Annotated in this window: 54 protein-coding genes, 2 tRNA genes and 2 rRNA genes (1 of these 58 cut by a window edge); 15 read left to right on the top strand and 43 right to left on the bottom strand. The window is 45.6% G+C overall.

Going from position 1 to position 57,671, the window contains the following annotated elements:
• The 4 genes from P5V12_RS01990 to P5V12_RS01975 all read left to right on the top strand — a co-directional run.
• A protein-coding gene (locus P5V12_RS01990) for a GNAT family N-acetyltransferase (RefSeq protein ID WP_316955555.1) crosses the window boundary here: on the top strand, positions 1-382 show its 3' portion. The gene continues 113 nt to the left of window position 1, outside the view; the window shows 382 of its 495 coding nt (coding positions 114-495); its start codon lies off the left edge, out of view; the stop codon is at positions 380-382.
• Positions 383-457: 75 nt separating this feature from the next.
• The gene (locus P5V12_RS01985; RefSeq protein WP_316955554.1) at positions 458-985 is read left to right on the top strand and encodes a GrpB family protein; all 528 of its coding nucleotides are present in this window, start codon (positions 458-460) and stop codon (positions 983-985) included.
• 75 nt (positions 986-1,060) lie between these two features.
• The gene (locus tag P5V12_RS01980; RefSeq protein WP_316955553.1) at positions 1,061-1,468 is read left to right on the top strand and encodes a GFA family protein; all 408 of its coding nucleotides are present in this window, start codon (positions 1,061-1,063) and stop codon (positions 1,466-1,468) included.
• A 37-nt stretch (positions 1,469-1,505) separates the two neighbouring features.
• The gene (locus P5V12_RS01975) at positions 1,506-1,817 is read left to right on the top strand and encodes a putative quinol monooxygenase (protein WP_316955552.1); all 312 of its coding nucleotides are present in this window, start codon (positions 1,506-1,508) and stop codon (positions 1,815-1,817) included.
• 147 nt (positions 1,818-1,964) lie between these two features.
• Here the strand turns inward: P5V12_RS01975 and P5V12_RS01970 are convergent.
• Together P5V12_RS01970 and P5V12_RS01965 are read right to left on the bottom strand one after the other, a co-directional pair.
• Positions 1,965-2,040: transfer RNA gene (locus tag P5V12_RS01970), tRNA-Gly, on the bottom strand.
• 1 nt (position 2,041) lies between these two features.
• Positions 2,042-2,117, bottom strand: a tRNA-Glu gene (locus tag P5V12_RS01965).
• Positions 2,118-2,321: 204 nt separating this feature from the next.
• Between P5V12_RS01965 and P5V12_RS01960 the strand changes: the two genes are divergently transcribed.
• On the top strand, positions 2,322-3,116 hold the full coding sequence (locus P5V12_RS01960; protein WP_316955551.1) for a hypothetical protein: 795 nt from the start codon (positions 2,322-2,324) through the stop codon (positions 3,114-3,116).
• Positions 3,117-3,123: 7 nt separating this feature from the next.
• Here the strand turns inward: P5V12_RS01960 and P5V12_RS01955 are convergent, their stop codons facing one another.
• Positions 3,124-3,792, bottom strand: a complete 669-nt coding sequence (locus P5V12_RS01955) for a DNA-3-methyladenine glycosylase I (protein WP_316955550.1) — start codon at positions 3,790-3,792, stop codon at positions 3,124-3,126.
• 5 nt (positions 3,793-3,797) lie between these two features.
• A complete protein-coding gene (gene msrB, locus P5V12_RS01950; RefSeq protein WP_316955549.1) occupies positions 3,798-4,199 on the bottom strand; it encodes a peptide-methionine (R)-S-oxide reductase MsrB in 402 nt (133 codons plus the stop codon).
• A gap of 77 nt (positions 4,200-4,276) precedes the next feature.
• Between msrB and P5V12_RS01945 the strand changes: the two genes are divergently transcribed.
• Complete coding sequence (locus tag P5V12_RS01945; RefSeq protein ID WP_316955548.1) at positions 4,277-5,491, top strand: pyridoxal phosphate-dependent aminotransferase; 1,215 nt, start codon at positions 4,277-4,279, stop codon at positions 5,489-5,491.
• A gap of 17 nt (positions 5,492-5,508) precedes the next feature.
• Positions 5,509-5,940, top strand: coding sequence for a hypothetical protein (locus P5V12_RS01940; protein ID WP_316955547.1), 432 nt, complete (start codon positions 5,509-5,511; stop codon positions 5,938-5,940).
• Between the two features lie 170 nt (positions 5,941-6,110).
• Here the strand turns inward: P5V12_RS01940 and P5V12_RS01935 are convergent, their stop codons facing one another.
• The 5 genes from P5V12_RS01935 to P5V12_RS01915 are packed head-to-tail and all read right to left on the bottom strand — an operon-like array spanning position 6,111 to position 10,768.
• Positions 6,111-7,043: a class I SAM-dependent methyltransferase gene (locus P5V12_RS01935; RefSeq protein ID WP_316955546.1), complete on the bottom strand. Its 933-nt coding sequence runs from the start codon at positions 7,041-7,043 to the stop codon at positions 6,111-6,113.
• Positions 7,031-8,200, bottom strand: coding sequence for an ATP-NAD kinase family protein (locus P5V12_RS01930; RefSeq protein WP_316955545.1), 1,170 nt, complete (start codon positions 8,198-8,200; stop codon positions 7,031-7,033). Before P5V12_RS01930 ends, P5V12_RS01935 begins: the two co-directional genes overlap by 13 nt.
• Positions 8,193-9,299: a 4-phosphoerythronate dehydrogenase gene (locus P5V12_RS01925; RefSeq protein WP_316955544.1), complete on the bottom strand. Its 1,107-nt coding sequence runs from the start codon at positions 9,297-9,299 to the stop codon at positions 8,193-8,195. Before P5V12_RS01925 ends, P5V12_RS01930 begins: the two co-directional genes overlap by 8 nt.
• A 3-nt stretch (positions 9,300-9,302) precedes the next feature.
• On the bottom strand, positions 9,303-10,181 hold the full coding sequence (locus P5V12_RS01920; protein WP_316955543.1) for a 5'-3' exonuclease H3TH domain-containing protein: 879 nt from the start codon (positions 10,179-10,181) through the stop codon (positions 9,303-9,305).
• Between the two features lie 26 nt (positions 10,182-10,207).
• Positions 10,208-10,768 carry an elongation factor P hydroxylase gene (locus P5V12_RS01915; RefSeq protein WP_316955542.1) on the bottom strand — a complete coding sequence of 187 codons (561 nt, stop codon included), beginning with the start codon at positions 10,766-10,768 and terminating at the stop codon, positions 10,208-10,210.
• Positions 10,769-10,971: 203 nt separating this feature from the next.
• Between P5V12_RS01915 and P5V12_RS01910 the strand changes: the two genes are divergently transcribed.
• Positions 10,972-11,670, top strand: a complete 699-nt coding sequence (locus tag P5V12_RS01910) for a hypothetical protein (protein WP_316955541.1) — start codon at positions 10,972-10,974, stop codon at positions 11,668-11,670.
• 160 nt (positions 11,671-11,830) lie between these two features.
• On the opposite strand, the gene P5V12_RS01905 is transcribed toward P5V12_RS01910, so the two are convergent.
• On the bottom strand, positions 11,831-12,010 hold the full coding sequence (locus tag P5V12_RS01905; protein ID WP_316957402.1) for a sulfurtransferase TusA family protein: 180 nt from the start codon (positions 12,008-12,010) through the stop codon (positions 11,831-11,833).
• 245 nt (positions 12,011-12,255) lie between these two features.
• Here P5V12_RS01905 and P5V12_RS01900 point away from each other — a divergent pair, with 245 nt between their 5' ends.
• Positions 12,256-12,552 (top strand): antibiotic biosynthesis monooxygenase family protein, encoded by a 297-nt coding sequence (locus P5V12_RS01900; RefSeq protein WP_316955540.1) that lies wholly within the window; start codon positions 12,256-12,258, stop codon positions 12,550-12,552.
• Between the two features lie 29 nt (positions 12,553-12,581).
• Here the strand turns inward: P5V12_RS01900 and P5V12_RS01895 are convergent, their stop codons facing one another.
• A complete protein-coding gene (locus P5V12_RS01895) occupies positions 12,582-13,226 on the bottom strand; it encodes an alpha/beta family hydrolase (RefSeq protein WP_316955539.1) in 645 nt (214 codons plus the stop codon).
• A 33-nt stretch (positions 13,227-13,259) separates the two neighbouring features.
• Positions 13,260-13,487 (bottom strand): YheU family protein, encoded by a 228-nt coding sequence (locus P5V12_RS01890; RefSeq protein ID WP_316955538.1) that lies wholly within the window; start codon positions 13,485-13,487, stop codon positions 13,260-13,262.
• Positions 13,488-13,625: 138 nt separating this feature from the next.
• On the opposite strand from P5V12_RS01890, the gene P5V12_RS01885 reads away from it, so the two are divergent.
• Positions 13,626-14,153: a glycine cleavage system protein R gene (locus P5V12_RS01885; RefSeq protein ID WP_316955537.1), complete on the top strand. Its 528-nt coding sequence runs from the start codon at positions 13,626-13,628 to the stop codon at positions 14,151-14,153.
• 22 nt (positions 14,154-14,175) lie between these two features.
• On the opposite strand, the gene P5V12_RS01880 is transcribed toward P5V12_RS01885, so the two are convergent.
• Positions 14,176-14,565, bottom strand: a complete 390-nt coding sequence (locus P5V12_RS01880) for a DUF2721 domain-containing protein (protein WP_316955536.1) — start codon at positions 14,563-14,565, stop codon at positions 14,176-14,178.
• A gap of 177 nt (positions 14,566-14,742) precedes the next feature.
• Here P5V12_RS01880 and P5V12_RS01875 point away from each other — a divergent pair, with 177 nt between their 5' ends.
• Complete coding sequence (locus P5V12_RS01875) at positions 14,743-16,440, top strand: AAA family ATPase (RefSeq protein WP_316955535.1); 1,698 nt, start codon at positions 14,743-14,745, stop codon at positions 16,438-16,440.
• Between the two features lie 11 nt (positions 16,441-16,451).
• The gene (locus P5V12_RS01870; protein WP_316955534.1) at positions 16,452-17,246 is read left to right on the top strand and encodes a general secretion pathway protein GspB; all 795 of its coding nucleotides are present in this window, start codon (positions 16,452-16,454) and stop codon (positions 17,244-17,246) included.
• A gap of 373 nt (positions 17,247-17,619) precedes the next feature.
• Here P5V12_RS01870 and P5V12_RS01865 read toward each other — a convergent pair whose 3' ends face one another.
• The 16 genes from P5V12_RS01865 to pilM all read right to left on the bottom strand — a co-directional run bounded on the left by P5V12_RS01865 (position 17,620) and on the right by pilM (position 33,410).
• The gene (locus P5V12_RS01865; RefSeq protein WP_316955533.1) at positions 17,620-20,586 is read right to left on the bottom strand and encodes a DUF6701 domain-containing protein; all 2,967 of its coding nucleotides are present in this window, start codon (positions 20,584-20,586) and stop codon (positions 17,620-17,622) included.
• A 10-nt stretch (positions 20,587-20,596) separates the two neighbouring features.
• Entirely contained in the window at positions 20,597-21,025 is a 429-nt protein-coding gene (locus P5V12_RS01860; RefSeq protein ID WP_316955532.1) for a hypothetical protein, read from the bottom strand.
• A complete protein-coding gene (locus P5V12_RS01855) occupies positions 21,015-21,824 on the bottom strand; it encodes a type II secretion system protein (RefSeq protein ID WP_316955531.1) in 810 nt (269 codons plus the stop codon). The genes P5V12_RS01860 and P5V12_RS01855 overlap by 11 nt, the downstream gene beginning before the upstream one ends.
• Complete coding sequence (locus P5V12_RS01850) at positions 21,824-22,294, bottom strand: type II secretion system protein (protein ID WP_316955530.1); 471 nt, start codon at positions 22,292-22,294, stop codon at positions 21,824-21,826. Before P5V12_RS01850 ends, P5V12_RS01855 begins: the two co-directional genes overlap by 1 nt.
• An 82-nt stretch (positions 22,295-22,376) precedes the next feature.
• Positions 22,377-22,811 carry a prepilin-type N-terminal cleavage/methylation domain-containing protein gene (locus tag P5V12_RS01845; protein WP_316955529.1) on the bottom strand — a complete coding sequence of 145 codons (435 nt, stop codon included), beginning with the start codon at positions 22,809-22,811 and terminating at the stop codon, positions 22,377-22,379.
• 14 nt (positions 22,812-22,825) lie between these two features.
• Positions 22,826-23,215: a type II secretion system protein gene (locus tag P5V12_RS01840; protein ID WP_316955528.1), complete on the bottom strand. Its 390-nt coding sequence runs from the start codon at positions 23,213-23,215 to the stop codon at positions 22,826-22,828.
• A gap of 143 nt (positions 23,216-23,358) precedes the next feature.
• Entirely contained in the window at positions 23,359-23,904 is a 546-nt protein-coding gene (locus P5V12_RS01835) for a prepilin-type N-terminal cleavage/methylation domain-containing protein (RefSeq protein WP_316955527.1), read from the bottom strand.
• A 2-nt stretch (positions 23,905-23,906) separates the two neighbouring features.
• Complete coding sequence (locus P5V12_RS01830) at positions 23,907-25,130, bottom strand: type II secretion system F family protein (protein WP_316955526.1); 1,224 nt, start codon at positions 25,128-25,130, stop codon at positions 23,907-23,909.
• Between the two features lie 6 nt (positions 25,131-25,136).
• Positions 25,137-26,876 carry a GspE/PulE family protein gene (locus P5V12_RS01825; RefSeq protein ID WP_316955525.1) on the bottom strand — a complete coding sequence of 580 codons (1,740 nt, stop codon included), beginning with the start codon at positions 26,874-26,876 and terminating at the stop codon, positions 25,137-25,139.
• A complete protein-coding gene (locus tag P5V12_RS01820; protein ID WP_316955524.1) occupies positions 26,870-28,237 on the bottom strand; it encodes a hypothetical protein in 1,368 nt (455 codons plus the stop codon). The genes P5V12_RS01825 and P5V12_RS01820 overlap by 7 nt, the downstream gene beginning before the upstream one ends.
• 15 nt (positions 28,238-28,252) lie before the next feature.
• A complete protein-coding gene (locus P5V12_RS01815) occupies positions 28,253-29,134 on the bottom strand; it encodes an ExeA family protein (protein ID WP_316955523.1) in 882 nt (293 codons plus the stop codon).
• Between the two features lie 14 nt (positions 29,135-29,148).
• On the bottom strand, positions 29,149-30,804 hold the full coding sequence (gene mshL, locus P5V12_RS01810) for a pilus (MSHA type) biogenesis protein MshL (protein WP_316955522.1): 1,656 nt from the start codon (positions 30,802-30,804) through the stop codon (positions 29,149-29,151).
• Positions 30,805-30,811: 7 nt separating this feature from the next.
• Positions 30,812-31,102 carry an MSHA biogenesis protein MshK gene (locus P5V12_RS01805; RefSeq protein WP_316955521.1) on the bottom strand — a complete coding sequence of 97 codons (291 nt, stop codon included), beginning with the start codon at positions 31,100-31,102 and terminating at the stop codon, positions 30,812-30,814.
• Between the two features lie 22 nt (positions 31,103-31,124).
• Positions 31,125-31,853: a hypothetical protein gene (locus P5V12_RS01800; RefSeq protein WP_316955520.1), complete on the bottom strand. Its 729-nt coding sequence runs from the start codon at positions 31,851-31,853 to the stop codon at positions 31,125-31,127.
• Entirely contained in the window at positions 31,843-32,460 is a 618-nt protein-coding gene (locus P5V12_RS01795; RefSeq protein WP_316955519.1) for a hypothetical protein, read from the bottom strand. Before P5V12_RS01795 ends, P5V12_RS01800 begins: the two co-directional genes overlap by 11 nt.
• Positions 32,460-33,410, bottom strand: coding sequence for a pilus assembly protein PilM (pilM, locus tag P5V12_RS01790; RefSeq protein ID WP_316955518.1), 951 nt, complete (start codon positions 33,408-33,410; stop codon positions 32,460-32,462). Before pilM ends, P5V12_RS01795 begins: the two co-directional genes overlap by 1 nt.
• Before the next feature lie 182 nt (positions 33,411-33,592).
• Here pilM and trmL point away from each other — a divergent pair, with 182 nt between their 5' ends.
• The gene (trmL, locus tag P5V12_RS01785; RefSeq protein WP_316955517.1) at positions 33,593-34,057 is read left to right on the top strand and encodes a tRNA (uridine(34)/cytosine(34)/5-carboxymethylaminomethyluridine(34)-2'-O)-methyltransferase TrmL; all 465 of its coding nucleotides are present in this window, start codon (positions 33,593-33,595) and stop codon (positions 34,055-34,057) included.
• A 21-nt stretch (positions 34,058-34,078) separates the two neighbouring features.
• Here the strand turns inward: trmL and P5V12_RS01780 are convergent, their stop codons facing one another.
• Positions 34,079-34,705, bottom strand: a complete 627-nt coding sequence (locus P5V12_RS01780) for a peroxiredoxin-like family protein (protein WP_316955516.1) — start codon at positions 34,703-34,705, stop codon at positions 34,079-34,081.
• A 154-nt stretch (positions 34,706-34,859) separates the two neighbouring features.
• Between P5V12_RS01780 and P5V12_RS01775 the strand changes: the two genes are divergently transcribed.
• Positions 34,860-36,833 carry a VacB/RNase II family 3'-5' exoribonuclease gene (locus P5V12_RS01775; protein WP_316955515.1) on the top strand — a complete coding sequence of 658 codons (1,974 nt, stop codon included), beginning with the start codon at positions 34,860-34,862 and terminating at the stop codon, positions 36,831-36,833.
• Positions 36,834-37,130: 297 nt separating this feature from the next.
• Here the strand turns inward: P5V12_RS01775 and P5V12_RS01770 are convergent, their stop codons facing one another.
• The 7 genes from P5V12_RS01770 to P5V12_RS01740 all read right to left on the bottom strand — a co-directional run bounded on the left by P5V12_RS01770 (position 37,131) and on the right by P5V12_RS01740 (position 43,382).
• Positions 37,131-37,487, bottom strand: a complete 357-nt coding sequence (locus tag P5V12_RS01770; RefSeq protein WP_316955514.1) for an FHA domain-containing protein — start codon at positions 37,485-37,487, stop codon at positions 37,131-37,133.
• Between the two features lie 31 nt (positions 37,488-37,518).
• Positions 37,519-40,002 carry a serine/threonine-protein kinase gene (locus P5V12_RS01765; RefSeq protein ID WP_316955513.1) on the bottom strand — a complete coding sequence of 828 codons (2,484 nt, stop codon included), beginning with the start codon at positions 40,000-40,002 and terminating at the stop codon, positions 37,519-37,521.
• Positions 40,003-40,050: 48 nt separating this feature from the next.
• A complete protein-coding gene (locus tag P5V12_RS01760) occupies positions 40,051-40,404 on the bottom strand; it encodes an FHA domain-containing protein (RefSeq protein WP_316955512.1) in 354 nt (117 codons plus the stop codon).
• Between the two features lie 47 nt (positions 40,405-40,451).
• Complete coding sequence (locus tag P5V12_RS01755) at positions 40,452-41,030, bottom strand: 3TM-type holin (RefSeq protein WP_316955511.1); 579 nt, start codon at positions 41,028-41,030, stop codon at positions 40,452-40,454.
• A complete protein-coding gene (locus P5V12_RS01750; protein ID WP_316955510.1) occupies positions 41,027-41,572 on the bottom strand; it encodes a glycoside hydrolase family 108 protein in 546 nt (181 codons plus the stop codon). Before P5V12_RS01750 ends, P5V12_RS01755 begins: the two co-directional genes overlap by 4 nt.
• A gap of 122 nt (positions 41,573-41,694) precedes the next feature.
• Positions 41,695-42,189, bottom strand: coding sequence for an STAS domain-containing protein (locus P5V12_RS01745; RefSeq protein WP_316955509.1), 495 nt, complete (start codon positions 42,187-42,189; stop codon positions 41,695-41,697).
• 5 nt (positions 42,190-42,194) lie between these two features.
• On the bottom strand, positions 42,195-43,382 hold the full coding sequence (locus tag P5V12_RS01740; protein ID WP_316957401.1) for a fused response regulator/phosphatase: 1,188 nt from the start codon (positions 43,380-43,382) through the stop codon (positions 42,195-42,197).
• Positions 43,383-43,670: 288 nt separating this feature from the next.
• Between P5V12_RS01740 and P5V12_RS01735 the strand changes: the two genes are divergently transcribed.
• A complete protein-coding gene (locus P5V12_RS01735; RefSeq protein WP_316955508.1) occupies positions 43,671-43,988 on the top strand; it encodes a PilZ domain-containing protein in 318 nt (105 codons plus the stop codon).
• A gap of 80 nt (positions 43,989-44,068) precedes the next feature.
• Here P5V12_RS01735 and P5V12_RS01730 read toward each other — a convergent pair whose 3' ends face one another.
• The 6 genes from P5V12_RS01730 to P5V12_RS01705 form a co-directional block, all read right to left on the bottom strand.
• Complete coding sequence (locus P5V12_RS01730; RefSeq protein ID WP_410483318.1) at positions 44,069-44,854, bottom strand: VacJ family lipoprotein; 786 nt, start codon at positions 44,852-44,854, stop codon at positions 44,069-44,071.
• Between the two features lie 115 nt (positions 44,855-44,969).
• Positions 44,970-48,857, bottom strand: a complete 3,888-nt coding sequence (gene hrpA, locus P5V12_RS01725; RefSeq protein ID WP_410483331.1) for an ATP-dependent RNA helicase HrpA — start codon at positions 48,855-48,857, stop codon at positions 44,970-44,972.
• Between the two features lie 492 nt (positions 48,858-49,349).
• Positions 49,350-50,309 (bottom strand): acetyl-CoA carboxylase carboxyltransferase subunit alpha, encoded by a 960-nt coding sequence (locus P5V12_RS01720; protein ID WP_316955506.1) that lies wholly within the window; start codon positions 50,307-50,309, stop codon positions 49,350-49,352.
• Between the two features lie 102 nt (positions 50,310-50,411).
• Positions 50,412-53,915, bottom strand: a complete 3,504-nt coding sequence (dnaE, locus tag P5V12_RS01715) for a DNA polymerase III subunit alpha (RefSeq protein ID WP_316955505.1) — start codon at positions 53,913-53,915, stop codon at positions 50,412-50,414.
• Positions 53,916-54,139: 224 nt separating this feature from the next.
• Positions 54,140-54,254 (bottom strand): 5S ribosomal RNA (gene rrf / locus P5V12_RS01710).
• A gap of 232 nt (positions 54,255-54,486) precedes the next feature.
• Positions 54,487-57,354 (bottom strand): 23S ribosomal RNA (locus tag P5V12_RS01705).
• Positions 57,355-57,671 lie beyond the last annotated feature (317 nt).

The raw sequence follows: 57,671 nt of genomic DNA, 5'->3' as shown, positions 1-57,671 counted from the left end.
TGAATATATGCTAGCCAAGTTTCAGAACGCTTCAGCTATTCGCAACCAGATATCAAATGGATACGACTATTATCTGGCACAGCTTGAAACAGATTATGTTGGCTACATAGCGTTGGTCAATAACGAAAGCAAAACAATGATCAGCAAGATCTACACAACCAGCGCTTCACGAGGACAAGGCATTGGTAAAGCGATGCTCGATTTTGCAGAATCAAAATGTAACTCTGGGATCATTTGGCTAACGGTGAACAAACAGAATAACGACTCCATCGAATGGTACAAGCGACAGGGCTTCTCCATTAAAGCAAGCATTAAAGAAGATATTGGAGAAGGCTTCTATATGGACGATTACATTATGGAAAAACATTTAATCAAAAAATAACACTGACTCAATTGCTTTTTTAAAGCATTCGAAGCTTTATTCACATATGTTATGCAAAACAGAAGGAGGCCCGACATGAGGGAGATATTAATCGTTCCATACAACAACAGCTGGCCCAAACTATTTGAGCAAGAAAAAGAATTAATTTTCAAATCAATTCCCGTGGAAATATATCGTATTCATCACATTGGAAGCACTTCCGTCAAAGGGTTGCCGTCAAAGCCGATTATTGACATATTACTGGAAATCAAAAAGATTGAAACCCTGGACAAACTGAATAACTATTTCGAAAGAATAGGCTACGAATGCCTAGGTGAGTACGGTATAAAAGGAAGGCGCTACTACCAAAAAGGAGGGGACGATAGAACACATCAGATACACGCCTTCAGTACAAATTCAACACATGTTATTAGCCATTTGGCTTTCCGAGATTATCTTATAGCGAATAAAGATATCGCAGAAGAATATGAAAACGTAAAATCTAAAGCCGCAGAAGCCTGCAATAATGATATTGGCGTCTATTGCGACCTAAAAAATGAATTTATCGTTAAACACGAAAAACTGGCAGTAGATTGGTGGCAGGACACAAAAAGTTTAAACTAAGGCAATCATTATCTATCCATTTCCATATCGACTAACAAAACTATACGTCAAAAACATGAGCCAAAAGGAGCCAACATGATCGAAGGAAGTTGCCTATGCGGCGCAATCAAATACCAGGTAGAACTAATACCGGGAAAAATATTTAACTGCCACTGTCAATTTTGTCGAAAAGCCCACGGAGCAGACTACGTGACAGTAGCGCTCGCCAAAGCTAAGACTCTAGTTATTTCTGACGACAACAACTATTTAAAAGAACACCTGAACAATATAGGCGGCTATAGAGCTTTTTGTGGTAACTGTGGCACTCGGCTAATGAATTACGCACCCAATAAAAGTATCTACCTCAGCGTTACCTTATCCACTATCGACACCCCCATTAACCTGAAACCAGTCGCACACGTGAATACCGAATCAAAAGCTTGCTGGAATGAACCTTACGAAGGCATACCAAGCTTCTCACAGCTCCCTGACGGTATCGTGTAAATTCAAAAACAACCCTTACTCCAAAACAGGAAGTTTAATGAAAGCCAAAATTGCAGTATTCGGAACACTGAGATTTCCACCAGAAAATATTAAAAAACTTTTACCCCATTTACACAAATTGGTTACAGAAACCTACGCCAATGATGGTTGCATAGCCTATGACGTCGCGGAGGATCCTTTTGATAAGGGCCTGATTCGGTTTTCGGAATTATGGCCAAGTAGAGAAAGCTTAGACATGCATCTCAAAGCTCCGCATATCGCCCCATGGAGAGAGCAAGCAATAAAATATGGGCTGTCTGAAAGAAAGTTCATCTCATATGACATATCGTCAGATGCTGTATCGGTATAAGTATGAGCGACACAGCACCCGAGGAAGCCGAGTGAAGACAAGTTAAAGAGACAAGATTTTGCTAAAGCACATACAAAGCAAGGCTTAGCCAGAATTCACTCCGCCAATACGAAAAAAGCCAGTTCATAAGAACTGGCTTTTTGAATTTGGAGCGGAAAAGGAGGCTCGAACTCCCGACCCCAACCTTGGCAAGGTTGTGCTCTACCAACTGAGCTATTTCCGCTTGGCGTCCCCTAGGGGATTCGAACCCCTGTTACCGCCGTGAAAGGGCGGTGTCCTAGGCCTCTAGACGAAGGGGACACTAGGTATCTGAGACAACTGTCATCTCAGAAGAGGGGCGCATTCTATTGAGCCTCTCGGGGTCTGTCAACACTTTTGTAACACTAAAATGTCACGAATTTCGTTCCGCCCTTATGCGGATCAATTATTAAGCAAAAAGAGCACGATGTTTGCATAACCTAGCCTGGGCGACTAGCCTTAAATTAACTCCGGAAGCTTTTTTGTATGTCGTCAGTAACTATTATCACGTCGATCATTGTGCTGCTAGCTGCGCTGGTATGCTACGCCTTTATCTCGCAAACAATCAAAACCAAGCGGGAACAGCGTTACCGTTTGCTACAGGCGCTAAAAGTGCGTAATCGCAACTTTAAGTTCATGCTTAACGGCTTCCCAACCGGCTTTTTACCCAAAGAATTGACCCTTCTGGTTCAACGCAGCCTAATAGATGTATGTGAGCAGCTATCCCGCCTGGAACCCAACGACAAAGGCCATGTGGAGGATTTGCAAACGGCTTCGGCTCAAATGGCAGAAACACAACGGCAAACAACCGTATTGCAGAGAGCCCCACTGGAAAGCCACCAGCAAATCAAGGAAGTCAAAATGTGCCTGGAGGAGTTATACAGGTTTATTTTTGTGCTTGAGCGCAAGTCATCCATTCCCAAAAAATCGGCGGATGTATACCGAAATATGATCAAACAGCTGGTGGTTGACGTGACAGTCAGTAGCTATGAGCTGAATGGTCGCGCAGCGCAACAGGCTGGCAAGCTGAAACTGGCAGCCCATTACTACTCTACAGGCCTGAACCTGCTTCTACGCCAAGGAAAGTCCGGGATTCATGATCAGAAGATTCAACAGTTGAAAGCCTTGCTAGACCAGATCAACAAGGAAATCTCCCTCACCGAATCGGCAGATGGCATTCCTCCCGAAGAAGCCGCAGAACGTGCAGCTCTGGAAGGCCAGTGGGATAAGTTCTCCCAGGGTGAAGAGAGCCTATGGAAGAAAAAACAGGTTTACGATTAACCCCATCCTAACTCACCGAACAAGACACTATGCGGCTGATTTCACATAGCGGCCGGCCACTTTCCTCCCGCCATTGTAAAAACGCTCTTTGAGCCGCGTAGAAGTCCTTTTGAGCACTGGGCTCTTTTTCTATCACGCCTTCCAACTTGAGTACGGCAACAACGTCTTTGGTAAGTAAAAACGTATCCTTACCAACCATTCGCAGAAATGCTGCCCCCGAGTTACCTCCAAGCTGCTTGCCGCGCTTTTTCAGGGTAATCCACAAGCCCGCGATATCTTCCACTGGCCAATCAGCCAGATAACAACCAAAACTCCCATGCTCTTGCTGGATCGCTCGAACAAAGGCCGCGTTGTCACGCACTGCCTTAACCTTCCCCAAGTGTCGGATAATTCGCTTATCCCCCATTAAGCGTTCAATGTCTTCGTCGCTCAGCATGGCACAGGAGTACGGGTCAAACCGGTCAAATACTTCTTCAAAACCGGGCCATTTTTTGTCAACCATTTCATGTTTTAATCCCGCTCGAAAAATTCGCCGGGACATGTCAGACAAATACCTGTCATCGGTGACATTTTTCAGTTGCCGGGATGTTCTTGCTTTGGGTAACAATGCGGTTAAGGCTTCCTCACTACCTTTATGCAGGCATGCCGTGTGATAAATTTCTGCAAACGAACGCATAACACCTACCCTTTTTCAGCATTCAGCTGTATAGAGGCCGAGTTGATACAATAACGAAGCCCAGTTGGCTGAGGACCATCAGGAAACACATGCCCCAAGTGGCAACCACATTTAGAACAAACAACTTCTGTACGAATCATGCCGTGGGTAGTATCACGAATTTCATCAATAACCTCAGTTTGTTTAGGTTGATAGAAGCTTGGCCACCCCGAACCAGAGTCGTATTTGGTATCAGAATCAAATAATGGAGTTTGACAACAACGGCAAACATATTCACCCTGCGTTTTACAATCGTAATACTCTCCCGTAAAAGCTCTCTCCGTTCCTTTCTCTCGACATATGCGATACTGCTCATCGGTCAATTTTTCCCGCCAAATAGCATCGTCTTTTAGGTTTTGATCTGACATAATCACTCCTTAACCTAGGGATATTTTATGGGGCTTATGAAAAGCGTTATTCACTAATTTAAGGCACGAAACAAAAAATGCAACCGATAAACAAATCAGATAAATTACACGGCGTTTGTTATGACATTCGAGGGCCGGTTCTTGAGCACGCCATGCGTCTTGAAGAAGATGGCCACAAGATTATAAAACTGAATATCGGTAACCCGGCCCCGTTTGGTTTCGACGCCCCAGATGAAATTATTGCCGACGTTATTCACAATATACGCAACGCGCAGGGCTACACAGAGTCCAAAGGTTTATTCCCCGCCCGCAAAGCCATTATGCAGGAATGCCAACGCCTGGAAATTCCTGGTGTCGAAATTGAAGATATTTTTCTCGGTAACGGCGTCAGCGAGTTAATTGTCATGGCCAACCAAGCCTTGCTGAATGACGGTGACGAAGTACTGGTTCCCGCACCAGACTATCCACTGTGGACCGCTGCAGTTAGCTTGGCAGGCGGAAAACCTCGGCACTATATGTGTGACGAGCAAGCAAATTGGTTTCCCGATATCGAAGACATTAAAAGCAAAATTACGGATCGCACCCGGGCAATTGTGGTTATTAACCCAAACAATCCAACCGGTGCGGTGTACCCACAGGATGTGCTTGAGCAGTTAATCCAGATTGCCCGTGATCATAAGCTGATAATTTTCGCCGACGAAATCTACAGCAAAATCACATACGATGACGCTAAGTTTATTCCAATGGGCAAACTTGCTCAGGATGTTGTTTGCGTTTCCTTCAATGGCTTATCCAAATCTTATCGTCTAGCAGGTTTCCGCTCAGGCTGGTTGGTATTCAGCGGTGCCAAGCATCTTGCCACTGAATTTATGAAGGGTATTGAGATGCTGGCCTCCATGCGTTTATGTGCAAATGCACCAGCAATGTATGCCGTGCAAACCGCACTGGGAGGATACCAGAGTATTAATGAGTTGATCTTGCCTGGCGGTCGCTTGCTGGAACAACGTAATGCTGCCTGTGAAGAGATTGAAAAAATTGAGGGTTTGAGTTGTGTAAAACCTCAAGGGGCGATTTATCTATTCCCGAAAATCGACACCAAGATGTATAAAATCGAGGATGATCAACAGCTTATTTTGGATTTTTTAATTCGAGAAAAAATCCTGTTGGTGCAAGGCAGTGCATTTAATTACCCAACGCCGGATCATTTCCGCATTGTATTTTTGCCTACCGCGGAAGATATTCGTAAGGCCATTCGCCGGTTTGGTGAGTTCTTACAGCACTATAGAGTGTAATTTCGCAGGAGCGAGCATTGAACCAGGTTTTGAACGAGTTACATATTGAGGATTTTTGCAAAGACGCAGCAAAAATCCTTTTATTTCTCTACAAGCGGTTTCCAGTTAAGAACATCTTGTACGTGGAAGATATATGCGGCCCGGACACACCTGATGAGTTTGGCCTGCACAGTCCAAGGCATATGGCAGGTTTGAGCACAATGTTTTGGTTGGCCGAGAACGACTACATTTCATATTCTCAGGCCATTCGGCAGGAAGCCGTTGAAGATGCGGTGTTAACGGAAAAAGCATTTGCATCGCTTTCGGCCACATCCATTGCGTTATTTGAATCCGCATTACCGGTTGATGAAAGCTTTGCGTCCCGCGCGGCGGCGTTACAGTATGTATTAAATAATCGCAGCTCGGAGAAATTACGGGAAGTGGTTCTGGCCTTGTTAACCTATAGCTGACCTCAAGTGACGAAAGGATAGGAATAAATGTATTTCTACAGGTTGTACATTAGGACAAAGCCTCAAAAAACGCATAAATACATCCTTGTAGCTTGCTCAATTCATCCCTGAATTGAGCATTTTTGAGAGCTCCATCCTAATGCACAACTACCCGCCACAAGCGAATACTGTTAGTTATCTCTAACGTAAACAAACATCTTTAAAGAATGATCGGGGTCGATATCCGGGAAATCCACCGATGGCTCCAACACTTCACGTAAAACAAAACCTTCCAGGCGTGAATCAATAAGCTCTTCAAATTCCACACGCGTAATTTCCGGCGCGTTTAAACAGGCAAGAAAACACCCAGCCTCACTAACCAACTCATCCATTTTTGCAATGACTTTGCCATAATCCTTGGTCGCCACAAAACTGCCCTTTTGAAAGCTTGGAGGATCAATAATCACAACATCGTACGGCCCTTTGCGTTTAATTTTGCCCCACGAACGAAAAATATCGTGGGCGAAAAACTCCACTCCATCCAGAGAGATATCGTTTATTTTATGGTTAGCTCGGCCGACCGAAAGAGACTTTTTACTCAGGTCAATATTCACTACACCTTCTGCTCCAGCCTGCTTTGCCACAACGGAAAACGTACAAGTGTAAGCAAACAAATTAAGCACGCGCTTATTAGAACAGCGCTGCTCCAGCCATTTTCTAGCCGGTTCAATATCCAGAAAGAACCCCAGGTTTTGCTGATTAAATGACAACAAATACTTTAACCCAGTACGCAGTGCATGAGCTTGCTCAGGCATCGCCCCCAACCAGGGTTCAACGGGGGCTTTTTCCAAGTATCGCCGCTGCAATAAAATGGTGTTTACCGCCAACGGCCGCAACGTGTTTAACACCGTTTGTTTTATTGCTTCTTCCAACTCAGGGTCGCAAGCTTTGAAAAACGTAATAAAGACAAACGAATCAAACCAATCGACAACCAACCAATCCAAACCTTCGTAAGTTTTTCCGCGGCCATGAAATAGTCGACGGCTTTCCTGAAATTCATCACCCGAAGCAAAATCAGACAAAGCCTGGGTTAATGGTTGAAGCGTTGTTTCTATATCTGACATAAATAGTCCAGTCGATACAATAGTGTTTCCTGATACCCGGTTATGACAGGAATCAAACCGCTCCATTGCTTATCCAGAGTTTCATCCCCGGAGTCAATGAGTAGCGGGCGAGATTGCAGGTTACGCAATTTGGCTCGGGTAAGCACGGGCCATACATGTTCTTTTCCGATCAACTTCAGGACTTCAGGTGTGAGCTGTTGGTTGCCACGACCGATTAAATGCCCCTGCCCACCAATGGCCGTCAGAATAAGAAACACTTCGCGCGCACGGTTATCTTGCAATACCCCATAAATATCTTTTGCATTGCAGTCTTTCTTTATCAGGGTTTGATTTTCAACCAAGTCGATACCCAGCAACGTGGAATCCAGACCCAATTCTTTTTTAATAAAGTCCGTGGTCGACCCCGGCCCAAAGATAAATAACGCCTCGGGGTGATATTCCATTCGTTCCTGAATTTCATCACGAATGTCGATTAATGAAATTTCGTCTTCTTCACCACCGCCCTGTTTTACCTGCTGCACAAATCGGTCATCTGCCGGTACCAGCATTTCGCCATAGTATCGACTTTTAACAACACCCGAGCGAAATGCTTCCTCATCAATATCACGAACTTCTTGTTCCGTTAAACGAACAGCACGATTATGTAAAACCTGTTCAATTAACTCCGCACAGGCAGAAGGGGAAATACCGAATACACCGGAATGCATTTTTACACCGGAAGGAATGCCAAGAACGGGTAGCGTTTTTTCGATCACAGTACAGACATCACGTGCTGTACCATCGCCACCCACAAACAGTAATAAATCGATCTTTTTTTGCTGTAGCTGTTGAACAGCTTTTTTTGAATCGTCGGCAGTGGAAACCTCTGCAATATCGCAATCCAGTTTTTGATAGGTAAGCCCGACTTCGTCCAGAACGTCACCGCCCATTATTCCGGGTACGGTGAGAATATCCATTTGGCCGGCCAGAGGTTTTAGTTTTTGCCAAAAGGTCACTGCGCGCCTGGCTGCGCGTAATGTGTACTGCCCCTGTGCCGCAGCAGCCTGAATTTCACAGGCATCACTACCTTTGAGACCTTCCGGGCCGCCCACCCCCGCATAAGGGTTAAGAAAGAAACCGATACGCAAGCGGTTACCCTTGGTAGATAAATCAGTCATGAAGCAAAAAACCAATTCCGCTTAAGGTTGCCGCTAACTCGGGGGCAACATCGGTGAGACTGAAGTGAGATAACTCTCGTCGCTTGGGGTAATTTTTCCGTAACTGATCAAACACACCGGGCATCAGTGTTTTACTTTCTCGTAGTTTTTGATCATCTTCTGCAATATCGTAGGTGCTGAGTATGGTGGACTGAATATCCGATGCTTTAAGACTGACGGGCTCACCGAAGGCTTCCGTTTTTATGTCCTGTAAAATCTGTTCGCTTTGCGTAAGATCCCAATTTAAGTATTCGGTCAATGCAGAAAAAATCATAAAGGAGCCGTTAACACGTCCTTCATAACTGTAACCGGCGATATGCGGTGTACCGAACGCCAGATGGTCGAGCAATTCCAGATTAATATCCGGCTCGCCCTGCCACACATCCAGTATGCCTTTAAAGCTCGGCGTGGTTTTTATTCGTTCCAACAATGCGGTGTTATCAATGACATCACCACGCCCCGCATTTAAAAGCACGACATCCTCTTTTAATCGGCCCAGAACTTCCGCGTTAAACAGGTTCTTGGTGGGATGTGGCCCATCGACAGTAAGCGGAGTGTGAACACACACTACGTCAGACGTATAAACCGAATCGAACTCAGCAAGATCAGGAAGCTCATCCTGAGTTTTGAATGGGTCTACGCAATGACAGGTTAATCCGATCGCCTTTAACGCTTTATACAAGCGTCCACCCACATTGCCACAACCCACAATAGAAACTGTTGTTTGCGTATTTAATTTATCCAGCTTGGCGAGCGCACCCAAAACATATTGCACAACGCCATAAGCGTTACAACCGGGTGCACTGGCATAATGAATTCCCAGGCTTTCCATGTAGATTTTATCCAGATGGTCAGTACCAATTGTGCAGGTTCCCACAAATTTGACGTTACTGCCGGATAGTAATTGTTCATTCACGGCAGTCACTGAACGCACCAATAGAATATCGGCATCCTTAACGTCTTCCTGGGTCATCGTTCTGCCCGGTAGCAATCGAACCTCTCCAACATGGGAAAATAATTGCTGTGCATATGGGATGTTTTCATCCGCAACCAAAATCATAAGCTAGATCTCATTAAACATTTTTTTGAAGTTCAAATTCAGCCCCAGGTATTGCCCATAGCTTTCTAAAGCCGGTATATCCGGCTTGCGCATTTTAATATGAAACCGTCGTCCCAGGCTGGCGTCTTTAACAATGGTGGTCAACTTAAGAGCCATATCAATTTGTGCATTAAACTCGGTGAGTTTGTTAGCGATCGAAGCAGCGCCTCGAATATTGAGCTGCGCAACCGCGGGAATATTCCGCCGAATATTTCGCCATCCACCAAAGGCATGAATAAGCATTGAGGCAATCTTGGGACCAATACCCGGTACGCCGGGAATATCATCACTCACGTCGCCAGTTAGCGCGAGAAAATCGGCAATGTATTTTGCCTGCACGCCAAATTTTTCAGCAATATCAAAATGCGTAAGCGGTGCCTTATCCGGGTAATCCCATAATAGCGTGTCTGCGTGAATGGCAAGCTGACCCAGATCCTTATCCCGGGTAAGAATGGTGGCAGGAAGTTGTTTTTTTGCTGCCCGATGAGCCAGGGTGCCAATTAAATCATCCGCTTCAAAGCGTTCGGAAGCATAACTTGCGATTCCCATTAACTCCGTTATTTGCTTGCAGGCCTCCAACTGAAACGCCAATTCATCGTCGGGTAACGCCCGACTTATTTTATAGTCCGGGTAAATTTCATTGCGAAAACAGGTGGCCAAGCTTTCATCAAAACAGGCTGCGGCATATATTGGCTGCTCTTTAGCCAGAAACTTCCCCAGCCAGGTTGTGTACCCTCGTACCGCAAAAGTTGAATAACCTGATTCGCTTTGCCAGACATCCGGCATGGAAAAATAATATTTAAAAATGTAGATCGACGCATCGATCAAGTAGATCCTGTTCACAGTTACAACTTCTCACGGGTTTGGTTTTAGAGAATTTCTTCCAAAGAATAGGCGCTACATGAAAGAGCCTCTGATTGCTGGTAATAGGCAGCTAGTGTCTCGGCAAAATTACGAGCCCGCTCTGGCAAGCCTTGTTGGCAGTAATGCTTAACCTGGCTAAATACCGCCAGTTTAAACTCATGACTTGCGCCAATGTCACTGTTTAGATTATCGGAACTAAGATGAAATCTTTGGCCGCACGCTTTGGTGAAGATCCATTCCATGGCCTGAGGCTTGACCTCAACTTTCTCAAATAGCATCTGCTGCTCTTCCGTCCGACCATCTGGCGCATACCAATAGCCGTAATCTTCCTGCTCCCGTCTTTTTTGTCCGGCAATGCACCAGTGCGCAACTTCGTGTAACGCACTGGCAAAGTAATCATGCGTAAATACGATTTCAGCCAATCTATCTCCCTTTTGGGGGCGATAAACAGGCTCTATCCCACCCCCACATAAACGGGTGGTATAACGTTGCTGAAAACACCGATTGAACAACTCAACCAACTGATTTGCTTCGGCGACTAACGGATTTTGAACTTGCTTTACCATTTAATGTTCTAAACTCAATATAGGCTCAATACGGTAGTATTGAGCGCCAATGCTGTACTATCCCACATAACAGAAGGAGACCAAAAATTTTTTTACACCTAAGTATTGTGTTCTAGTATTAGTGCATATACTGTATGTAGTGATTGTGTAATCAATCTACTTGTTCCCCCTAATTCAAGGGAACCTTACTTGGAGGTGGTATTATGAAGACCTCAACTGATGGTCACAACATGGACAATGTGATCGACCTCTTCTCAGGGAGACCATACACTTCCCTCAGTGATTCTCGCATTATTCGTCTTGCACCCGAACTCGATGGCCTGGAAATGCTTTATTCCAATGAAGCCAGTGGAGAGAAATATTTCAGCTTAAAAGTTCTGTGCTGGGCTCTCAGAGCCAATGGCGAAGTCGTGGGCCTGGTACCCTGGTTAGACGATATTATCGCCTGCCCGGATATCGAAGACCCATTAAACGGCACATGGGAAGGTTATTATGACCCCGGTATAGACGAAGTCTTTTTTGAAGCGCCTATCCACAAGGTGGTTGAAGTAGAAACTGCTGCGGAATATTACGACTACGAGTGTGAACAGCCTAATGACATTGTACAGGAAATCCCCGATATGATCGGTACTCATGCAGTCATGGCGGACAAGGATTTTAAAAGCCTGGCACTCAAGGAAGTGGTGAGTTGGCGACTCCACAATGATGGCACAGTCTGCGGCATGGTTGTTGACGAAAACAAAGTAGAAAGTACTCCTATACTGCCTGGCGATAGTTGTTTATATCCTGCGCAGTCACAGGAAGACTTCCGTTACTTTTTCCAACATCACATCGCCAACAAAATTAAATCTGAGGATCCTGAAGCCCTAGCAGCAATTTCTTTGCTAGTTGAAGAGTCTTAAACACATTTAGCCGGTGGTGTCTTGGCAATCACATCCGGCAATTGCTTTTTAAGCAAAGGCACCAGTGACAAGCTGTAAATATACAGCATTCAATGCGGGGTTGATGTTTGACAGCACTTCTAAACATCAGGCTGGGTGTCCCTCTCCCAAAACTTTTCTCTCACACCTCTGACTTTTTTATGTAATAAAAAAAGTATTCGTCCTGAGTATTCTGCTGCACCAGTTCGTGACCAAGAAACTGACAAAACTTTGGAATATCGCGCTGGGTCGAAGGGTCCGTTGCTTTTACTTCTATAATATCCCCCGGCTTTGCATCACGCACTGCGTTATGCAACATCATTACCGGCTCAGGGCAGATTAATCCTGTTGTATCTAACTGGGTACTAATCTCAAGTGAATTGTTCGCTTTCAACACATAACCTTTATACAATTTGAGAACTTGGCATTATTCCGCTCAATTGCGGGTGCGAAGCTAAATAAGCTGGTTTATATTATTAAGCAAGAACAGGCGAATACCAAGTTCTTACCTCCCATAAAAACGAGCCCCAACAGGCTCTAATAAATTCAGACCAGGACCACCACACTATGATTCATGTTCTTATTGAGCGCAAAGTCGTTGATGGAATGCTTTCCACGTATATTGAAAATGCACGAACGGCGCTTCAATACACCTATGCAGCTCCCGGTTTTATTTCTGGTGAAACCTTTTCTGACGCGGACAACCCAAACCACAGATTTGTATTATGTCGATGGAATACTCTGGATGACTGGAAACACTGGGCTGAAAGCGATCAACGAAAAGAAGCCCAGAACAAAATTCGCCCGACACTTAAAACCCATGAGCGAGTGACGATCTTAAAAAATTCCTACATCAAGAGTTAAGCCCTGTAACGTTTTTTACAGACAGGCTCTTACAAAAAACGCTCAATATATTGACGCGTGTGGCTACCTGCGAGCTCAATAAGCTGTAATTGAGTCAACCCCGAACGCTTAAGTGGTGAAAAGTCATGATCACCACTTTCCAACCACTGTAATTGAACCCTGTCGGTCAACCCATAACCAGCAACCTCTTCCGGTACTCCAAAAGGGTCTCGTGTTCCCTGCAAAACCAGTAACGTTTGTTGCAATTCAGCGAAATGATCAACTCTTAAAGAGTCCGGCTTTTTTGGCGGATGAAATGGATAGCCATAACAGATACATCCTTGAACAGCATCAGGGTTCTCACTAAAAAACATACTGGCAGTGCGACCACCTAACGATTTGCCACCAATAAAAATAGGTATGTTTCCACGCGCTTCAGCCCACTCGACCATGTATTGCCAATGCTCAACTAACTCCGCCACCTTATTCGGCGGACGTTTTTTCCCCAAAGTTCGACGCTCCTGCATGTAAGGGAATTCAAAACGTATAACTTCAATGCTTTGCTCAAACAAGGAATCAGCCAGAAGATTCATAAAGGTTGAATCCATAGCCGCGCCAGCACCGTGCGCCAATAGAATGGTCGCAACCGCAGAAGACGGTGTTTGGATAAGGCATTCGCCCAGAGAATCAGACAAAACTTAGTGACCGCTATAAAATAGGCTGGATATTTAGCCGGCAGCTTTATGGAATTGTGCTTTGGTCAATAAGGTTAAGGACTGACCGTTTTCGTCATAGGAAATTAATACTTCACCAGATAACACCAAGGGTAACAGCTCTGCAACTTTTTCTTCCATAGAAAGCTCTGTGGCACCGTAATCTGTGCCTTCTCGAGTAATGTACGATTCGACAATTCCTCGAATTACCTCTTCTGTCAGCCTTTCGGCAGGAATAATCATCACGATTTCTCCACTTTGTGGTTCCGTAGCTTGTTCAGCCCGCCACATAATTTATTTTGTTAGCTTAACGTTACACATCGGTTAACGCGTCATTTATACTCTGGAACCCAGAACGAATAAAGTAGTGAGTTCCAGTCTATGAACACAAGTCTCATTCTTACCGTCATCAGTGAGGACAAACCAGGCGTTGTGGAGCACATCGCACGCGTAGTGAATAATCATAACGGCAGCTGGCTGGAAAGCCGCTTGAGCCAACTGGCTGGAAAGTTTGCCGGGGTGATTCGAGTCCAGGTAGAACAAGAACAACAGGAACCGCTTGTCACAGCACTGAGAGAACTGCGTTCACAGCAGATCAACATTATTGTCGATTCTTATGAGTCAAGCAACGCTCAAAACAGCCAAGCCCAGAAGGTTCGTTTTCACGCTGCTGGCCCGGACAGAACCGGCATTATTAAAGAGTTCTCTCAGGCATTCGCCAACAAAGGCATTAATGTTGAGGAACTCAATACCCTGTTATCCAGCATGCCATATAGCGGTGCCCCACTGTTTGAAGCCAGCGGTATTCTTGCCCTGCCCGAGAATATTGACCTGGACGACCTCACCGAAAAACTTGACGACATTGCTGACGAACTGGCAATGGACTTTTCTTTAGAACCTCTGGAGTAAACACCAGAGGTTACTCTGCCAGTCAGCTATCCAGCCGTTCTATCTCGATAGTAATGGCATTGGTGGAAATCTGTATCTCGTACACAGAAAACGCCAAAGAAATACTCAGCAACACCAAACTAACACCGAAGAGCACCTTACCGGCAATGATATAGCTTAGGAACAAGGCCAGAGTAGCCACCACACAACAGAAGAAAGAAGACACCCCAAACAACTGCATGGCCCGGATTATCTGCAAACGGGAGCGAAGACTGGCAATTTGCCTGCGAATAATGGCCTGGGTTTTGGCATCTTCCTTACCGCTTAGCTGGCGAATAACGTTGGTCAACACCACGAAACGATTAGTGTAAGCGAGCAACAGAAGTGATATCGCCGGGAACAATAGGCCCGGAGTTGTGATGGTGATCTCCAATTTTTATACCTCTATCGATTGAAGAATGAATTATCCGCCGCAAAGAGTGAGAATTAATTGTGCAAAATCAAGCCTCTCCTTAGGAATTCGGCCATTTCAGGGTATCATAGGGGGCTGAGCTTTAGGTCAAAGCCAGTATGCCCACAGGCAACAATAATATAACGGGCCAAAAACTGTATGTACCAAGAATACTTTGGACTGAAAGAACAAGCATTTTCAATCGCCGTAAACCCCCGCTATCTCTATATGAGTAAACAACATAGAGAGGCGCTCGCCCACCTGCTGTACGGTGCGCAAGGGGGTGGTTTCGTCTTGCTGTCAGGAGAAGTAGGTACAGGTAAGACCACCATCATCCGCTGTTTACTGGAGCAACTACCAGAAAACACAGATATCGCAATAGTGCTTAACCCTATGGCCAGCACCCTCGAAATACTTGGCTCGATGTGCGATGAGTGGGGGGTGAAGTATCACACCGATAAGCCCACAGTTAAGACCATTACCGACGCCCTGCAAGGGTTTTTGATTGAAAACCACACCCGCGGCCACAACTCGGTACTCCTGATTGATGAAGCACAACTTCTGCAACCGGAAACCCTGGAACAGATTCGACTTCTGACCAATCTGGAAACCACCACCAAAAAGCTGTTACAGATTATTTTGGTTGGCCAACCTGAGTTGAATGAGTTATTGGCCCAACCAAGGCTACGCCAGCTTTCACAGCGTATCACTGCCCGCTTCCATTTGAAGCCGCTAACGTTCGAAGAAACCCAGTCATACATTAACCACCGGCTACGCGTCGCGGGAATGCCAGAGGATCGCAACCCCTTTACGCCACGTATAGTAAAGCGCATCCACGATTTTACCGGCGGCATACCCAGATTAATCAATATTCTCTGCGAGCGCACATTGGTTGGTGCCTACGGTAATAATAAGCACCAAATTGACAACTCCATATTTCAGGCCGCCCAAAGGGAGGTGTCTGGTGCAGACGCAAAATCCAGCCCATCCGCTTTTAAACAGTATTGGAATACCACCACAGCTTCCATTACATCTGCAGTCGCAGTGGCATTAGTCTTTGTTTTATTCCTGATTGGCAACAACGGCCAAGAAGCTACGGAAGCCGAAGCGAATACCTCACCAGCAATGCCGGCCACGCAAACCGCTCCAACCAACACCACAGTTACGCCGCCAGCTTCTCACCCACTGCAGACTCAAGCCACGCCACAACCCAAGACTGACGCTCCCGTGGCGATTGGCAGCCATGAAATAAAGGATTACACCAAAGCACAGGAATTACTCATTACCTATTTAAACTTTCCTGTAACCTCCGAAACACACCCGTGCTGGCAGCTTACCCGCCAGGAAATCAAATGCCAGGACGACAAACTCCGTACCTGGAAAGAGCTGTCAGACCTTAACCGCCCAGTTATATTGACCTTGACCACACCGGCCAAATTTGTCGCCTATGCAGTATTGATTGGAATGAATGACGATGAGGCTCTATTGATTACCGACACAGGTCAGCAAAGCACACATGCATTGGCAGAACTCGGGCCAAGCTGGACCGGCGAAGTTTTTTATCTCTGGCATAAACCCCGCGGTTACAATGAGCCAATGGCCGTCGGCAGCCAGGGGCGAACTGTGCGTTGGGTAGCGGAGCAGTTCGCAAAAATAGATAATCAACCCCGGCCATTAACCAAAGGCAAATTTAACGATGCCTTAAAAGAACGCATAAAATTCTTTCAAAGAGAACAGGGATTGGAAGCCGACGGCATACTCGGGACCAATACACTCATGAAGCTCAATGAAATTCTAGGGCTAGACACGGTACTCGAACGTAATTTCAACGATAATCAAGCCAGCAATAATTACTAAAATAAATCGTTATGTCGTTAATACTTGATGCATTAAATAAGGCCGATCGAGAGCGTCAACCGCCGCCCTCAACGCCGGATATTCAATCAATTCACCAGCCTTATGTTGCTCCCGTGGAAATTGCCCCCTGGAAAAAGGGTATCCCCTATGCATTGGGTGGCATGTCCCTCGTTTTGTTTGTATTGGTTATTTATTTACTTAGCAATAAAAACAGCGAGACAACGCCGCCTGCGATAGTAAAAGCCACCCCGCCCAGTGTTACAGCGACACCCCCCCCAGTTCAACCGTATATCGACAATGTTCCTGCGCAGCAACCCGATACAACGCCCCCGGCGGTAAGCCCGGTGACTCAACAGCCTACGCAGGCAGTAAAACCTGTAGTAAAAGCACCGGAGAAAAAAGCACAGTACAAGCCTGCCGTAGATTCTCTTTATTCGCGAGAGCAAGTCACACAAGAGGTTGAGCCGGAACAAACAACCCAGCGTGCCCCGGCAAAACCCAAAGAGGAAAAACGCCCGCAGCTGGACGAGCAAACCATCCAGCAACTTATGGCGGGTGAAAGTATTCAATCAGTCCGGGATTTACCTTGGTCTATTCAGGAAAAAATTCCTACGATCATGTACGCGGAACACAACTATCAAACCAATGGCAATTCATCGGTAACGCTAAATAAAGCGGTGAAGCGTAAAGGTGATCAGGTTTTCCCAGGCATATATATCGAAGAAATCAGACCTGAAAGCTTGGTGTTAAAATATCAAGGGGAAAAATTCAAGTTGGATGCTCTCAGCAGCTGGGTAAATATGTAGCTGACGGCAGGGACGCTGGAATGCGCATTATAGGCACCTAACCACCGATAGGCATCCAACCTCCATAACAAAAAATCATCTACACAATAATGCTGATTTCAAGTAATAGAAAATTAAAGTAAACCCCAAGCTATTTCCACGACACGCCGTAAATACGTCCATGTAGGCTCGTCGCCAGCATCCCTGCTGTCGACGGTCGTGCCTATAGCTTGGGGCTTACTATCCAAATAAATTCTATACGTGGAAGAATAACAAGAAAAAAGTGAGAAGCAATAGTTCAGCGGTTAACTATAGAAAAGCGGTAAAGTGATATCTATGGGCATTTTTGAAAACCGAAGAACAGACAAAAACTTACTTGTGTTGGAAAACATTCTTAGTTCAACACTTCTCGCCAAAAAATAATTCGGTCATGCCCTCGATAACTACCAAAAGTAAACGTTGCCTTTGGCAAATGGTCATCCGAATAATCACCATCCTGATTCCAATCCGAACGTAACCAAGGGTAAAGTGTTAAGTTCACGTCCACATCAATAGAACCCATATTCCCAGCGCCTGGCGCGGTAAAATACTGCCCCGCATCACCGGCAGAAAAATGAATACTCCCCGCGCTGTCATCAGCATACACCACAGTGGAAGTTCCACCACCGACAACAACGGTACGGTTTGCCAATATATCAATCGTACCAACCGGAAAAGCAATCGTAGACTGAGCAACCGCCGTACAATTATCAACATTGTTTTGCACCCACAAGTTACCGTTCCAATACTCGGTCACAAACTCAACCGGCAGATCTGCAGTTTCCGGACCGAAGGCATCCGTCAAACGCAAACGACCAAAATAAAATGGTAAAACATCCAGATCAGAAGCATTAATACGGATCGCATCACAGCTGTTTGTTATAGAACAATCGCCCAAAGTGGCCGCATTCATATTAAACACAGTAGAATCAAAATCTCGGTTATCGTGTTCTGATTGAATATTCACCCCAAACAACATTCCAGTTAACGGCGATTCAATAACTGTATCCCGATTAAAAACAGCAGACATATTCGATGCAATATATTGCCCAGAAACCCAGCCAATAGGACTTAACGGGTTCATTTCAAAACGACTACCAAGATCCACACCTAAATTATTATTCTCGGCAACGTATCCAATAGTCGCAACGCCTTGATAATTTGCGCTGAGGTTAGTTTGATTATTCCGGTAGTTGGTACTAACCATTCCCGAACTGGTCACCGCACTTAGCGCGAAGTTTACGGTTAAATTATCGTGACTAAGGTAACTGAACGTGTCACATGAATTTATAATTGACGAACCTATAGCAAACTCAAAATGATGGGGATAAAAACGACCGATATTACTACTTTGAGTGACGATAGATAAACCACCGCTAGCCAAGTAGTCCCCATCAGCAATATCCGGGGCCACAGTAAAAGCTCCCACCTGCGGCCACGAAATCGTGCTATTTACAAAAGTCACAGGTGAACCGACAACCCGAGTAAATGTGTCAGAGAGATTTAATCCAGTCACGTCACCCCCATCAGGGTAAACAATGACTAAATTGGTAAAATCAATTCCCTCAGGTACAGTTTCATTCCCATAATTGGGCGTAACAGAATTCTCTGAATCCCTAACTTCCACAGTGACTTGAAAAGGCTCCCCCGCAGCAATAAAACCTGGCATACCGGATGTTGTACCGGGATTAATTGTGGAGCCAGAACGAACATCCGTAATCACCATAGTATGCGGGCGCACGATAAAATTATTACTGCTACCAAACATGTACACTCCCGAAGGAGTGCCATCCTGCAATTCTATTTCTTTACGAATATTCATATGCAACTGCCCGACATCTTTGTATTTAAGGTCAAGGGTTGCAGTAGAATCCGGACCAAAACGCAGATTAGGAATTAACGTATAGACAGAAGCCGTTCCTGCAACGCCATCGTCCGCGGTAGTCGCCACGTTCGTAGTGATTGCATTGTTGGTTATTTGTAAGTTAACGCCAGCACAGCTACTTGGATTAACACATTCAGCGTTGAGTTCCACAGCAACATCAGCACCATCAGCAAAAAGCCCAACACACTCTCCAGAGTTTAGGTCTGTTCGTATTGCCTGAATCTGGACACCGGCTTCGGTATCACCGGCAACAAAATTATTTACCAGGCCAGAAAAACTGAATCCGGTATTGGCAAAAATGAAATCCGGATCATCCAAAGCGGATGTTGCAACACCGGTTGTCTCTGTAATACCGCCATCAGAAACATTAATGCTGAATGTTTCGGCCGTATTTGCTGCAACATCAGGGTAATTAAAGAATAATGAAACAGATGTTTCTCCTGGAGCAAAGGTATAGCTGGCTACACCATTATTCGCACCCGGAGCAGAGGTCAAATTGGCTGGCGTTCCAGTTTGGACGCCAGTCCACGCGCCTTTTCCAGTTGATGTAGATAGATTTATTGTCACACCACCATTATTAATTCCACCTAGGTGTGCTGAATCATGAGGGGTAATGGTCACAACTTCCGCCGCACACGTAACTCCCGTACCGTCATGGGCAATATTGTAGTGATCCACAACCGAGCCATCGTTACAAAATTCACCAAGATCGATACTCGATAATGCCGCCGCATCATAGGTAATACTTGAGGCACTAATTAATGTGACATTTCCCCGTGAAGTGATAGCACCATTGACATGACTCGATGCGCTAAGCTGCGTACTTCCACGAGAATAGATATAACTGTTGAGCGTTGAACTGGAACCGATTTGAATATTCGACCGAGAAAAGAAAAATGTGTACCGAGGCGCACCTGCACTATTCACAACGTTTTGCGAACCAAACACAATTTCTCCACGGACAAAAATACGCACAGTCCCCGGAGACGACACAATTATTTCTGTATTAAAGCCTGTGGTAAAAGAACCACGAAAAGCATAGTCTCCAGGTTGAAGCGTTAATGTTGTTTCACTGGAAGTGAGCAAACTATTATAATTCCCGGGAGCAAGCGTTCGGCTCTCCTGATACGCCAGAGTCACATCCGGTTGCCCATTCGGAAACAAATTAAAGTTACCGGCAGAAGCCAGGTTATTTCTGGCCGTGCAATCCACAGTATCACAACTGTTAATCGAATAGCCTGCATTATCATTTAGATTGTTAGTATATAAACTATTTCCCGGAGTACTATAAATAACAGAACCGTAATTAATATTTACCGAGCCATTGTGTTGAGCGTTGGATGCTGCCCCGGGAAAAACATCCGCACAGGCAGCTGCCAGGCTTTTTGAGCTCAGCAAACATAACCAAAGGGATAAAATTCCTACAATTATTCTCACGTATTGTTACCTACTGCATAAACGCTTTAACCTGGATAGTCCTCGCACCAGGAAGTAAATTACTGCCGCATCCACTTGCAGCACTATTAATCAAATAATAACTGGTATGCGTTCCACTTCGGCTGCAGGTCACATTAATGGAGCATCCCGCCAAGCCAATACTGTTAAAGGTTTGCGATATATTCATTGCATCACAGGTTGCGTCAGCATTTAATTTGTTGGTTGCAGCATAAAACAAGTGATGCATGCCAAGCTGTGCTCCCGATTCAGCAGCATAAAATGCCTGAACGGCGATAGATTCTTGCACGGAGCTCAATGCAGCCTGACTGGACAGACGATTAATAGCGACAGCCAAAAAAGCAAGTCCGGCAATAATCACCACTGCCAGCGGAATTAAAAAGCCTTTCTGTTTTGATATAGCACTTTTTCTAGGGAACATTTCGCACTAACACCTGATGCTCTAACCTGACTCGATGGCTACCCTCCATAAAAGTGATATCCAAAAATATGGCGGTATTTCTGTCTTCACTACCAGGAGACAAAACAAATGCGGTTCCATCAGTCGTTACCAAATTTGCCATTAACGAAGAAGTGGCTCCAGCAGGCATGCCATCCCCCATAGCCGAAGTACTTAGACCATAACCGGAATATTCGATAACACTTCCTCCCGCAAGACAAAATCGTACTGGGTCATCCGCAACATAAATACGCTGATTAATTGAATTACTGATAAACCGGTGATTAGCCGTAAACGCAATACTGTTATACGGCGGCCCCGCAGACAACGCGGCAATGGAAACCCTGGCAGCAGAACTGCCTAATACGTAGATTTCCCCCACCTGCAAAGCTCCAACTATTGCATGCCGAGCAGTTCCTAAACCAAGAACAAAAGGTGAAGTGGCAACACTGCTTACTTCAGGCGCACCATTTTGATCATCCGGTAATTCCGTTAAATAATTTGCCCCGCCGACGATCGGTAGAAATTCAATACAATTACCGGATGGGCTAACACGAAGCGAGTTAGGAACGGCACCACGTAACTGGCGAGTCATCTGTTCAAGAACAAGACGCCCCTTGTTAATCATTTTATTTTTTTCCTGAACATCGTTGTAATTATTCATTGTGGTAATCAGAAAACTCGAACCAATTGCACCCACAATGGATAACACAACAATCACAGTGATTAACTCAATCAACGTAAAACCCGAATGTGTTTTGTATAAACAGGTTCGACTCATCAGAAGTTCACCCTGTATGCACTCAAGGACAAACGTCCACGTCCGGCAGATCTCAGAGGATTACTATCGATATAGTCCACGGTGACGGTAACTAAACGGGCATTATTCGCAGCAATCCCCAAGTCACCACCGGCATCGGTTACGCTAACACTTATTCGAAAATTGGGGTCGCTGTTGTTGGTATAACCATTGTAATCGCCAACATCGTTAAAACCTGGACCGACACCAATAGCAGAACAGGGATTACAAGCAGGCACACCACCGGTCGGAGTATTGTCTGCAAATTTTCGCGATAAAATTTCATCCAGAGTTGCCTGAGCAACTTCAAGGGCTTTGGTTTTTACTACGGGGTCAACACTATCGATGGATGCCTGCTGAAATACGCGCAACAACGCCCCTAGCGCGATACTCACCACAACGATAAATACGATTGTTTCAATTAGGGTGACACCTAACTGTCTTTTTAGCATTGTTTCCCGACCTGAATAAAAGTGGAAACTTGACTTATGTTTTAATATGTAAAATCTGGATTACAAAAAGAACAACTATCGATTAATTAACAAACCCCGTTCGACTAATGGAAATAGTCACAGACTCCCCCGCTTGAGAAAGCGTTAACGTTCGCGCACTGGTATATCCCAAGCGATTAAAATCAAATATTGCTGGCGTTAATGCCTGGTTTGGCACCAAGTCGATTGGGTAGGCATCTGCTCCCCAACGAAAACTCGACTCGTCTGCGAAACTGCCATCATTATCTGTATCAATTAATAAATCTATTTGATTACTACTTGTAACCAAACGTACGGGATTCGGCTGCGCCATTGCCCGTTGTTGCGCCATAAAAAAAGCCGCAACAATCGTGTCGCGGCTTGCCTGTAGTTGAAAAAGAGTTGTGGGAGCTAATCGGGAAAACGAAACGGCAGCAATGGCACCAATCAAAACCAAAACGGTAACCAACTCAACCAGCGTAACCCCTCTCTGCCACACACGATAGTCCGATATTACGGTTGTGCACCAATCATGACAAAGTTTTCAGTCAAACCACCCGCATTAGACAATGTACAGGTAACACTGGCTTTGTCTGCTACGGCTAAAGCAGCCACACTGTAACCATCAGGCAAGGCACCACCCTGCATCAACGCAGCAGCAGTATTACAATTTAAGGTGTTCACCGGGGTATCTAAAGTTAACCCTGCTTCATTTGCCACATCCACAGCATGGTTGAGTGCCGACGCACTTTCGATTGACCCTGCAATGCTTTGCAGTGCAGCTGTTTCTGCGGCATCAGAAAGGTCGACAAATCTGGGCACCGCCGTCGCGGCAAGAATCCCCAATATAACCAGTACAGCAATCAGTTCAATTAGAGTAAAACCGGATTGTTGCTTACTCATATACACTCTCCAAAATAACAATACAAATCGCGCTACCAATCCAGGTCAGTTTTTTGCCAACCAGGATTATTAAAACCTGCTTCACCCGAATACTGACAGTTTTTTGACACACCGTAAAAAACACTGACTTTATCATTATCGGCTTACATGGAAGACGAAGGAATTACCTCCCCTGTCTCCAAATAATAGTCAAAGAAATAGACTCCTTCCTGTTTTCTCGTTAATTCATATCGGCAAATTCGACCGTTTATTGATGAAATTCGATAATCTGCCGTATTTTTTTTACTGCTAAACGAAATAGTTGAAGACGGCGGGTACTGAAAAAAAGCATTCCACAGCTGTTGGCACTCTTCCGGTGTTTGATTTCTTGCAAGGGGCGACATATTGGGGTCGGTATTGGCAGGCCAGCCATATTCATTAAGGTATACAGTAACCCCTTTTAAATCCATAGAGCTACGGTGCATTACCTCTGAGGTGCCATTAATGTTCGTCACCATTCTGGAAAATGTCGCCGCTTGAAAACCCACTGCACTTTTTACTGCTTTTTCGATTGGTTTATCGTATTTTGAAATCCCGACGTAAAGTAACAGGGCGATAATAATGACCACCACAATTAACTCAAAAAGACTAAAACCTTTTTGCCAATTTGTTTTTTTTATTTCGCAATATGTATATTTCTTGCTTGCCATAATTAACGAGCCTGCACCTCGTACATACTCCACATAGGAAGAAAAATTCCCAGCGCCAGCACAGCAACAAATACAGCCATAATGACAATCAAAATTGGTTCTATACGGTCAGTCAGGGTTTTTAAGTCATAATCCACTTCCCGCTCATAGAACTCCGCCACTTCAGAGAGAAGCTCTTCTACTTGCCCGCTTTCCTCTCCTACTGCGATCATCTGAATAACCAGTGGAGTGAACATCTCCGATGCAACATGAGTACGTAACAAACTATCGCCGCGTTCAATGCCTTGTCGGATATTAATAATCTTTCTAGCTAGATACGGGTTATCAATTGCCGCTGCACATAATGTCAGCGCCTGATTTAATGGCACACCTGCACGCAGCATCAAACCAAAACTTCTCGAGTACCGCGCCATGGAAGCTCGCTCTATCAAACCACCAACAACAGGCAGTTTCATTTTTTTCTGCCCCCAAAAGAGCTCACCCTGTTCTGTTTTAATGTAATAGATAAAGCCACCAACTAACCCGATGGCCCCCAACAAAAGGAGATACCAATAATTAACAAACAAGTCAGATGTCCCGATCAATATCCGGGTAACAAGTGGTAACTCCGCATTAAATTTGGCAAACATTTTGGCAAATTCAGGAATAACAAAAATATTTACTGTTGCCAAAGCAATAATCAAGGCAATGATCACAAAGGAAGGGTAACGCAAAGCGGATTTTACCCGTTTTTTAGTTTCCTCATCCCGTTCGAGATAAAAAACCAGCTGCCGAAATATTTCTTCCAATTGACCAGTGCTTTCCCCCACGCTAACCATACTGACAAATAGTCGATTAAAAATTTTGGGGTGATGGCTCATTGATTGAGATAAGTTAGCCCCCGTCTCCAAACGATCCGCCAGGTTAATCAATACCGATTGAAATCCCAGATGACGAATACTGGCAGATAATCCACGCAAGCCACGAGTCAGTGGAATTCCCGCTTTGGTAATGGTATACATCTGTCGGCAAAACATAATCAGTTCTACCGTTGTAATTTTGTCTTTACCCAGGGCTTTTTCTATTTTTTGTGTTATCGACGCACCCAATGTTACTTCATCTATTTTTACCGGCGTTATCCCCCGGGCCATCAATTGCGAAGCAACAATATCTTTACTCACAGCCTCCATCTGACCATTTACAGCTTGCCCTTGATTGGATCTACCCTGGTAAGAGAAATTGGCCACCCGTTCTTACTCCTGCGCCAACTCACTAAGGCTTTCATCTTCAACCAGTGCAGAGACACGAATAACTTCTTCCAAAGTCGTTATGCCCTGAATAGCGTAATCCAGAGCGACTGCACTGAGCGGTTTAAAATGCTTATGGGCGTGAGCAGCATCGTTAAAAGCGCGAACATTATTATCACGTAATGCATCGGCCATAGCCGGATTCAATTCCAGCAATTCAAATACACCGATTCGACCACGGTAGCCGGTGTTATAACAGTGCGGGCAACCCATACCCTTTTTAAAATGTGTTTCTGGACATGCTTTACCACCCAAAAGACTATTAAATAAAGCCTGTTCGTTTTCTGTTGGAACATATTCCTCGGCACAGCTTTCACACACTCTCCGCACCAAACGCTGGGCGATAATGGCTTTTAAACTGGAAGCGACCAGATACGGGTCCACCCCCATATCCACCAAGCGCAGAGCCGAAGTTACCGCATCATTTGTATGTAGTGTAGAAAGCACCATATGACCGGTCATCGCGGCTCTGAGGGCAATTTCAGCAGACTCTGAGTCACGTATCTCACCAACCAATAATATGTCCGGGTCTTGTCGTAGAGTTGCACGCAATACATGGCCGAACGTGAGCCCGATTTTTTCGTGAACCTGAACCTGACTGATTCTGGGCAAACGATATTCCACCGGATCCTCTACAGTAATAATTTTTTTCTCCGGGGTATTTAATTCTGCCAGCGCACCATAAAGCGTTGTGGTTTTACCACTACCCGTTGGCCCCGTAACTAGAACCAAGCCGAAAGGTCGAGTAATTAAATAGCGAAACCGCTTGATGTAATCCATCGGCATTCCCACGCCTTCCAGAGGACGAATGCCTTCGGTTTGGTCCAGTATCCGCATCACCACCGACTCACCAAACTGCACTGGCATTGTCGATAAACGAACATCGATATTGTGGCCGCTGACGCGCAAATGAAATCGACCGTCCTGAGGCAAACGTTTTTCGGAGATATCCAGATTGGACATGAGCTTCAAACGTACCACCAGTGCACCGGCAATACGTTTTTCATTCATGACCTGCTCAACCAAAACCCCATCAATACGCTGGCGAATACGCAACACGGTTTCGTCCGGCTCGATATGAATATCTGACGCTTTGGTGTTAATAGCCTCTTCAAAAATTTTCTGGAGTAAGCGAACAACAGGCGCATCAGAGTCCGTCGCGTCGGTTACGATATCCGATAAATCGACCGAGATATCCTCTAGCTCTTCATCCAACTCCTCTGCGAGACTGGCAATCTCTGTTGCCCGACTGTAGGCGATATCCAAAATATCCAGTAGCTCAGATTCTCGAACAACAGCGGGCTTGATATTTTTGGGTAACACCTTTTGCAATTCATCCAAACCAAAAATATCGGTTGGATCAGACATGCCCAGAAGCAGACCATCAGGGTCTTCACGCAAAATCATGACTCGATATCGACGAGCAAGCGTTTCCGGCAGGGTTTGTACTAAATCGCGATCAAAACGGTAGTGTTTAAGCTCAATAAAAGGAATATCCAATTGCTTGGACAAGAGCGACAAGAGCGTATTTTCTTCAACAAACCCCAGGTCCACTAACTGACGACCAAGTTTACGCCCGGTTTGTTTTTGCTCAGCCAAAGCAGCCATTAACTGCTCTTCGGTTATTAATTGCTGAGCAACAAGCAGATCACCAATTCGAATACGCTTTTGGTTATTGGCTACCACGAACCTGCCTCCTGCGATGAGTATTCATTTGAATAATTGGATGATGTTAACGAAACCTGCTGACTTAAAATTTGAACCCGGTTTTTTACATATTGGTTCACCGATGGACTCTGCCCACCTAGGCGAAGTACCGTTTGAAAAGCTCTCAAGCTTGTACTAAATCGCTTAAGTTGGTCGGTGCACACAGCCAAGCCCAACCAGTAGGAAGAGTTTTCCACATTGCGTTGAATTAACAACTGATATAAATCTGCAGCGGGTTGCCACTGCTCTTGTTTTTGTAACAATGCGGCTTTATAGCTATAAAAAATTTCCGCCAACTCGGCATTCGGCGTAGCATTACCTAACACAATGAGTGCTTGCTCTTCCATACCATAAGAAAGCTGTAACTGACTGGCCATCAACGAATAAAGCGCCGTGTCGGGTGCAACTTCATTCAATTGCTGCTTGGCTTGCTGTTGATTCCCCTGATTCAAATACAGGTCAAACAATTTGTAACGAACAAGGTTGCTTTTAGGGTAACGGACCAAATAACGGGACAATAATTTTTCCGCATTAGTCACATTACCGACAACTATACTTGCCTCTACATTCGATAAAAGTTTTTTTCGCTGCTCTGCTTGTGTAAGTGTAATCTGAATACGGTTTTCGTTATCGTTAACAGATACTGAAGGGTTAACTTGCACACGGCTGGCGTCGACCAACTGTTGCTCATAATTTTTATCCAGACTCAAATTAAGTTGTAGTCGCGCAGCACGCGACAACATAGATCTGGCTTTGTCATATTGCTGTCTGTCTATAGCGTCCATCACCAAACGAGTGTAGCGTGCATGTAACTTTTCCAACCCGACTAACGCTGCAACACTGTTTGAGTCTATTTCCAGGGCCATTCGATAATAATGTAACGCGCTGTCCGACTCCGGTCGGGTTAAACGGTCTTGCTGGAAAAGTTTTTCCGCCATGGATAAAAAATGAGATATATCTCTTATCGGTTTTTCCTGATACGAATTAAAAACCCTATCCATCTCGTTTTTTTCCAGGTCAGCTTTCCCGCTTACTTCAACCACATCCAACACAGGTTGTTCTACGTCGGATATAACCGCTTCGTCCAACACCATTGTTTTTGCCACTGGCGCGGGTAGAACCTCTTTCGTAATATTGGTTACGGTTGGTAAGTTATCTTCCTGAATGTAGCCCTGCCAGATGTCATAAATAAAAAATCCGGCAAACATAAGTGCAGTTATGGTGAGTATTGGACGTCTATTTGAAACCGGCTCCTCGCTGCTTTTAAATACAACGGCATCCACTTCGTGCAAGCTGCCCCGCCGATCCAGGTCTTTTAATGCATCATTGATCAGACTCATGTATTAGCCTCAAACTTATTGAGCAACGAACGGGGTACATAAACGATAGTGCAATGCACAGAGCTTACCGATCCTTCTACTTTCATGGGTATCGACAATGGCTTTCGCCACATGCCTGGACGAGACTCGGGCACTCCCATTGCCATAGGCCGCAATGAAGGCTTTATGGCAGATAATATTAATTAACCTGGGGATTCCCCCAGAGCCTTTATAAGCCAGCCAACACGCCGCAGAGCTAATTATGTCACTGGCCACACCGCTGGATGCCAGGCGATGATGGATATAATCCTTAACCCCTTGTTTGCTAAACGGCCTCAGTGTTTCAGAAAAAATAATTCTCTGCTTTAACTGACGCAGATCATCCCTGGCTAACAAAGTGTCCAGTTCAGGCTGACCAAGAATGATTACCTGTAATAGTTTTTTCTTTTCCGTTTCCAAATTGGTTAACAAACGGAGGCATTCGATCGTATCACGAGGCATCGCCTGGGCTTCATCAACGATTAATACCACCTGTTTTTGCTGACGATTTAGTTGAATCAGTTTACGGTAAATGGACGACATTAATACGTGGGCAGGCATATCCGGCGAGTAATCTGCTCCAACTTCCTGAGCGACAAAGGCTTTTAATTCTTCCGGATTAAGAAACGGGTTGGGAATATAAGCGGTTACAAAATCCTGGCTAAGGTGAGACAACAGGATACGACAAAGCAGCGTTTTTCCAGTTCCAACTTCTCCGACAATTTTTATAAAGCCTTCACAATGCTTCAACGCAACCAGCATGGTATTCAAGGCTTCACGATGGCTCTGCTGATTTAGAAAAAACTGGGTATCCGGTGTAATCGAAAAGGGAGGCTCACTAAATCGGAAAAAATCTTGATATACCGTTTTAACCATCATAAAACTTCCCGCTATTATCGCGAACGATATATTTCAGATATTGAATTGATCCTTTGTTTCCCATCCTCTACTTGCTGGTCCCATCCACCACTTTCGATAACGATAGGACGCATTAAAATAACCAGTTCAGTTTTTATTTTGGCTTTATTTTTTGTTTTAAAAAAAGCATTGACGATAGGTACATCACCCAAACCAGGACGCTTACCAGAAACATCACTGGAAACTTCCTGCATTAATCCACCAAGCACAACAACCTCACCGTGCTTGGCCCGAACAATACTGTCGGATTCACGAATATCTCGCAGAGCTAAAGGCAAAGAAAATTTTTCATCGGCAATGCTAATTTCCTTAATTTGGTCCTGTACATCACTCACTACTGGATGTACATGCAAAATCACATCACCATCTTCCGCAATTTGCGGGGTCACATCCAATGCAATACCACTAAAGAAGGAATCCAGAACAATTTCAGGAATATTGGTAGTCGTGGCGGCATTAGAAGTAGAGTTATTGCGAATACCAGTAACAAAAAACTCATCCGAACCAACTTTAATCACCGCTTTCTGGTTATTAACTGTGGAAATTCTTGGACTGGACAGGACTTGAACATTCCCCTGGGTTTCCAATAATTGGAGAAGCTTGGTAATGTCTGGAGCTCCTAATACAGAGGAAAAAGCGGATGAAGCATTACTGGCTTTACCCAGTGCGCTACCAATAAAACCGGTTCCACTCACCGATTGCGATAACGCCAATTGCCCTTCAATGGCAGCCCAGTTAATGCCAGTTTCAAACCGATCATTCAAGCGTACTTCCAGAATTTTGGTTTCCAGAACCACTTGGCGTCGCACGCTCAATTCTGACTGTTCCAGAAAATCTCTTACCGCAGTTAGTTCAATGGGCTTGGCTTTCACAATTACTAAGCCTGCCTGAGGATTAGTCATAACCATTCGCCCACCGACTTCACCACCAATGATAGCGCTTAGAGTGGCATTCAACATCGACCAGAAGTCAGTGTAATTGGTTGTAATAACCCGAGAGCCCGATGCAGATTCTTTCGCACGATTTGAACTGTCACTTTGGTTATTATTATCACCACTGTTGTTATTGTTGTCGTCATCAGAACCCGATTCAATCTGTCCAACAGACACACTGGTATCCGTCACTCCGGTACGCTGGATATCAGGGTAATTAATTGGAAAAACTTCCGTTCGAATTTTCCTTGGATAAATAGAATAAATACCATTTTTAAGGCGATATTCATAACCGTAAACTTCACGGGTCACATTCAAAACATCTTTCACTGTAACATTCTTTAACTCAAGCGTAATACGGCCATCGATATCGGGGTGAGCGACGACATTTACGCCTGCATCGCCAACCAAACTCATAAAAAATGTACGCGCAGGAACCTGATTAACGGAAACGTCAAAACGCATCTCTGTCATTTCACGCTGATGAGATTGAGAATTAAAGAGTGCCTGTGAAACAGCATCCGGGACTTCGACAGGTTCCTCAACGGGTATTTTAGTGAATGACTCCATTTCCTTCTGCGCAGATATTTCCCCGGTTTGCTTTGTTCCTGCACACCCAAACATCAAAACACTAATACCCAAAAGGCAAATCAGGTGCGCTATCTGCTTACTTGTTTTTTTCTCAATTATATTTTTCATCGCCACGCTACTTCGACTCAGAGAGCTTGATTGAATCTCTCAAGGTTAATCTACCTTGCCTGCCGTTCCATTCATAAATCACGTACTTATCATGTATTTCGACAACTCTCGCACCATGTACAAGGTCGCCATTCTTTAGAAGCCGGCCATTAATAATGGCTTTTTTGCCTTCCGGTTTATTAAATATTGCCTGCAGTGTTAATTTGACTTTCTTCTGTTCTGCATCCCGATATTCAAGGGGACGAGTCGGGTCTTCAAAACGAATACTGTCACACCATGCGGGAGAGACGATAAGCATACACAGCACTGCGCAGAAAACCTTACACACGCAACAGTCCCTCCTCTGTGGATAGGGTATAGACCTGAATACTGACTCGTGCTGAGGGGTAGTCTGTCACTTGATAGTCGATAAGCTCCCAGTAAAATAGCCAGGGAAGATCCTCCAGCTTGGATAGGTAGCCGACAATATCAAAGTAGCTGCCTTCAACTTCAACGGTAACGGAATGCTTGAACACGCTGACATCCGCACCCTCAACCACCCGCTCAGGCCCATCTCCCTTTTTATTTTTGTAGGCTTCTTCTTCAACGAATTGATTAATCTCATCAGGGAAAGGAAGTGGCGCAGCTTTGTGAGTTTGTATTCCCACCAGTCTCACGCCCGAAGAAACCATCAGTACATCTTGTAAGACATCAGGTAGTTTGTCTGCTTCAATTAACCCAACCGATATTCGGTGAATCTCTTCTTCCAATCGTTCTAATTTTTTCTCCAACCGAACAATTTCGCGCCGTTTTTCTGCACTCGGGTCGTTGGTCAACGCTTTCGCAAGGATTTTTTCTTCAGCGGTGAGTCGCGTAAGTTCATGACTCACCGTTTCCATTCGCGCGTTATACTTCTTTTCTTCAGCAGTAATTGCCCGGAAAAATAATACGTCCCACAGCACATAAATCACCGCAAACACACACAAGCCAATTAGCACCCGCTCACGCGATGCCATGGAATTTATTTTTTCTTCCGTTTTCTGCCAATAGAGAACGAGCTTATCTTTCATATTGTTTACGCTCCCGATCCAGATACACGGAATCAAAACCGAGGGAAAACTGGTGAAAGCCCTTTTCCTCTTGCAATAGGCTGAACTGACCGAACTGGGTTTTGGTAAAGGGCTTTTCCTGGTGAAGCATAGAAATATAGTTGGCAACGCTATAAGGCTGGGATGTTTCACCCTGCATTTCCAATAAAGCTCCGCCATCACTCAGGCGAATACGTTGCAACGCAATATTTTTACTGGAGTATGCCGCCAAAGTATTTAGAGAACGGGAGAAACCGTCCGTGTTACCAAAATTTTGTTTACCTACAATCAGTTCCAGCTTTTGACGTCGAATGATCTCTGTTTTCAACTCTTCCAGCTTTTCGTCCAGATGCGAACTGGGTTTGGGGCGGGCAGCTTGCCGGATAATATCCAGCCGTTGACGAGCAACCACTTGTTGGTTTTCGAGCGCTTCCACTTTTGTTCTTAGATCCTGAACATGAAAGTGAAACAGAACCTGATAAATAACCAGCATGCAAAGCAAAGCGCCGCAGGCGATAACAATAGAACTCACGGCAAAAAATGGTTTTTGAGGTCTGAGTTCGGGCAGGTAGAGGTTAATCTGTTGCATTAAAAGCCCACCTCCACGCGATTGAGAGCGCCTATCGCCCCCACGCAAAGCTGCACCATACTTTCATCCACAGATTCCGGTAGATTTAACTCTTCGTGTAATTCAAGTAGTTTAATCGGGATGGGTAACGACAGTTTGAACTCTTGGGTAATTTTGTCTTCACTGACACTCTCACCACAAATCAAAATAGTAGAAGGCAGCGCCTGTCCCATTTGTCGCTCGTAATAATCAAGGGAGCGTTGTATTTCCAAAACCAGATTATCCACTGGAATATCATCCAACAAACCACCGCCATAATTAATCTGAAATTGTCTGGAGAGGTATAAATTGCCTTGCTTATAAATTGAGACGCAACCGCTTCCCTGATTGATTCTGGCAATGGCCATACCGCGATCCATTTCATCGTCAGCATGTTTGAGCAATGACACATTTCGCAACGCAAGTTCTTTAATATCGATAGAGTGAAGTTCCAACCCGGACTCTTTAATCATCTCGATCAGGTTGGTTATTTTATCGATAGCCGCAGCAACCACGTAGACCATTTTTTTCCCGGCTCTTGAGCCATCCGCAGGCAACATAAAAACATCAATAGCAGCGTTATCTAGTGGTAGATTAATGAGCTCTTTTACTCGCCAGCGTATTGCCTCGCGCATTTCTTCTTCTGGCACATCCGGCGCTTCAACCAACAAAAGCTGGTAATCACTTTGTTCAAGAACCAGATTACACTTCCGCTTACTGAGTATTTTGTCTTCGACAAATTCCGCCAGGACTTTTTCTCGACTGTAGCTCGAAGCGTCATCCGCTAAAAAAGTAATGCCATCGACCTCACCAGTGACGAGATCTTGGGTTGCGATGGCCATGCCATCGGACATCATTTCAATACCAACTCTGCCTTTTACCGGAGGCTCACCAAAAACTGGTCGATGAAGTATGCCCAGGCTAAACGCCATTGATCCCCCTTGCTTTAAATGGACACTTAATAACCATAACGATCAACTTGCAATCAAGAAATATCCGTCACAAATAACTCTTGCTTATAATCAACTTTTATTCCATAACGTTGAGTATAGACATTCCGGGGAAATTCGCAGGAAACTCACCATTTAAAAGTAGGCAGGAGAAAGCACAAAATATGTTTAACATTGTTCTGTTTGAGCCAGAAATACCGCCAAACACTGGAAACATCATTCGTCTGTGTGCCAACACGGGTTGTCACTTGCATTTAATTGAGCCATTAGGTTTTGTTCTGGACGACAAGCGACTGCGCCGCGCAGGTTTGGATTATGGTGAGTGGAAGGACGCAAAAACCCATGCGAGTTGGGAAGCGTTTATTTCGGCTGAACAACCTGAACAGCTTTGGGCTATTTCCACCAAGGGAACCCGATGGCATTCGGAGATAAATGTTAAACCCGGTGATTATTTTGTTTTTGGACCCGAAACCCGCGGCTTACCCGTGGAGATCAGGGAGAGTTTGCCCGCAGAAGATGTGATCCGTATTCCCATGTGTGTAGACAGCCGCAGTATGAACCTTTCCAATGCGGCATCCGTTATTGTGTATGAAGCTTGGCGTAAACTGAATTTTGAGGGAGCCCTCTAGCTCCCTCAATCAACTTAAAAGTTAAGACGCGGCGCTTTGTGCTGCCGCCAAAAGTACCTTTGGATCAATACGAACAGTGTAATCCGGGCTATAGAAGATAAACTCCACTTTCCCCTTTTTGTTCACCACAACCGCGGCCGGAACAGGAAGTAAATGATGCTCGTTACCGGAAGAGGTCTCTAACAGTGTTAAAAATGACTTTTTGTCCGATTGCTGTTCAAAAGCAAGCCCCATAGCCACGATGGCTTCACCGCTCGCATCAGAATACAGGTCATAAGTCAGGTCATTTTTATCAATACTGCTTTTCAGGTTTTTGGGCAGATCAGGGCTGACAGCGATCATTTTGTATCCAAGCTTCTGCAAATCCGCTTCGATGGTTTTCAGCTCCCCCAAGTGACGGTTGCAGTATGGGCACCAGCTCCCGCGGTAAAAAATCAATACACTGCCTTTTTTACCCAGAGTGTCATGCAGTGCCACCGGCTTACCATCAAGGTTATTCACCTTAACATCAGGCAGCTTTTGCCCCACTTTAATTGGACAGACCTGATCGGGTGATTTGGGAATTTTTGGGCCAGCAGCCAGGGCCAGCGTCGAGATACTGACGAATAAAACCGCAAGTGCGGCCGAGTAAAGTGTTCGAATGGACATGGTTATCCCCTGATATTGTTGTTTTGATGAGTCGTTTTCCCCAGAAAGCAGGGAAATTGAGCAGAAAATTCATTAAAGCCAATCATAGACCATACGACTGCGAATCGAGTTCTGTTAGAATTCGGGCGTTTTTTTTCGCCGGACTCAGAAACACATGCTTAACCAAGACGCACTTTCCCAACTTTCCAAGCTAAAAGATGATATTCAAGCCTCCAAAGATTACGGTCAGGGCACCGTTGCAGGCAGTAGTGGCCGCTTCGGCTTTGTCAGGCTAGAAGATGGGAGAGACGCCTTTTTGTCGCCAGACAAAATGGCCAGACTGATTCCTGGCGACATTGTTAAGGTGAGCGTGACCAAGAATGATAAGGACCAACTTGAGGCACACCTGGAAGAGCTGGTCGAGTCTCCCCTGATTCGCTTTGTTGGTCAGTACCGAGTCAAAGGTGCCGGACACTTTGTTGTACCAGTTGGCGCGCAGGCGGCGAAATGGATATTTATCCCCCCCAAGATGCGTAAAGGCTGCAAGGAAGGCGATTTCGTCTATGCGATGCTAACCCAGCACCCTTATAAAGACGGCAAAGCACAAGCCAAGGTACTGGAAAGAATCGGTCAGGAAACCGACCCGTATATTGAACGTAAATACGTCGCGGCCATGCATGACCTAGGTTATCGGCCTCACCCCAAAGATGGCGATGAAGTTAAAAAGATTGTGAATGCTGTTGAAAGCGACAAAGCCAAATCTTTTCCGGACAGAGAAAACCTGTGTCACATGCCATTCGTCACCATCGACGCAGAAACCACACGTGACATGGACGATGCCTTATTCGTTGAAGCGCAAGAGATAGATGGCAAGCCAGGTTTCCGTCTCTATGTGGCTATCGCGGACCCTGGAAGCTTTATCACCCCAGGCTCCCCTATGGCCAAGAGAGCGCAAATTTGCGTAAACAGTGTTTACCTCTTGGGTGGCGCAATCCCAATGCTACCCGAAGAATTATCCAACCAGTGTTTTTCGTTGTTGGAAGGCGAGCAGAAGCCAGCTCTGGTGTGCACTATAGACCTCGCCGAAGACGGCAGCGTTGTGAATGCCCAATTTATGAAAGCGGTCATTCAATCCAAACACAAGCTTAGCTACAACCAGGTCGCTGACATTCTCGACTCTGGCGCATCAACAGAACTCAGCGATGAAATAGTGAGCATGCTGCAACAGCTGCACACAGTGGCGCAGGCCAGAACCCAATTACGTAAGGAAAAAGCCTGGGTAGGCGACGACCAACTGGATTATGACTACACCGTTGATGCTAAGGGGAAAATCAGCCAGATCACTCCTCGGCCAAGAACTTCCGCGCACCAGATTGTGGAAGAGTCCATGCTTCTCACCAACATGTGTGCTGGAGAATTTTTGCAACAAAAAGGCTTGGGCCTAGCGACAGCCCATGATGGTTTCCGAACAGAAAGGCTAGGTGAAGTTAAAGCCCTGTTAAAAGAGGAAGACATTTCTCAGGAAGAAGACATCAATGAGCTGCAAGGACACTTAAAGCTCTTAAAAACGATTGAGAACACCCCTGAAAAATCTCACCTACTGGCCCCATTAAAAAGACTGATGCAAGCCAGTGTGCTGACGCACAACCACGCGCCACACATGGGCATGGGGTTTGAAGCATATGCAACGGTAACGTCACCTATTCGACGTTACGCAGATATGTATAACCACTGGGCAATTAGTCAGGCTCTTGGCGGCAAGAAAGTGAATCGCATTCCTGACGGGATCGTTGAACGCATTAATGAGCGCGTTCAGGAAGGTAGGCAAGCAGATAGGGAGTTAACCCAGTGGTTGCTGTGCCAGTACGCAGAATCGCTGATTGGCGAAGAACACCAAGGAAAGATCCGTATCGTCACACAACAGGGTTTTGGAGTTCGCCTGGATGAAACCGGTCTTGATGGTTTTGTTTTGTTCCCGAAAAAACTGGATAAAACCTACGACGCAAAACGTATGACGTTGCAAATCGGCGATGTGGTGTATTCTCTTGATCAGCCCGTCACAATAAAAGTGACCAGTGTTGATCACGACAAGCGCAGAATTGCTTTTGAAATTATTGACCCGAAAGCGGAAATAACTGAAAGCGAATAAGCTCAGCAAGAACCGATAAAAGCCCTGGAATTAGGCCGTTAATTCCAGGGCTTTTTTGTTTCAGCGCTTTGTACAGTCGTACAGCCATAACCGTTCACATTAAACATTCCCTCTACACACCTATCCCAAAAACTGAAACAACGTCAGCAAAGAAATCAGGTGTGATGAATACGACCGTCGGCAGCAGGGAAGCTGACGACGAGCCTACATGGAAGTATTAACGGCGTGTCGAATACATAGCACCGGATTGGTTTTGAAAAAGTTTTGGGGCATCCGTCGTTTCAGCAACCCAACATACTATTTCTGCTGCAGCATATGAACCGTACGTTCCATATCGGCTTCTTTATCGTCAATAAACTTAAACTTATTCCAGGCGATTCGCACAATATCATTATGGTGCAAACGACACGAATCACTTACCGGTAACTCATTGACATAAGTGCCATTCGTGCTCCCCAAATCAGAAATATAGGTTTCTTTATATTCAGGAAAATGAACGTTGGATTTTTGTATGACTTTGGCGTGTTTTGCACTCACCGCTGAATCGTCAATTACCACAGAATTATCCGGGTGACGTCCTATGGTCAAAGCTTCTGGGGACAAGTCAAATTTATGTACCACAACATCATCAATTAGTTGCGCCAGCATGGCCATATAAAACTACCTTATGTTTTTATCGTTTTTACTATAAATACCCTATCCGCTTGGCATCGTGCGCGAAATCGCGCTTTATGGCCTTGCGAATAGTTTGTGCCAATTCTCCCGCTGAAGCATAGCGATCGGTTGGGTCTTTTTGCAAACACTGATTAATGATTCGCGCTGCGCTGGCAGGTAATTCTCTCCGCACTCGGCGAACGTTTTTATGTTTTCCGTGAATAATTTCGTAAGTCAGGCTCGCCAAATTGTCACCGGAAAATGGGAGAACGCCTGTTAAGAGTTGATAAAAAGTCACCCCCAGACTAAACACATCGGCAGCAAAATTTACTTTCTTACCCTTAAGTTGCTCAGGCGCCATATAGAGCGGGCTACCTAAAATTTCACCAGTGCTGGTTTTCGAATCATCCACTAAACGAGCAATACCGAAATCTGTGACTTTCACCTGATAAGGTGCCGGGTTATACATAATATTGCCGGGTTTGATATCCCGGTGAATAATTTGATTGCTGTGCGCATACTCCAGGGCTTCTGCCACATCACACACCACCCGATACACTTCAAAAACAGGCAGCAGACGATCAGGCGAAACAAATTCGTTCAAGGCCTTACCATCAACAAAATCCATCGCAATATAAGCAAGGTTACCTTCTTCACCGACATCGTATACCGACACAATTCTGGGGTGACTCAAACGACCAGCCGCCTCAGCTTCCCGGAAAAAACGGGATTTTATGTCACCGATCTGCTGAGACGAAAACTGACTGGTATTCAACGTTTTAACCGCGACCTTACGGGCAATTCTCGGGTCATACCCCAGGTAGACAGTCCCCATAGCACCTCGGCCGATTTCCTCCCGCACTTCATAACGTCCGAGTTTTTGCATGGGCAAAGGCTGTCGTTCAAGCGCAACAGTTGCATCCAACTCAACCGAACCATTTCCTCCACTACTCTGCGAGGAATAAATCATGGTTTTTAAGGCATCAATTTTTTGTGAGGTATCGCGGTAATCCACGCTTTTAGCGGAAATCGATTTAAAAACATCGACTGCGTGCTGGTACTGTTTCTCCCCGGCGTAAGCACTGGCTATATCGTACAGTGTACCCAGCACTTTACTGGAGCTACCGCACTGTGACATGGCCTGCGCCGCCATATCATAGTCTTGCCGCTCCATATACGCCTCAGCCAAAACCACACAGGCTGAATCTGCCCGGTCTTGTAAATTAATCCAGGATTGCTCTCTGCGCCGCCAGGCGATAATCAAAATATGCCCAACCATAAGAAACAGCAGCGACAAGCCCAACGGATACCAAAGTTTGTTATTCACCACGGCAAAGATTTGCAACACAACCAGTGCAAACAGCAGGAACAGCGAGATAACGTAGCCTACCCGAGGGGATAGCTTGGGTAACAACCAAACCAGATATAAAGTAAAAAACAATAATAGTGCTTTTTCCATACCGACGAACCACCATGGCTCGGCAACCGAAAAGCCGTGGAGCATGCTATAGGTACTGCGAGCAAGTGACATAGCGGTTTGGTCACCGGCTGCTGCCACAATGACGATGGCCGGGAAAGCACTTCTCGCCATTGCCTCTTCAAGAGAAATCTTGCCAATCAACGGGTGCATACGTTCCGTCGTAACGGAATTCAACGCAACAACACTACCAGAAGGCGAAGTGCGAAAAGTCTGATCATCAAACAACACCCCCCAGTCTCGCAACCAACTCACACGCTCAATTTTGGTTCCACTTCGCTCAAGGGCAGCTTTAAGTAAATACAACGAAAAACTGCCTTGTGTATGGGTGTTGTCATCGTCATAAATAACCAGGGTTCGGGCGTTGGCTGCTTCTGGGACAACAGTGTGGTGGTCAATAGAAGGCCGTTCAACCAGTCGCCCAGGGTCTACATACCGCCACTCTGCAGGCCACAACCAGTCGTTGACAATATCAGGCAACACTTGAGTTCGGCCCGGATTGCTTTCGATGCCAACATGGCCACCCAGACGGGTATTCACAACCCCCAGAATAACGCGATCATTATTCAGCGTGTCCAGAAGTAAATGTTTTCGCTGAACCAGGGAACGAACCTGTACTAATGTTTCGTTTTCGGTGTTGCTTTGAGCAGCCAGGTCTTCAAGAAGCTGGTCGGCAGAACTGGAAAGACTATCGAGGGGTTTATTCAGTACCACGCCAACCGTAGCATCTGAACCATGAAGAATGTTGGAAATGAGCGCACCGAGCTTACCAGCGGAATACACGTCCTGCTGCCAGCTCTCAAACTCTCGTGGCGGCACTTCAATAACCGCTATTTCGGAAGCACCTTTTGGAGAGGGCAAGAAGTATGTAGATGCCTGGAGGATATAATTATCCAGAAAAGCAAATGCGGCAGGTTTCCAGGGGCACATAAGTAAAGCAACGCCAATAATCAGCACCAAGCCTCGCAAGCTTAGGTGGCTGACAAAAATGACCGGAAAACGGACAGCTGACGCCGCAATGTGTTTAATACCTGGCACTCATATAACCTTTACGCTAAAACCCACAGATTACCATCTTTTTTCAGGTTATTCCGTGTAATACACACCCGGGATCCAGCTTTTCTTGATCTTCAACGTTCTACCGAGGTCATTTGGCAGTTCGTCGAAAAACTCAAACTCATGAGTACCTATCTCGAATAGGCAGCCCGGCTCCATTAGCAAGCGGTCTACCTTTTTACTTTTCACCAGAACGCCGTTGGTACTGCCCACATCCTGCAGAAACCACCCTTCGTCTTCGGGGCTTAGAGAAGCGTGATGACCACTGACCGTGGGATCATCAACCCGAATCTGACAGTTGGGATGCCTGCCAATGGTAATGGCATCCCGAAGTTCGTAAATAGTGACTGTTGTGCCGTTAAATAAGTGCCTTAAATATGCCATTTGAACTTGTTCTGGTTGTTATTATCGTTTCAGTTGCCCGGCCAAGTTTACCCTTTATTCGCCAACCATTTGGCAACAATGCGGTTTTTGACCATGGATTCCCCAGCACGCAATGCGTTCTGGAATTCTAACTCGGTGGATTTTTCTTCTTCAACGTCCATTGCGCGAAACTCTTCACGCATTGCAACTAATTCCTTGGCCGCTTTGACCTGATCGACCTGAAGTGACATATCCGCCTTTTTTAATTGCATTCTACCGCCAAAGTAGAAGCCCACAATCACACTTAACAACGCCCAGTATCCCGGCGGCACCATTTCGTATGAAGCTGCAATCAGCATAAAACGCTCTGGCGCGACAGGCGCCAAGACAAAAAAGCCAAGCACCGCAAACGTCATTAACGGGCGCGGTAAGCGATTAAGACCATCGACGAAGGAATCCCATTTACTGCGATTTTGTCGGGCATGGAACTCTGCAGCAAACTGGTCCAGAACGGACTTGCTCAGTTCCATGTCCGTTATCCGCTCAACGTGGCCTCGCTGCCCTTTGTTTTCCTTGTTTTCAACAAAAACTTCACTTAAATCTTTCGCACCACGGAAAATTCCGGGGATAAAATTCCACCAGCTCATACCAACTGCTCCTCATAGCCGAAATCGGCTAGTCGGTTCATCCAGCCTTTTAAAAAGACTTTCTGCGATGGGTTATTTGCCACAATCAAATAGTAAAAATTACGCCGCTCCTCGCATAAGGCTTGAAGAAACAGCTCCTCCATTTGTTGTTGGCACCATTCTGCACCACGGCGTGTATTTGGCCCCATAGCACCATCGACCACTAACGTTGGCGTGTAGCCAGCCTGGTTACAAACGCTTTGCACAAATTTCAACGCACGCCTTGAGCCATGGTTAACAGCGCTATCAAATACAAATGGTTGAATTTCGTTGGGAAGCTTATGGATAGAGGGGCCGAGATAGTAATTTTGTTCGTAGATTTCGGCGGCGACTTCCACCGTCAGGTTTTTTACCTCTCGGGTCAGTACCGAGTAGCCTTTGTAGCGGGAAAGTGTCTTTTGCGTGATCCCGTATTTTGTCGGGCCACCGCGGTCATCCGGGTGGTCGATGTATCCACCTTCCCGGCGAATCACGTCCGTAATCATTTCATCGATAGTCTGCATAAGAGACCCCCTTTGAGTTATAGCGTTTTTACTACTATTCCTTCATCTGGTGTGGGGTGCTCGCGCTTGAGCGCAGTGTTAACCCTTCCGTATCGGGTTAGACTAACTTGATTTAGATGACACTATGACTGTTGTTCAAGCGTGTCGACCAGCTCCTTAAATGTATTCCTGTTCTCTTCGTTCATATTCATCAGCACTTTATGGGCTTCCAGAATCCGGGCTTGCACCGCTTTTTCATCATCTGTCCGCTCTTTCAGCTCAACCAGTTTTTTGGCCGGTGCAAGCATATCGCCATGCTCGTCCAGAATCTGGAAGATATCTGCAAACCCCATAGAACGCAGAATGCGCTTGATATTCGGATTTCGGGTAATCACCACCGGGTCATCGAAACCTTTATCTCGCCCGGTTATCGCAATTTTAGCCATCAGTCCAAGTGTCGTGCTATCGATGGCTTCGGCTTCAGTGAGATCAAACAGCACTGAACAAAAATCATCTTTAGATAGCATATCTTCAATAAAATCATCAAACGACAAACACAGGGTCAAACGGACGTCGCCTTCCATCTTAATGACGGTGACCCCTTGATGTTCTGCTACTTTGATTGTGCCAGAGCTCATGTAATTTACTTTACCATTTCAAGTTTAAGAACCGCGATGTCATCCGGTGCGGTGTCCATTTCGTTTATGCCCAACGCCTCAAATATAGAACCGATATCGCCGCTGCATTCAGACATAACTTGCTGCAGGTAGGCCTCTTTTTCGATCAATCCCATATTGGGCAGCACTTCCAACACACCATCAGAAAACACAACGATAGAAAAGTCTTTCGATAGCTGAACAGACTGCACCTGCCAGCTCGCATCCTTGAATATCCCTATGGGTTTCCCCTCGCCCTGTAAGTAGCTCACCTTCTTCCCAGCCCTGAGTATAGGCAGAGGTAAGTGCCCTCCAATAACGTAGCGCATTTCCAGTGATTCGGTATCAATAATTCCTGCAAAACAGGTCAGATGGCAACCGATACCAGACTGAATAACTTCCTGATTAATAAGTTTAGTTAATACCTCGGGCGCTGAAGCGAAAGACTCCTCACTATCAATAATTTTATTGTCCGAAAAGTACCTGCGGACTAGTTGACGCAGCCAGACTGTCACAAACGCTGACGCAGCGCCATGACCTGAGACATCAACCAAATAAAAAGCCAAGTAGCGGTCACGAAGTAAACCGTGGTCAACAAAATCACCGCTTAAATAAAGCGACGGGATAATCTGATATGAAACCTCCACCTGGTTATACACATGAGGCGTTTCCGGCAACATCTGGCTCTGCACCCGCCGCCCGGCTTTCTGGTCTCGCTCCAGCACCCGTACATACTCGCTCAGTTCGCGATTGGCTCTTTCCAGCTTATTACGGTAAAGCAGATTCTGCTCAAGTAATTCTGTTCTCTCAAGAGCTCGACGAATGGAGTGGACTAAAACTTCCATATCCACCAAAGGTTTCACTAAATAATCGGTAGCACCATGACGCAACGCTTCGACAACATCACGTACAACCCCCATGCCTGAAATCACTATCACCGGGATCTGACCGTTCAACTTGCGTATCTCTTTTAAAATCTTCAGGCCGTCAATATCGGGCATGCGCAGATCAGTGATAACAAGTTGAGGATTAAGCTGATTAAATATTTCCAGGCCGGAGCGGCCATTGGCGGCTTGATGGACAATGAACCCTGAGTCTTCCAGATACGCGACGATGCTTTCTCGCACGATATTATCATCGTCGATAACCAATAATTCCCTACTCTCATCCGTCACGTTCAAAGGATACGCTCTGTCTTAGACTACAGTTGTAATCTGCCTATTCTTGGTGGGTTTGATCGAAGCGTACAGTAACGCCATATTTTCTTATACGCAAGCTACCAATCTCTGCATTTTTGGGTTAACTTTGTACATAGTGTGCATGCATTGATCGCACACCACTAGATATGGCAAAGCATGACCTTTTCGTCACTAAAAACGCTACTCCTATAGCAGCAAGATATAAAAAGGTTGTATAGCCAAAAAACAATCCCTCACACTCCAAGCTTCGTTAAGGGGAGATATATGAGCCTAGCTAACCGAGACTATCAGGAAAAGCGCAACTTCATCCGCATGAAAGTTGATACGCCTGTACAAATTGACATTAAAAACGGCGATCAGCACATGACCGGGAAGTGTTGCGATTTAAGTGGTGGAGGCTTAATGGTGGAGTTGGATAGCGTTATACCCGTAGGTACGGAAACTGAAGTTGTAATTTCGTCTTCACACGGCCATAGCCCTATGCTTCATGCTATTGCGGTGGTTACCCGAGTGGTTTCTCAACCGGAATCAGAATCGCAGCCTTGCAGAATAGGCCTTGAAATAAAAGAAGTGATTAAGTAAGAATTCGACGGTGCGATAAACTCGCACCGATAAGATTTACCCCGGTTAGCGAATGTGTTTCGCTGCAGGTTTCGTCCCCTCTAAAAATCCTCGTCCTCAAAGTCCTCGTCACCGAAATCATCTTCTACGACACCGTCATTATTGAGGAAATCCCGACGCTGAAGAAAAACGCTGCGTATCATGATGTATTTATCCCCTTGAATAAGGTCTTCAACATCTAACAACTGGGCTCTGGTTTGAACTAAGTCTGTAGCAGTTAAACCCACTGCGGTGTTGGAAGGTTCTACGTAAGTCACCGGGTTAGTAAAGATATCAATTGGCTTACCGAACCCATCCCGGATTGTCGTTGGCCCCAAGAAGGGTAAGACTAAATACGAACCTTCTCCTACCCCCCACTTTGCCAACGTCTGACCAAAGTCTTCGCCGTCATTTTCTTCCAAGCCCATATGTTGAGCAACATCGAAGAAACCCAAAATGCCGACTGTGGAATTAATTAGAAAACGTCCAGTATCGACACCTGCGGCTTTCCATTTCCATTGCAACACATCGTTAAAAACGTTGGTAATTTCACCGAGATTACTAAAGAAGTTTTTCACCCCGATTTCCACAGGTTCCGGCGCAATATACACGTATCCCTTGGCAACCGGTTTAAGGACCCAGCGATCCATCGTATCGTTAAATGCGAACATCGCTCTGTTGAACCCTTCAAACTTATCCCGCTCGTGTCGTGTCAGGTTCTGATCACCATCATTTTTGGGGTTGGAAGCACATCCAACCAAAGTCCCAATCAAAAGGAAGCAAATCACCTTTTTGACCCAATTACCTGAACCGGTAAATTTATACTTTTCTAACCCAGATTTAGTCACTCTTTTGTCCTTTTTAATAACTCAAGCCAATTTCTTACCATGCGGGATTATTGGTGAGAACACATTTTTTTTCCAGAACCTGGCAGTTATATTTTGTTGCCAAATGTTAGCCCGCTTAATGGCACGACTGCGTCCATTGCTTATTCAGACGTTTATCTGAAACCGGCATTATTGTGCGTAAAGTTTGTGCAAAAACAGAAACGCGTAATTCTTCGATCATCCAACGATATTCCTGCCACTCTTCGTTGTGAGCATAAGCCGATTCACCTTCTTTAGCCAAACGGTCTGCGTGACGCTGCCAATGATCCGTAATGGACGAAAGCGCCACTCGGTCTTTCTGTAAATTCATCGGCGCTTTCTCAATTCGTACACTAATAGCTTTTAAATACCGAGGGTATTGCTGAAACCATTTAGCCGGAATGTGATACATAAACCCTTTAGAAAACAGCCGATCAATTTGCAATGAAACATCACCGGCAGTTAGCGCAATCGCTAAGGCATTTTTTGTACTTTTCAGGGCTTTTTTTATTTCCACAACGGATTTTAACGCATCGACCAATACTTTTTCTTTATCAGATGCGGTTTCATACAGTGAGGCTTTCGCTGATTGAACACGCTGTGAAAATTCTGCCTCGTTTCGAACCTCTTGCTGAATAGCCTCAGGAAAACACAGCTCTCGAATACTCGCCATGATCATGTCGTCAACAACGTCCGCCCTTTTTCCCAGGTCAACAACTGTCAGTCCCATATCCTTGCCGCGCAACAATTCTTTTTCGCAATACTTAACAGTTTGCCCAAGCTGTAAATATGCCAACCGAGTCAAACCTCGAAGATTTTCATATCGCGCCTCAAATGGGTTGTCCATTACACGTAAAGAAACATGAGTTTTATGATCAACCAAAGCAGGATAACCGGTGACTTTTACCGCCCCCCGATCAAGCTGAATGGACTCATGTAACTCACCAAAATCCCAAGTGGTCACCGATTCCTTTTCAATGGAATGGCCAGCCTTTTTTAAGGTCTGCTGAACCTGTTTTCGATATTTTGATTTTAAACGTTCAAGATTCCTGTCTCGATCAATCACCATGCCACGCTCATCCAAAACCTGAACGTTCATCAAATATAAATTATCCAGACAGGATTCATCCCAGTCTTCCGGTTTTATATTGGCATCCGAAACCCGGTTCAGTTCATAGGCCAAGACTTCTGTCAGCTTTTGATTACAAGGAGACATTCTCGGCATAATTTTGTCGACATAATCCGGTACGGGCACCAATTTACGTCTAACCGGTTTTGGTAGTCCTTTCACCAATGCGATGCATTTATCCCTCAATAGGCCCGGAACCAACCATTCCAGATAATGTTCGGGGATTTCGTGTAACAAGGCCACTGGAATATACGCGTTTACACCATCATCCTGATGCCCAGGATTAAACTGGTAGCCGACAGGGAATGTCATGCCCTCATAATTCAGTTGAGCTGGAAACAACGTCGTAGTCACACCGTCTGCATTATGTAGCATGAGTGTTTCTTTGGTGAAAAACAAAAGCTTTGGGTTCTTTTGTTCTACCGTTTTACGCCAATGCTCAAAACCTATCAGGTTGACAATGCCTTCCGGAATTCTCTGCTCATAAAATTGGTAAAGAACTTCTTCATCAACCAATATGTCTTTACGTCGAGTCTTGGCTTCAAGCTCCTGAATTTCGTCAATCAGGCGTTGATTGTGCAGGAAGAACTCACCGGAAACTTTTCTCCGACTCTTACCATAGCCACCTTCAACCAGAGCGGAACGAATAAATACTTCACGGGAAACTTTTTCATCGATTTTCCCGTATTGAACACGTTTTTTCTCAATCAAGACCAAGCCGAATAAACTGAGCTTAACGAAAGCTTTGACTTGGCCTTCTTTTGCGTCGTAGTGGGGTTCAAAATAATGATGTTTTATCAGGTGATTCGCGCCATCTAGCACCCATTCAGGTTCAATTTTTCCAACACAATGGCTAAATAGCTGGCTGGTTTCAAGAAAGTTTGCCGCTAACATCCATTTGGGTCGTTTTTTATATTGAGATGACCCGGGGAAAATCTGAAAATTCCTGTTTCGAGTTCCCTCATAAGTATTATTTTTTCTTAGCTTGCCGGTGTGATCTTTTTTATCTTCCTGTTTACAACCAACATTAGTGATAAAGCCGGAAATAATTGCCCGGTGAAGCTCTTCGTAACTGGCAGGCTGTTCGTTTTCCTTAAAGCACAGCTGTTTGGTCGACAGTTTTAGCTGGTAATGAAGATCTCGCCATTCTTTCAAACGCAAATAATTGAGGAACTCTTTTTTGCACAACTTACGTAATTGATTTTGAGAAAGCTCTTGGCGCTGCTCCTCAATGTAGTTCCATAAATTAATATACGCAAAAAAATCCGAGTTTTCGTCATAAAAGCGGCGATGTTTTTCATCAGATGCCTGCTGTTTATCTGCCGGTCGCTCTCTCGGATCCTGAATACTTAACGCCGAAACAATGATTAACGCTTCTTTTAAGCAGTGCCGCTTGTTGGCTTCAATCACCACACGCGCTAATCGAGGGTCAACAGATATATTTTGCAACTGCCGCCCAACCTGAGTGATATTGCCATTCCGATCAACAGCTTGCAGCTCTTCCAGTAACTTAAAACCGTCGTTAATAAGACGATTATCAGGTCGGTCTACGAACGGGAATCGACGAACATCCCCAATTCGCATCTGCAGCATTTGCAACACAACTGCGGCCAAGTTGGTTCGCAGGATTTCCGCGTCCGTGAATTCAGGCCGAGATTCAAAATCTTCTTTATCGTAAAGACGGATACACACGCCGTCGCTCACCCGTCCACAACGACCTTTACGCTGATTTGCGCTCGCCTGAGAAATCGCTTCAATAGGCAAACGCTGTACTTTGGTTCGTAAGCTGTATCGGCTAATACGAGCAGTTCCCGGGTCAATAACATAACGAATTCCGGGAACGGTTAAAGAGGTTTCGGCAACGTTAGTTGCAAGTACAACCCTTCGGCCTTTATGTGGGTGAAAGATCCGCGTCTGTTCAGCTAAACTCAACCGCGCATACAGAGGTAAAACCTCTATCTGATGAAGTCCGGCCTTTTTTATCGCATGTGATGTTTCGCGAATTTCTCTCTCGCCAGAAAGAAACACCAAGATGTCTCCGCCTAAACCTTTTGACATTTTTAAAAGTTCATCGATGGCGGCAACAATGGCTTCTGTCTGATCTTCAAATTGCTCTTGCCATGGACGGTACAACACGTCAACCGGGTAGGTCCGTCCAGATACTTCAATCACGGGTGCATCATCAAAGTGTTTGGAGAATTTATCCAAATCAATTGTTGCAGAGGTGACGATAAGTTTCAGGTCGGTGCGTTTTTTAAGAAGTGTTTTTAAATAGCCAAGAAGAAAATCGATATTCAGACTTCTTTCATGGGCTTCATCAATAATGAGTGTGTCGTATTTCCATAACATCGGATCCTGTTGAATTTCGGCCAACAAAATACCGTCCGTCATTAATTTTACGTAACTGTTTTCTGTAGAGTGATCAGTAAACCGAACTTGATAACCAACAGCGGTTCCCAATTCGGTCTGCAATTCTTCGGCAATGCGAGCGGCAACTGTTCGAGCGGCAATACGTCTTGGCTGAGTATGACCAATTTGTCCTCGTACACCACGCCCCAAAGACAAGCAAATTTTCGGAATCTGAGTTGTTTTCCCCGACCCGGTTTCACCGGCAAGAATAACAACCTGATTTTTCTCGATTAACTCGGCAATTTCTTCTTGTTTCTGGCTAATTGGCAGGTTTTCGGGAAAAACAATATCGGGAATTGAATCATGTTTCTGTTTTACCAAATCAATAGAATGGTTAAAACTAACTTCCAGCTTCTGAAGAATTTTATCGATAGGTTGCTTGGATCTAATACGCTTTTCCAGCTTAAGCTTTTCCCGCTTAAGTCGAGCAGAAGTAGAAAGTGTCATGTGCTCACAACGACTTTCCTGTTCTTTATACCAAGCGGAAAATTCGTTGAAATTCATGATAGATATTCGTTCTTAATTATTGACGCCCACAATGTGATTGAGGGATTGGATTTTATGCTTCAGTCTTTTGGGGAAGGTTCAATATACCAAAAACATTGAGAAAATAAGGGCAAACTAAAAACACGATCAACACAAGTGAACGTAAAAAGTCAGAGTTACCAAACGCTCCGGCAAAAACAATGATAGCGAGTAGTACCAATGCCGCTCCGACATTGTACTTAATTGCATCAATTTTTCCGCCGCAATTCCCTTTACCCTAAACTCCTAGGAACAAATGCTGGGGATACACCGCCAAACTCCCCAAAGCAATAGTCCCAATAATTGCCCCTACGTTATACGCCACGTATGATGAGTTAACCAGCGCTTTAAAAGCACCAACAATCAGGATGAAACTGAAAAAACCTGAAATAGGGGCGGGATAAACCGGCTCGCTTAAAGCGGGCCGTTACCGTAACTCATAAGACGCTGATAACGTTTTTCCAGGAGTTCATCAATGTTATACCCTTGCAGCTCATTCAACTGAGCCACTAAACGCTCTTTTAATTTAGCGGCCATAGCGTCGATATCCCTGTGCGCGCCACCTAGAGGCTCAGGAATAGTTTCATCAACAATACCCAAGGATTCTAAAATGCTTGAGGTAACCCCCATCGCTTCTGCCGCTAGGGGTGCTTTTTCCACCGTTTTCCAAATAATATTGGCGCAGCCCTCTGGAGAAATTACAAAGTACGTGGAGTATTGCAGCATATTCAGCTGATCGCCCACGCCAATGGCCAAAGCACCACCAGAGGAACCTTCTCCAATCACGGTACAAATAATTGGGGTTTTCAAACGTGACATTACAGCAAGATTTTGGGCGATGGACTCACTGATACCGCGCTCTTCACTGTCGATACCAGGGTATGCCCCCGGAGTGTCGATCAATGTCAGGACAGGAATCTTAAAACGCTCGGCCATTTCCATTAAACGCAATGCCTTACGGTAGCCTTCAGGTCTAGGCATACCAAAATTGCGAGCCACTTTCTCTTTTACACTGCGGCCTTTTTCCTCACCGATCACCATGACGGGCTTACCGGCCAAACGGCCAATACCACCAATAATGGCTTTATCATCACCGAAGTGACGATCACCATGCAGTTCATGCCAATCATCGAAGATACGAGAAATGTAATCCGCGGCATAAGGTCTTTGCGGATGGCGGGCAACCTGAACAACCTGCCAAGGCGTCAAGTTGGAATATATGCTTTCCGTTCTCTTTATCAATTTAGCCCTGAGGCTTTCGATTTCTTCGGTCAGGTCAACATCGTCGCCGTCAATTGTACCTAACTGCAACGCTTCAATTTTGGCTTCAAATTCAGCGATTGGTTGCTCGAAATCGAGATAGTTCAGATTCATATGCGTGAAAGTACCTTTTTATTTTTTAACCGCAAAGACTTCATGCGGAGCCAAAAGAGGCGCAAGTTTACCACCCCAACGGCCCAGGCTAAAGTGTAAGGATCAATCCTTGTAAACGTATTCCACTTGCTCTGTGCCATACATTGTACGCAAAGCAACCAGAAGCTCATCGGAGGGATGAACTTTCCAGTCATCCCCAAGAATCACATCCCCTTGCACACCCGATTTTTGATAGGTAATGACAATTGGACAGCGACCGTCCCGATAGGGAGCAAGCACATCCCTTAACTGCGCGCTGTAATCTGTAGGTAAAGACTCACTTTCCCAAATCAGTTTGACGTTTCTAACTTTGTCCTGGCGCGCGGTAGCCAGGTTATTAATCGCATCGGCACGCATCTTCAAGCCGCCGCTGTAGTCATCATGGCTAATCTGCCCTTGCACTACCAACAGCGCGTCTTTTTCCAATAGATCCCGATATTCATTATACGTATCAGAAAAAACAGCAACTTCCATCCTACCAGTACGGTCATCAAGGGAGATAAAGGCCATATTATCCCCCCGCTTAGTCTTCATTACCCGGAATGCGACCACCATACCAGCAATAGATTGCTGATTTTTATCAGGCTTTACGTTTGCGATGCGGGCCGATACTAGCTGGTTTAATTCAGCGTCATACTCGTCTATCGGGTGACCAGTCAAATACAAACCAAGGGTTTCTTTTTCCCCCTCCAAACGGTCCTTCATACTCCAACGACGTACTTTACGAAAATCCGAGTACACATCTTCGGCACCGTTTCCGCTTGGCACAACTTCGCCGAACATATCCGTCATCCCGGCATTGGCATTTGCTGCACTTTGCTCCGCAGCTTTTACGGCATCCGGAATGGCCAAATACATCACTGCGCGGTCGTAATCCAGGTCAATTTGTGGGCCGATAGTGTCAAAAGCGCCACTGCGTACTAAGGCTTCCAGAGCCCGTTTATTGACTTTTCGAGAGTCAACTCGTGCACAAAAATCAAAAATATCAGTGAACGGACCGGCTTCCCTCGCTTGAAGAATATTTTCAATTGGTCCTTCCCCAAGCCCTTTAATGGCACCTAAACCATAAATAATATTGTTGTCGTTATCTACGGTAAATTGGAAACGACCAAGGTTCACATCAGGTGGTAATAGGGTTAGGCCTGATACCCGGCAGTCTTCAATAAAAGTAACCACCTTATCAGTTTTATCCATATCCGAAGACATGGTTGCGGCCATAAAGTGAGCCGGATAATGCGCTTTCAGCCAAGCAGTTTGATAGGAAACCAAAGCATATGCAGCTGAGTGGGATTTGTTAAAGCCATAGCCTGCAAACTTTTCCACGAGGTCGAAGATTTTCATCGCCAACTCAGGGTCAACACCTTTACCCGCTGCCCCTTCTTCAAAAACAGCACGTTGCTTTGCCATCTCTTCCGGCTTTTTCTTACCCATCGCACGACGAAGTAAGTCAGCTCCGCCAAGAGAATAGCCAGCTAACTCCTGAGCAATCTGCATTACCTGTTCCTGGTAAACAATGACGCCGTAAGTGGGTTCAAGTATGGGTTTTAACCACTCATGCTGATACTTCGCATCGGGGTATGCAACTTGAGCGCGGCCGTGCTTACGAGCAATAAAGTCATCCACCATACCTGACTGCAGCGGCCCCGGACGGAATAACGCCACAAGCGCGATCATATCTTCCAAGTTATCTGGCTGAAGACGTTTAATGAGGTCTTTCATCCCTCGGGATTCCAGCTGGAATACAGCGGTAGTATCAGCAGCCTTCAGGAGTTTGAAGGTATCAGGATCATCCAAAGGAATGGCCGAGATATCCACCGAAGCTTCACCCTGCGCCGACCGCTGGGTGTTAATCATTTTCACTGCCCAGTCGATGATCGTGAGCGTCCGCAAACCAAGGAAGTCAAATTTCACCAAGCCCGCAGATTCAACATCATTCTTATCGAACTGAGTGACTAGGCCGCCGCCCTGTTCATCACAATAAAGCGGAGCAAAATCCGTCAGTTTGGTGGGTGCAATGACAACCCCCCCCGCATGTTTACCAACGTTTCGAGCGATTCCTTCCAACTGAAGCGCCATATCCCAGATTTCTTGGGCATCGGAATCGTTCTGCAGAAACTCCCTAAGAATCTCCTCCTGATCAAACGCTTTTTGAAGCGTCATACCAATATCAGGAGGTATCATTTTGGAAAGCTTATCGGCTAAGCCATATGATTTGCCCTGTGCCCTAGCGACATCACGTACCACAGCTTTCGCGGCCATGGTACCGAAAGTAATAATTTGCGAAACGGCATCACGACCATAATTGTCTGCAACATAACCGATAACTTTATCTCGTGTTTCCATGCAGAAGTCGACATCAAAGTCAGGCATCGATACCCGTTCCGGGTTCAAAAACCGTTCGAATAGCAGGTCGTATTGCAGTGGATCTAGGTCAGTAATTTTTTGCGAGTAGGCTACTAGGGAACCGGCACCGGAACCCCTTCCAGGTCCGACAGGAATATCGTGATCCTTCGCCCACTGGATAAAGTCCATTACGATCAGGAAGTATCCGGGGAAACCCATCTGAATAATAATATCCAGCTCGAACTGAAGGCGGTCATAATAGACCTGTTTTCGCTCTTCATAATCTGGCGCGCTTTTGTCCAGAATCCGTTCCAGTCGCTCATCAAGGCCGTCATAAGAAATCTTGGTAAAGAATTCGTCCTGTGTCATTCCCTCAGGAATAGGATACTCAGGAAGAAAATACTTACCCAGCTGAATATCGACATTACAGCGCTTGGCAATTTCTACCGTATTCTCGACCGCTTCAGGAATATCACTAAACAATTCCACCATTTCTTCAGCGGTTTTGAAGTACTGCTGATCGCTGTATCTGCGCTCGCGACGAGGGTCATCCAGGGCTCTCCCCTCTCCAATACAGACCCTGGCTTCATGTGGCCCATATTGTTTTCTGTCCATAAAGCGGACATCGTTAGTAGCAACAACGGGAATACCCCACTGCATCGCCATTTCTACGGCTTTATGAAGATAGCGTTCATCTCCTTCTCTCCCGGTTCTTTGCAACTCCATGTAAAACCTATCTGGGAAAGCCTCACTCCAAAATTTGAGCGCAGTTTGAGCGTCTTCAATTCGATTGCCTAAAATGGCCTGGCCTACTTCCCCGTATTTTGCCCCCGATAACACAATCGTTCCCGGGGCATGCTCCAAGATCCACTCTCGTTTTACAAAAGGCTCTCCATGTTTTTGTCCATGTTGATAACTTTTAGAAATGATCTCAGTGATATTCCTGTAGCCCTCGACATTCGTCGCTAACATGGTGAACAAATAAGGTTTTGCCTCAACATCATCCGCTTCGAGGTATAAATCCGCTCCAAAAATCGGTTTAACCCCCACCCCCTGACAGGCAGAGTAATACTTGATCAAGCCATAAAAATTATGCTGATCAGTAACTGCACAAGCAGGCATACCCAGCGCCGCCACTTTAGCAACCAGAGGCTTAATACGAATGATACTGTCAACAAGAGAGAATTCGGTATGTACCCGGAGATGGATAAACTGGCTAGTCATGAGTCACTGAGATTTTAAAATTGGGGGGAAAGCTTAAGTGATTTGCCTTCATTAGTCACTGAGAAGAAAGCTTGTTAATTATTATCTAGCGACAGAAATTCTTTCAGGGTTTGCGTACAAAAAAAAGCGGTTTTGCTTAATAAGCATGATTTTCAAACCATTCAAAACCCAAAGACAACAAAAAACCCCAGGCTCGTTAGAACCTGGGGTTTCTTTATTTAGAAGCCTGACGATGACCTACTCTCACATGGGATCTCCCACACTACCATCGGCGATGCATCGTTTCACTTCTGAGTTCGGGATGGGATCAGGTGGTTCCAATGCTCTAATGTCGTCAGGCAAAGCTGTATAGGCGGTGTATGTCTTATGTTCTATTGAACTGCACTTACCTACCTAAATAGGGTGGCGGATTGAATAAGTTTTTTGCAACTTTGCTCATAGTGTTGGATTACTCTTACCTTTCGGTTTGCTTATCCAGACAATATCTTTGCTCTTGCGTGTGTCACACTTAGCTTCGATTATTTAATAATTTTGTTGCTTAACTTCAACATAACTTAATCAGTTCTGTTATATGGTCAAGCCTCACGGGCAATTAGTACTGGTTAGCTCAACGCCTCACAGCGCTTCCACACCCAGCCTATCAACGTCGTAGTCTTCAACGGCCCTTCAGGGGGTCAAGCCCCAGGGAAAGCTAATCTTGAAGGAGGCTTCCCGCTTAGATGCTTTCAGCGGTTATCCCGTCCGAACGTAGCTACCCGGCAATGCTTCTGGCGAAACAACCGGAACACCAGAGGTTCGTTCACTCCGGTCCTCTCGTACTAGGAGCAACTCTTCTCAACTTTCCAACGCCCACGGCAGATAGGGACCGAACTGTCTCACGACGTTCTAAACCCAGCTCGCGTACCACTTTAAATGGCGAACAGCCATACCCTTGGGACCGGCTTCAGCCCCAGGATGTGATGAGCCGACATCGAGGTGCCAAACACCGCCGTCGATGTGAACTCTTGGGCGGTATCAGCCTGTTATCCCCGGAGTACCTTTTATCCGTTGAGCGATGGCCCTTCCATACAGAACCACCGGATCACTAAGACCTACTTTCGTACCTGCTCGACGTGTCTGTCTCGCAGTCAAGCGCGCTTGTGCCTTTACACTAACCTCATGATTTCCGACCATGATTAGCGCACCTTCGTGCTCCTCCGTTACTCTTTGGGAGGAGACCGCCCCAGTCAAACTACCCACCATACACTGTCTCCGATCCCGATAAGGGACCTGGGTTAGAACCTCAAACATATCAGGCTGGTATTTCAAGATTGGCTCCACGTAAACTAGCGTCTACGCTTCAAAGCCTCCCAGCTATCCTACACAAATAGGCTCAAAGTTCAGTGCAAAGCTGTAGTAAAGGTTCACGGGGTCTTTCCGTCTAGCCGCGGGAACACAGCATCTTAACTGCGATTTCAATTTCACTGAGTCTCGGGTGGAGACAGCGTGGCCATCGTTACGCCATTCGTGCAGGTCGGAACTTACCCGACAAGGAATTTCGCTACCTTAGGACCGTTATAGTTACGGCCGCCGTTTACCGGGGCTTCGATCAAGAGCTTCGCATAAGCTAACCCCATCAATTAACCTTCCGGCACCGGGCAGGCGTCACACCCTATACGTCCACTTACGTGTTTGCAGAGTGCTATGTTTTTAATAAACAGTCGCAGCCACCTGGTTACTTCGACCGCCAACAGCTTACGGAGCAAGTCCGATCACCGTCAGCGGCGTACCTTCTCCCGAAGTTACGGTACTATTTTGCCTAGTTCCTTCACCCGAGTTCTCTCAAGCGCCTTGGTATTCTCTACCTGATCACCTGTGTCGGTTTGGAGTACGGTCAACTGTTACCTGAAGCTTAGAAGATTTTCTTGGAAGCAGGGCATCAACAGCTTCGCTCAAAAAAGAGCTCGTCATCACCTCTCAGCCTTAGGATCCCGGATTTGCCTAAGATCCCAGCCTACAAGCTTTCACGTGGACAACCAACGCCACGCCTGCCTAGCCTTCTCCGTCCCTCCATCGCAGTAACAGTCGGTGCAGGAATATTAACCTGCTTCCCATCGACTACGCATTTCTGCCTCGCCTTAGGGGCCGACTAACCCTGTCCCGATTAGCGTTGGACAGGAAACCTTGATCTTCCGGCGAGGGAGTTTTTCACTCCCTTTATCGTTACTCATGTCAGCATTCGCACTTCTGATACCTCCAGCAGACTTCTCAATCCACCTTCACAGGCTTACAGAACGCTCCCCTACCATACTCGAAAGTATCCGCAGCTTCGGTTACCAATTTTAGCCCCGTTACATCTTCCGCGCAGGCCGACTCGACTAGTGAGCTATTACGCTTTCTTTAAAGGGTGGCTGCTTCTAAGCCAACCTCCTAGCTGTCTAAGCCTTCCCACATCGTTTCCCACTTAATTGGTATTTGGGACCTTAGCTGGCGGTCTGGGTTGTTGCCCTCTTGACGACGGACGTTAGCACCCGCCGTCTGTCTGCCATGATTGCACTCCTCGGTATTCGGAGTTTGCATGGGGTTGGTAAGTCGGGATGACCCCCTAGCCCAAACAGTGCTCTACCCCCGAGGGTGAGACATGACGCACTACCTAAATAGTTTTCGGGGAGAACCAGCTATCTCCGGGCTTGATTAGCCTTTCACTCCGACCCACAGGTCATCCCCTAACTTTTCAACGTTAGTGGGTTCGGTCCTCCAGTCAGTGTTACCTAACCTTCAACCTGCCCATGGGTAGATCGCCCGGTTTCGGGTCTATTGCATGCGACTCACGCCCTATTAAGACTCGATTTCTCTACGGCTCCCCTACACGGTTAACCTTGCCACATACAATAAGTCGCTGACCCATTATACAAAAGGTACGCGGTCACTCCGAAGAGCTCCCACTGCTTGTATGCACACGGTTTCAGGTTCTATTTCACTCCCCTCACAGGGGTTCTTTTCGCCTTTCCCTCACGGTACTGGTTCACTATCGGTCAGCTGGGAGTATTTAGCCTTGGAGGATGGTCCCCCCATCTTCAGTCAGAATATCACGTGTTCCGACCTACTTAATATGTCCAATATGAAGCTTCGCATACGGGGCTATCACCCTCTATTGCCAAACTTTCCAGAATGTTCTGCTACTTCATATTGAATCGGCTGGTCCCCGTTCGCTCGCCGCTACTAAGGGAATCTCGGTTGATTTCTTTTCCTCCGGGTACTTAGATGTTTCAGTTCCCCGGGTTCGCCTCACTAACCTATGTATTCAGTTAGTGATACCCGCAAGCGGGTGGGTTCCCCCATTCAGAAATGCTAGGATCAAAGCTTGTGTGCCAGCTCCCCTAGCCTTATCGCAGGCTCCTACGTCTTTCATCGCCTCCAGCTGCCAAGGCATCCACCGTGTGCACTTATTCACTTGACCATATAACACAAGTGACTAAGTTAATGTTCGCAACTTATTAAATTCTGCTTTGCTTCAGCTTCTTCATGACCTCATCTAATCAGTGGCTAAACCAATTAAATACTGCAAAATCACTCCAATTCGCCAAAGACCCACAGTCGATAACTAAGTGTCTCTACACATATGTTTGAATGCAATCGCAACGATATTACACCGGATAAGCGTACTTGAGTTAATCTCAATCACTACTTAAGTGCAATGTTACAACTTATTCTTTCCACCTTGTTAAAGAACTTCTGATGCAAAATCAGAAAATTACTTTCTACTGAAGACAGTAA

It is taken from the genome of Teredinibacter sp. KSP-S5-2 (assembly GCF_032773895.1).
Lineage (GTDB): Bacteria > Pseudomonadota > Gammaproteobacteria > Pseudomonadales > Cellvibrionaceae.
This window is presented reverse-complemented; position numbering and strand designations above follow the sequence as displayed.

What these genes read in the sequence shown, in the direction of transcription:
- P5V12_RS01985 (WP_316955554.1), top strand. Translation starts at nt 458, where the DNA reads ATGAGGGAGATATTAATCGTTCCATACAACAACAGCTGGCCCAAACTA.
- P5V12_RS01980 (WP_316955553.1), top strand. Translation starts at nt 1,061, where the DNA reads ATGATCGAAGGAAGTTGCCTATGCGGCGCAATCAAATACCAGGTAGAA.
- P5V12_RS01975 (WP_316955552.1), top strand. Translation starts at nt 1,506, where the DNA reads ATGAAAGCCAAAATTGCAGTATTCGGAACACTGAGATTTCCACCAGAA.
- P5V12_RS01960 (WP_316955551.1), top strand. Translation starts at nt 2,322, where the DNA reads ATGTCGTCAGTAACTATTATCACGTCGATCATTGTGCTGCTAGCTGCG.
- P5V12_RS01955 (WP_316955550.1), bottom strand. Translation starts at nt 3,792, where the DNA reads ATGCGTTCGTTTGCAGAAATTTATCACACGGCATGCCTGCATAAAGGT.
- msrB (WP_316955549.1), bottom strand. Translation starts at nt 4,199, where the DNA reads ATGTCAGATCAAAACCTAAAAGACGATGCTATTTGGCGGGAAAAATTG.
- P5V12_RS01945 (WP_316955548.1), top strand. Translation starts at nt 4,277, where the DNA reads ATGCAACCGATAAACAAATCAGATAAATTACACGGCGTTTGTTATGAC.
- P5V12_RS01935 (WP_316955546.1), bottom strand. Translation starts at nt 7,043, where the DNA reads ATGTCAGATATAGAAACAACGCTTCAACCATTAACCCAGGCTTTGTCT.
- P5V12_RS01930 (WP_316955545.1), bottom strand. Translation starts at nt 8,200, where the DNA reads ATGACTGATTTATCTACCAAGGGTAACCGCTTGCGTATCGGTTTCTTT.
- P5V12_RS01925 (WP_316955544.1), bottom strand. Translation starts at nt 9,299, where the DNA reads ATGATTTTGGTTGCGGATGAAAACATCCCATATGCACAGCAATTATTT.
- P5V12_RS01915 (WP_316955542.1), bottom strand. Translation starts at nt 10,768, where the DNA reads ATGGTAAAGCAAGTTCAAAATCCGTTAGTCGCCGAAGCAAATCAGTTG.
- P5V12_RS01910 (WP_316955541.1), top strand. Translation starts at nt 10,972, where the DNA reads ATGAAGACCTCAACTGATGGTCACAACATGGACAATGTGATCGACCTC.
- P5V12_RS01905 (WP_316957402.1), bottom strand. Translation starts at nt 12,010, where the DNA reads ATGATGTTGCATAACGCAGTGCGTGATGCAAAGCCGGGGGATATTATA.
- P5V12_RS01900 (WP_316955540.1), top strand. Translation starts at nt 12,256, where the DNA reads ATGATTCATGTTCTTATTGAGCGCAAAGTCGTTGATGGAATGCTTTCC.
- P5V12_RS01890 (WP_316955538.1), bottom strand. Translation starts at nt 13,487, where the DNA reads ATGATTATTCCTGCCGAAAGGCTGACAGAAGAGGTAATTCGAGGAATT.
- P5V12_RS01885 (WP_316955537.1), top strand. Translation starts at nt 13,626, where the DNA reads ATGAACACAAGTCTCATTCTTACCGTCATCAGTGAGGACAAACCAGGC.
- P5V12_RS01875 (WP_316955535.1), top strand. Translation starts at nt 14,743, where the DNA reads ATGTACCAAGAATACTTTGGACTGAAAGAACAAGCATTTTCAATCGCC.
- P5V12_RS01870 (WP_316955534.1), top strand. Translation starts at nt 16,452, where the DNA reads ATGTCGTTAATACTTGATGCATTAAATAAGGCCGATCGAGAGCGTCAA.
- P5V12_RS01860 (WP_316955532.1), bottom strand. Translation starts at nt 21,025, where the DNA reads ATGTTCCCTAGAAAAAGTGCTATATCAAAACAGAAAGGCTTTTTAATT.
- P5V12_RS01855 (WP_316955531.1), bottom strand. Translation starts at nt 21,824, where the DNA reads ATGAGTCGAACCTGTTTATACAAAACACATTCGGGTTTTACGTTGATT.
- P5V12_RS01850 (WP_316955530.1), bottom strand. Translation starts at nt 22,294, where the DNA reads ATGCTAAAAAGACAGTTAGGTGTCACCCTAATTGAAACAATCGTATTT.
- P5V12_RS01840 (WP_316955528.1), bottom strand. Translation starts at nt 23,215, where the DNA reads ATGAGTAAGCAACAATCCGGTTTTACTCTAATTGAACTGATTGCTGTA.
- P5V12_RS01835 (WP_316955527.1), bottom strand. Translation starts at nt 23,904, where the DNA reads ATGGCAAGCAAGAAATATACATATTGCGAAATAAAAAAAACAAATTGG.
- P5V12_RS01820 (WP_316955524.1), bottom strand. Translation starts at nt 28,237, where the DNA reads ATGAGTCTGATCAATGATGCATTAAAAGACCTGGATCGGCGGGGCAGC.
- P5V12_RS01815 (WP_316955523.1), bottom strand. Translation starts at nt 29,134, where the DNA reads ATGATGGTTAAAACGGTATATCAAGATTTTTTCCGATTTAGTGAGCCT.
- mshL (WP_316955522.1), bottom strand. Translation starts at nt 30,804, where the DNA reads ATGAAAAATATAATTGAGAAAAAAACAAGTAAGCAGATAGCGCACCTG.
- P5V12_RS01805 (WP_316955521.1), bottom strand. Translation starts at nt 31,102, where the DNA reads ATGCTTATCGTCTCTCCCGCATGGTGTGACAGTATTCGTTTTGAAGAC.
- P5V12_RS01800 (WP_316955520.1), bottom strand. Translation starts at nt 31,853, where the DNA reads ATGAAAGATAAGCTCGTTCTCTATTGGCAGAAAACGGAAGAAAAAATA.
- P5V12_RS01795 (WP_316955519.1), bottom strand. Translation starts at nt 32,460, where the DNA reads ATGCAACAGATTAACCTCTACCTGCCCGAACTCAGACCTCAAAAACCA.
- pilM (WP_316955518.1), bottom strand. Translation starts at nt 33,410, where the DNA reads ATGGCGTTTAGCCTGGGCATACTTCATCGACCAGTTTTTGGTGAGCCT.
- trmL (WP_316955517.1), top strand. Translation starts at nt 33,593, where the DNA reads ATGTTTAACATTGTTCTGTTTGAGCCAGAAATACCGCCAAACACTGGA.
- P5V12_RS01780 (WP_316955516.1), bottom strand. Translation starts at nt 34,705, where the DNA reads ATGTCCATTCGAACACTTTACTCGGCCGCACTTGCGGTTTTATTCGTC.
- P5V12_RS01775 (WP_316955515.1), top strand. Translation starts at nt 34,860, where the DNA reads ATGCTTAACCAAGACGCACTTTCCCAACTTTCCAAGCTAAAAGATGAT.
- P5V12_RS01770 (WP_316955514.1), bottom strand. Translation starts at nt 37,487, where the DNA reads ATGGCCATGCTGGCGCAACTAATTGATGATGTTGTGGTACATAAATTT.
- P5V12_RS01760 (WP_316955512.1), bottom strand. Translation starts at nt 40,404, where the DNA reads ATGGCATATTTAAGGCACTTATTTAACGGCACAACAGTCACTATTTAC.
- P5V12_RS01755 (WP_316955511.1), bottom strand. Translation starts at nt 41,030, where the DNA reads ATGAGCTGGTGGAATTTTATCCCCGGAATTTTCCGTGGTGCGAAAGAT.
- P5V12_RS01750 (WP_316955510.1), bottom strand. Translation starts at nt 41,572, where the DNA reads ATGCAGACTATCGATGAAATGATTACGGACGTGATTCGCCGGGAAGGT.
- P5V12_RS01745 (WP_316955509.1), bottom strand. Translation starts at nt 42,189, where the DNA reads ATGAGCTCTGGCACAATCAAAGTAGCAGAACATCAAGGGGTCACCGTC.
- P5V12_RS01735 (WP_316955508.1), top strand. Translation starts at nt 43,671, where the DNA reads ATGAGCCTAGCTAACCGAGACTATCAGGAAAAGCGCAACTTCATCCGC.
- hrpA (WP_410483331.1), bottom strand. Translation starts at nt 48,857, where the DNA reads ATGACACTTTCTACTTCTGCTCGACTTAAGCGGGAAAAGCTTAAGCTG.
- P5V12_RS01720 (WP_316955506.1), bottom strand. Translation starts at nt 50,309, where the DNA reads ATGAATCTGAACTATCTCGATTTCGAGCAACCAATCGCTGAATTTGAA.
- dnaE (WP_316955505.1), bottom strand. Translation starts at nt 53,915, where the DNA reads ATGACTAGCCAGTTTATCCATCTCCGGGTACATACCGAATTCTCTCTT.